Raw genomic sequence first — 54,723 nt, 5'->3', positions numbered from 1 at the left:
CAGTTCGGCCGTGCCGGCGACAGCGGTATATTTCGTTTCGCCATCCCGGATCGCGGCGATGCCGGCCTTGCAGACAGCATCCGGTGTCGCGAAGTCAAGCTCACCCTCGCCGAGATTGATAACCTTGTGCCCTGCGGCGAGGAGTGCCCGGACCTTGTCGGAAATTTCGGCAGTAGGTGAGGCGCCGATCAGCCGCATACGCGGAGCGAGCAGAGATTCCATCGTCAGTTCCCTTGTGTTGAAGATGCAGTTATTGTACAAATGGATACAGATAATGCAATTTTTTATATTCGATCATCATCGCGGGATGAGATCGGTGATTGAAGTCCATCCTCCGGTCCGGGCGCGGTGGACTTTGATAGGGGTAATCGTAAGCCTGATTGCGCTAAAGGAGTGCGGAATGACATTGGTTCTGGTCGCTCACGAGACGGATGTTCCCGCACTTTACGGAGCGGCGGCCGCTGTCATTGCCGTAAGCCGGCAGGCCCGCATGATGCATTTGTCCGCCCGGTTCGATACGCAGCGACATGCCGATGCCGTCCAGCACGTGCTTGCTCGCGGCGGTCTTGGCCCGAGCGGACTGATCTGGTACGAGCGCCTGAGCGGCCGGCCGGCGGAGGCTGCGTCCACGACCGCAGAGATCGTGGCAGCGAGCCTTGAGTCGGAGATTGTCGTTCCGATGCACCCGGCATTCCCCGACGATCCGCAGGCACGGGAAGAACTCCTTCGCGCGGCGGCAGCGGCCGATGGGGAGATCGAGGTAATCGAAATCGATTTCGACGGCATGGCTTTCCGTAACCGCGCTGATGCATCCGCGGAGCTCGCTATCCAAGACAAATTCGGGCGGATCGCGCTCGAACGCCGAGCAGCGATCAAGCCGGATGCGCGGCTGAAGATCGGTCTGGTCGGGGCAGAAAGCGATCACCGGAATATCTATCCGGCTACCCTCGCATCGCTGGCGGACGCTGCCGATGCGCTTGCTATCGCACTGGATATTCGCTTCATCGACCCGAAAACGCTCAACGAGACGACGGTCGAGCGGGCGCTTGAAGGACTCGACGGCATTCTTCTGCCAGGTGGTTCGGAGATGGCCAACGTGCCCGGTCAGATCGAGGCTGCCTCGGCATGTCTCGCGACAGGCCTGCCGACGGTCGGCCTGTGTCTTGGCATGCAGACCATGGCGACCGCCTTGGCATGGCGTGCTTTCGGCCGAGGAAAGGCCAATCTGGCAGAGGCCGACCCGTCAGCCGAGATCAAGACATTCATTGTCATGGCCGGACATCGAGATGGAAGAGGCGCTCCAATGCCCGAGCACCGCACAGGCGAGGAGGTCACGCGGGTCCTGCCGAAGTCGCGGCTTGCGGCGGCGCTGCCGTCCACCCTGCTCGTTCGATATAATCACCGCTTCCGCCTCGCTCCGGAGCTCTTGCCGCCCCTCCGCCGAGCCGGGCTTCGGGTAGTCGCCACAGGGCTGAATGGTGCCATCGTCGACGCGATCGAAGATGTCGATCATCCATTCTACGTCGGCGTGCAAGGGCATCCAGAGCTTGCTTCCAGTAACGCCCAGCCACACCCGTTGCTCATGGCCTTTCTCGCCGCCGCGAGTTCCCGTTCCTCCCAATCCTGGAAGCAAAAGGATTTATAGCATGGATCTCAATTTGAAAGGGCGTCAGGCGCTGGTGCTCGGCGCAAGCCAGGGTCTCGGCCTTGCGATGGCCACGACGCTTGCCACAGAAGGCGCATCCGTCATTCTTGCCGGACGCTCAGCCGAACGGCTCCAAGCAGCCGCTGCCGAAGTTCGGACGGCGTCGGGCCGGGCCGTATCGGTCGAGATCGTCGACCTTTCGGACGAGGCCTCGATCGAGAGCTTTTTGGCGCGTCTCGGCGGAAGGCAGATCGACATTCTCGTCAACAATGGCGGCGGGCCGCCGCCCGGAGCGGTTGCAACAGTCACCGCCGACGTCTGGCGCCAGCAGTTCGAGGTGATGCTGAATGCGCCGTTCCGAATCACGGCTGCGCTGCTCCCGGCCATGCGCGCGCGCAAATGGGGTCGCATCGTCAACGTCGTTTCCTCGGGCATCGTGCAGCCGATTCCCAATCTGGGCATTTCCAACACGCTTCGCCTCTCGATCGTCGGCTGGGGAAAGACGCTTGCTGCTGAGGTCGCGGCAGATGGTGTAACGGTCAATTCCGTCATTCCCGGTCGTATCCACACGTCCCGCGTCGACCAACTCGATGCCGCCGCCGCTGCTCGCGCTGGCAAGACGCCTGAAGCCATTGCTGAGGCCTCGCGCGCGGCGATCCCGATTGGACGTTACGGCAAGCCGGAAGAATTTGCTGATGCGGTGGCGTTCCTCGCCAGCGACCGGGCGGGCTACATCACCGGCACCAGTCTGCGCATCGACGGCGGAATGATCCGCAGTATCTGAACGGGGTAAAATCAGGGCCATTCGTGATCGCGCGGATCATCCTCGCCAAAGCCGAGGATCTGCGGCGGTGATGCGGCTCCCGCGTTCCATTTATGGGAGATGTTCGACTTCATAATCCTCAGATTCTCCTGATGCTGCTCCCAACTGATGTAGCCGGGATGGGCACCTGGAATACATGCCGTCCAATCGCCATCATCTTGTTCACGCACAATCTTCTTGCCATCAATGGTGCGTCGATAGCGGCGACGGCCATAGGCATAGGCTCCGGCGTAACGTGGATTGTGCAGCACACGCATCGCCGTCGAGGGGGTCAGTGGCCGGAAAACCGTCTGGCTGTTGTGCCGGCGTGATGGAAACAGAATACCTTCCTGACGAAAGGCCTTGACGGTCTGGGAGGCGGATCCGACGCGAGAACGTCTCGAAGAAATGGACGATCGTCTCTCTGACTTGCGTGTCTGGATCAAGTACCACATTGCCGGAATGGTCATAGATCAGCCCGGTTGGCAGGGGGCAACGGAACTCGCCGCGCCTCGCCTTGTTGAGGATGCCGCCGCGCAGCCGCGCCTTGATCACATGCAGTTCGGCCTCACTCATTGTTCCTTTGAGACCAAGCAGGAGCCGGTCGTTGAAACCCGCCGGATCGTAGACGACGTCTTCATCGAGGATCAGGGTGTCGGCCAGAGCGCAGATCTCGAGCAGCCGCTGCCAGTCAGCATTGTTGCGCGCCAGACGGGAGACCTCCAGACCCATTACGATCCCGGCATGTCCCATGCCGACATCGCTGACCAGCCGCTGAAATCCCTCGCGCCAGACCGCCGATGCGCCGGATTCACCCTGATCGTTGTCGATGACGATAATCTGTTCCTCACGCCAACCAAGGGCGATAGCCGCCCGCGAAGCGCGTATTGCCGCCTGGCGCTCTCGGTATTGTCGACGACTTGCCGCATCGAAGATTGGCGGATGTAGAGGTAAGCGCTGCGTTCAAGGTGATGAGACTGGACTTTGAGGTGTACATTCATGGTGCTCTCCGCTGGTGGTGGATGCTCATGGCGATGGTCGCCAGGACATGAACGACGGCGCTGTGTTCGCCGTGCGCCGGTCGGATGGCCGATGACGGGTAAATCTGCTCTTGATGAGGGCTTGCCGCTGCAGGAAGCGCCCGGGCCCATCCCCACATGCCGCCGCGCTGAAAAAGCATGAGGCCGCTACGTGCCTTGAGCGGCAGAGCTTCGCCGAGAGCTGCTCTGCGCAGCACCTCGTACTGGGCCGCAATGGTCGACGACAGGGTCGAACATGCCGACGTCGCGGCAATGTTCACCTGGCAGTTTTTTTTAATACCCGCTCGATCGTCCTGGGATGAAGTGCAATATCGAGTTCGTTGCGGACCAGCTTGGCGAGTTCGCGCGCACGAACAGGTTCGCCCGGGACCAGCCGCGCCTGCAGAAATGCCAGGACTTCGTCGTCGACCTTGTGGGGACCGCGGGGACCCGGCTTTGCGGGCACCAGTCCGGCAATCCCCGTCGTATCGAAGTTTGCCTTGGCCTGGTAGTAAGTTGGCCTGGAGACACCATACTCGTCGGAAGCATCCGTCACCGAGACGTTGTCGATGGAGACGCGCCGCAGCATCTCGTATTTGACCTGGACGGCGTCGTGCGGATCGAAGAACTCGCTGCCGCGGAACTTCGGGTCTCGCACCTTCTCGGAGTTTGGATTGAAGGTGCCCTCCTCGATGAGGGCATCCGTCTTTGATCGCTTGCTGCCGGACTTTGCAGGCATCGTGGGCTCCGGGTGTGAAGTCGGATGTTAACGTAAGCATGTTTATACCGCAAATCTTGCTAACTTCAAGGACGAACTCATGATAGATGAGCATCAAACAGCGGAAATGGCGTGTCTTATCGATCATTTGAATTCTCTTGCGGCGCAATCTCATTTATATCAGCGGCGTAATTACCATTACATATTATCTGCGATCGCGCGGCCGAGCTGCCACAAAGGCGTTCCACCAGACTGGCTAGTTCCATCAAGTTCGAAACTAGCAAGAGCGCCCGCCCGTTGCTCACGACAAGTTCCCGGTCAAGGCTCACAAGATCCGTCCATTGAGGGGGAACCGACCATGTGGCGCCATCGTCGGTCTGCAACAGCAAACGTTTGCCCTGCGAGTTAGCTCGCTCGCCGACGCAGGGAAGTTGCCGTCCAAAAGGAGGATGAAACGGGTGCGTGACCCGCACTAACTGCTGATCTGTGCTGGTCGGGGCTGCATTCCCAGATGAGGTACAAGAAGATCGAACCAAAATGCTTCTCTTGCACGGTGTAGGCCGAGAGGCGGAGGGCGGTCGCGGCAAATATCTCGTCGCGCTGGGCGGCTGCTTTGACTGCCACACCCCTTGCTATTTCCTAGGCGAGCCGGATACGACCCGCTATCTGGGTGGCTCGTGGGTTCGAAATCACGGGTCTCGGTGTGTTCTATGGGCCCAATCTTACGCCCGACAAGGAAACCAGTCTCGGGAACTGGACCAGCGAGCAGATCGCCATCCGGACCGGACGACGGCTGGACGGGAGGGTTCCCGCCCCAGCCATGCCTTGGCGGCAGTTTTCGCATCTGTCGGATTCGGATGCTGCTGCTATCGCGGCCTACCTCAAGAGCCTTCCGCCACTGAAGAACAAGGTTCCCGGTCCGTTCGGGCCAGGCGAAAAGGTGTCGAGCTTCATGATGCGGATCTTGCTGCCGGGCGAAACTGCAGCTGCTGCGCAGAAATAGACGGTCGGCATTTGCGGCTTCCTTGCGGTCCTGCCCAGCCTGCGCCGCCGGCGGGGTTGCGGCGGCGGCGAAGCGAGGTCGAAACGATGAAAAGTGTGGAATTGTGGACATGCTGGACGCTGGACGCCGCCTCCACGAAGCAGCAACAGCAACCCTGGGGTTATTAATGCTGAGCTCGTTGCTGGGAACGGCCGGGAGCAATTACGTCTCGTGAACCGAGTTCAGAGTCGATTGCCTGCGCCGTATCGTGCTAAACTGACGTGGCGCGAGCCGTGTTCTGGACCATGATCAAAGTAACCGCTCTACCTGACCAGATGAACTTCGAGGTTGCCGCCGGCGAGACGTTGCTCGAGGCTGCTTTGAGGTCGGGTGTGCCGTTTGCCCATGCCTGCGGCGGCCGGGTGAAATGCTCGACCTGCCGCGTCTGGGTTCTGGACGGCGTGGAGGGTTGCCCGAACCGGAATCGAGACGAGAGCTTGATGGCGGAACGACTGAGGCTGGCGGATGAGGTCCGGCTGGCCTGTCAGCTCAAGCCGGAGGGCGAGCTTCGCGTCCGACGCCTTGTGCTGGATGAGACCGACTTGATAATAACCAGCCAGCTTCTCAGTTCTGCCGAGACGCGTTCCGGCGAGTCGAAACAGGTTGCGGTTTTCTTCAGCGATGTCGCCGATTTCACGAAACTGTCCGAGCAGCTTTCGCCCTATGATGTGATGTATCTGCTCAATCGCTACTTCGCCCAGGTTGGCGACATCATAGAGCGGAATGGCGGTTTCATCGACAATTTCATCGGCGACGGGCTGATGGCAATCTTCGGAATCGACGATCAGCGGGACGCTCCGCTTCGAGCCGTCAACGCGGCGATTCAGACCGTTGCCACGGTCGATCGCCTGAAGCCGTTCTTTGCCTCCATGTACGGCATCGATTTCGATATTCGTATCGGTCTCCATTATGGCGAAGCCGTCATCGGCACATTGGGCTTCGGCGGAAACCAACGCCTCACGGCAGTCGGGAATGTCGTGAACCTGGCCAGCCGGATCGAAGCCGCGAACAAGGATGCCGGGACACGACTGCTGATTTCCGAAGCGCTTCACGGCCAGATCGCCGACAAGGTGGAGGTCGGCGATTTTGTCAGGGTACGCCTAAGGGGTTCCTGCGAACGTACGAGCCTGTTCGAAGTCATCAGGCTCAAGCCCGAATGTGACGCTGAACTGAACGCCAGGCAACCCCGCGAAACCATCCGTCATGCCGGCAGGAGGTGGGTCCGCGCATTTCCCGAGGATGAGCTTCAGCCCCACGAACGACGGATTCTAGATTTCGAGGATTACGATATCGTCGTCGTTCGCGGAACCGACAGCTACTGCGCCTTCAACAACGCCTGCCCGCATCTTCACCTGCCGTTCTACGAACGTCGAAAACCTGCCGAGGTGAAGACGCTCAATCTTCCACACACGGAGAGCACGATCACCAGTGATCACGGCCTCGTCTGCCGTTGGCATCAAAGCTGTTTCGACCTTTTTTCGGGCGAAATCAGGAACTGGGCGCAGTTGCAGCAGGATGGTACTGCGCCGGGCTATGAACACACAGGTGACATCTCGAAAAATCCCACCAGGCTGACCGTATACCCCTGCCGAATACAGGACGGATGCCTGTGGATCGGGCTGGACTGACAAGGAACGGTTTCGGTTCTTCGGCGAATTCGTTTCGCGCTGACCGTCTGCCAACTCGAGAGTTGCGGCCGACTCCAGCCGCAGACTGTTCAGCATGGGGACGGGAGCGCCCTTCCGCCGACAAGGAAACCAGTCTCGGGACTGTCGATCCCGTCGTTGGCACGGTGGCGCGCGCAGGCGTGCATGTGCGGGTCGGAAGAAGGGGTGTCGAGCTTCTGGTCGCTCTGGTGGAAGCCGATGGAGCTGTTGTTTCGAAGGACATCTTGCTTCAACGCGTGTGGTCGCAGCTCACGGTCGGCGAGGCCAATCTTTCCCTTCAGATCGCAGCGCTTCGCAAAGCTCTAGGGCCCTCGCCATCGGGTGGGGAATGGATGGAGACTGTACCGCGTGTTGGCTACCGCTTTTCTGGTAGCCACTCTACGATGCCTGCGATCGAGCACGGCGGCCGTGGCTAGCGGTCATGCCGTTCGAGAACCTCTCGGCTGACGGAACAGAGCGGTATTTCATCGATGGCGTGGTGGAAGACATTGTCACTGCACTCTCGAGGTTCACCACCATTTCCGTGCTTTCACGAAGTGCATCGTGCGCACTTCGCGAACAACGTCTCGATCCTCGATCCGCAGCGCGAAGGTTAGGAGTGCGTTATGTGCTCTCCGGAAGCCTGCAGCGTCGGGACGACCGCCTAGGGTAACAGTTCAGCTGATCGAGGCGGATACCGCCAAGCAGCATTGGGCCGAGCAATTTGATGGCGAGCTCGGGCAAGTCTTCGAGTTTCAGGACAGGATAGCGGAGTCGGTTGCGGGCATTGTCGAACCCGGCATCCGAAGAGCTGAAATCGAACGCGTGCGCAACGCGCCTTCGGTCCTCCATGCCTACGATCTTTATTTGCAAGCCCTGCCGCACTTCCGCGGAACATCTGCGTCGGACCGGAATGAGGCCTACAGCTATTGGAGCGGGCGGCTGCGTCAGCGCTCGTCTTGCTCAACATATCCGGCGAAGCGGAACGGAGTCTGGCGATGCTCGCCGAGGCGGAGCGCCGCTGCCCGCACAATTCCACAGTCCTCCCTTTTCGCCGTCGCGAATGTGATGGTGGGAGACGTGGAAACTGGCCGACAGGGCTTCCTTCGCGCGTTGAGGATAGCCCCCGGCGCGACTGACAATTATGAGCTTTTGGTAGGCATTGCCATTGCTCGTCTATTTCAGAGAGAGTTCGAGGACTCGATTTCCGGGTCGCTGCGCAGCATGGCACAGAACGGCGACTGGCTTGGAGCCTATTGGATGCTCATTGCCGCTCTGATGTCCGTTGTCGTGGCCTCGCGCAGGAAATGGGTGGCGCTCTCCTCGACGACGTCGCAGCGGGTGCAGAGGCCCGGCGGCAGGAAGAGGCGGGCGTCGCGGGCCTTTAGTTCCAGTCCGACCCACGCCTGCGCGCGGGTCAGCGGCGTTTCGCGGCACTCAGACCGAGGCGGCGAGTTCGGCGGCGAATGCGCGATAATTGTGTAGCGGACGTCCCAGCAGCCGGGTGAGACGCTCGACATCGCCAGCCTCGGGCACCATGCCGTCGCCGACATAGCGCTCGGCCATCAGCCGCATCTCGTAGGCCATCCATTTCGGCATGAAGGTCGCCAGATTCTGCTCGAAAGCGGTGGGATCATCACCGCCATAGACGACGGCGCGACCCAGGACCTCCGACCAGATGACGGCCAGGTCCGAACCGGTGAGAGTATCCGGGCCGACCAGGTTGATGGTCTCGATCGGCAGCTTGCCAGGCGCAGAATCGCGACGGACCAGCTCGATTGCCGCGACCTCGGCAATGTCACGCGCATCAACCATGGCGACTCCCTTGCCGCCGATAGGCATCGGATAGACGCCGTAGTTGAGGATGACGTCCTTGATCATCCGTTCATTGTCGATGAAGTAGGCCGGACGCAGGATGGTGGCGCTAAAACCCATTTCTTCGATCATCCGCTCGGCACCCGACTTCACCGCGAAGTGGGGCACGTTCACGAACCGCTCGCTATGGATCACCGACAGGTAGACGACCCGCTCGACACCTGACTCGCGGGCAATGTTGAGGGCGATGAGCGCTTGCGTGAATTCGTCGCCCGCCACCGCGTTGAGAAGGAAGAGCGTTCTGATGCCGTTGAAGGCAGCGCGCAGTGCGTCGATGTCGAGCATGTCGCCCTGCACGACCTCCACACCGGCCGGGAAGTCGGCCTTTGAAGGGTCACGGACGAGAACGCGAACGCTGGCATTGCGCTTGATAAGCTGGCTGACAACGCGGCGGCCGACACGGCCGGTTGCGCCTGTAACAAGGATAGTCATGTGATTTCTCCGGGTTGGTCATTGTTGACAACGCGAATATGAGCGGTTCACAGATGATCCAATAGACGCTAAATATGGACTCGGTGTCTCGTGGATGGAACAGATGGACCTGCTCGCTCTCGCCGATTTCGTCACCGTCGCGCGCCATGGTGGATTTGGCCGCGCCGCACGCGCGGCCGGACGTCCGAAGGCCACACTCTCGCGCCGGGTGGCTGAACTGGAGGCCAGTCTCGGCCTGCGCCTCTTCGAACGCGGTGCTCGGATGCTGAAGCTGACGGAGGAGGGGCGAGCCCTTTACGGGCGGGCTGGCGCGCTGCTGACGGAACTGGACGAAACGGCGGCAGCCATCGCATCTGGTGGCGACAGACCGCGGGGCAGGTTGCGGATCAGTGCACCATTGCTGTTTTCCCAGACGGCAATGGGCAAACTGGCTGCGGGATTTGCAATTAGATATCCGGAAGTCCGCCTAGAGATCACGACGGAGGACCGTGCCGTGGATATGGTGGAGGAAGGCTACGATTTGGTGATCCGTGTCAATCCCGACCCGGATGAGAGCCTCGTCGGACGGATTTTCCTGCGTGATGGATTGGTGATCGTGGCAAGCCCGACCGTCGCGCGCCCGGCGGAAGGGGCGGTGGTACCCGTCGTCGTCCGCGGTTCGCCGGATCAAGCTAGGACATGGACGATGACGACCCCGACCGGGCGATCCAGCATTCTCGTTGATCCCGTTCTTTGCCTATCCTCGCTTACCATGGTCCGAGACGCCGTCCGGATGGGCATCGGCGCTGCCCGTCTTCCTGTATCGCTGGTCAGCCATGATCTTGCCGCGGGCACGCTGGTCCGTTGGTGGGATGTCGATGGGCCTGAAACTCGGCTCTGGGCTCTCTATCCGTCGCGACGGCTACTCAGCGCACGCGTGTCTGCCTTCCTCGACTATCTGAAAATGGCGTTTCCCATGGGTACGGCGGAGGAACTGGCGGCCTTTTCCGCGACATAAGCCGCCAGAGCAATATCAACCGCGTGGCTGGAGCAGCGCCAGTGCGACCGTCGACGCGGCAAGGACGGCGGTAAGGGTCAAGGGCCCAGTAGCGCCATAGTTGTCCACGACGTAGCCGCCGAACACCGCGCCGATACTGATGGCGACCTGGAAAGAGACGACCATCAGACTGCCCACTGCTTCAAGCGCGTCGGGCGCCCCGCGGGACAGATTGGTAGGCAGCACCACCGGCGCCATGCCAAAAGCGAAGCCCCAAAGCATAGCGAAGCCGAAGGCGACGACGATATGCGCGCCCCAAAGTACCAAAGCGAGGGTAGCAAACGCCATTAACGCCGCGGTGACCATGAGGGCAATGCGGATATTGGCGTCAGCCATTCGGCCACCGGCAATATTGCCGATCACAGAGGCAATGCCAAACCCGAGCAGCGCAAGCGCAATCGGCCAGGTTTCAAGGAGCGTCACTTGTTCGAGGAAGGGGCGCACATAGACCGAGCCGGCAAAATGCCCCGTCATCAGCAAAAGAATAGCAAGCATTCCCAGTTGAACACCACGCCGCCGTGTCAGCCGGAAGACGTCGCTCAGACTGTTGCTTGCGCTTGCGGGCAACGTCGGCAGACTGAGCAACTGCAGCAGCATGGCTAGCGCGGCAAGCCCCGCCGTCATGGCCATTGCGCTGCGCCAGCCCAGCCAGTCGCTGATCAACGCGCCCATCGATGGCGCAGCAATGGTGGCGAGCGAGACGCCGAGGGTGACGATAGCCATGCCCCGACCTGTCGCATTGGCGCCAACGAGCCTTGCCACGACGGCAACTGAAAGAGCCCAGAAACCACTGAGCGCGATGCCCAATCCGGCGCGGCCCAACAGCAATAGCCAGAAATCGGTCGCTAACGCCGCAAGAATATTGGAGCCGATCGCCAAGGCACTGAGACCGACCAGCACTGTCTTGCGGTTCAATCTGCCGATGAGAACATTGCTCAACAAGGCTGTCACGGCGCCGACGGAAGCGGTGGCGGTGACGACCTGTCCGGCCGTTCCCTCACTAATGCCGAGATCACTCGCCATTGGCGTCAGCAGACCTGCCGGCAGGAACTCGGCCGACACCAGGGCAAAGCTGGTAGCCGCCATCGAAAGGACCGCGAACCAGGTGGCCGCGCTCCACGCGGTTGGCTCAGCGGCATCAATGTCTATCAGCGCGCTGTCAAACTGTGATGTAGTATCCGTCATTGAAGCATCTCCAAGGTGTGGAGATCTTCTTAGACCAGTCTTGCAGGATGATATGTATCTTAAAATCCGAAATCCATGTCCGTTCGTCCGGAAATGTTGCGACGCACAACGCCCGGCGAGACGCTGGTGATGCGCTTGAACGCCCGAGCGAAGGATGCCTCGGATTCATAGCCTAAACGGGTGGCGACCTCGGCAACCGACATGCCGCTTTGCCCCAGTAACTCGCGGGCGAGCTGCATGCGCAGACGAGCGAGATAACGTGCAGCACCTTCCCCTAAAATAGCGCTGAAGCGCTCGGCGAAGATCGAGCGCGATTGGCCTGCCACGCCGGCGAGGTTTTCGAGGGTCCAGTTATGGCCGGGGTCGCGGTGCATGGCGGCCAGGACGCGACCGATATGCGGGTCGCGGATGGCGGCGAGCCACCCGGTGGTTGAGGCTCCGCTGCAATTAACCCAGCAGCGGATGAGCCGCGCGACGAGCAGGTCCGCCATACGCGATAAGACGGTTGCGCTACCCATCTGCGGCTGTGCGGCCTCTGCTGTCATAGCCGCTAGCAGGGGACCAACGATCGGGTCATTGCCGGCCACATCGCAGCCCTTGATGATTGACGGCATCAAAGCGATCAAGGGGTTAAGCGCACCGGCGCCCAGGGCCATGGAGCCGCAGAAAAGGGTGCTGGTCGCCCCCGTTCCTTCCCGCACCACTTCGCAGACGTTGCTACCCAGCTTGGTCACTTGGCAGCTCTTGAGCGAGTCATCCACGACACCGGGCGCGCTGGCCAGCCGGTGGGCGATGCCTTGCGGCAGCAGCACCAGATCGCCATCGTGCAATTCCTGCCAGCCATGCGTTTCGGTATGGATCCAGCATGGCCCCTGGCTCACGAAGTGAAAACGAAGCGACGATTGTTGCGGAAAGGCGATGCTCCATGGATGTCGGAGCTCGCAGCGGCCATAGTTGACGCCACTCAAGCGAAAGTCTCGTAGGACTTCGCTTAGCGCATCCATCGGGATATTTGGCGGCGAAGAGGATTGGGACGAATGGTCAAGCATTTGTCCAATTTAGATGCCGCCCGTCCGGAATGCAAGTTAGCCGTGGTTGACCACAATCGGCATTGGCGGCGACCCGTGAAGGATGCTCCGGTACCTCTTACGCGCTGGATCGTCGTCTCTCACAACCCCAGATCAAGCTGGGACTGCGCTGTGCATCGCCGATTCCGGCGGTCGTCAGCGATGATCACCCCGAGCAGCCGGACAGGGCGCTTAAATGGATAGGCGGTCGTCAGAAGGTCTGCCGCCGTGTCGAGAATCTCCGTCATGTTCGCCAACGGAATTGTGCCGGTTCGGCTGCGCGTCGCCTGAGTGAAATCCGAATATTTGATTTTCACGGCCACCGTCTTGCCGCTGATGCCTTGCGCCTAGCAGTAGCGCCAGACCGCTGCAGCGCAGCCCTGCGTCGATCGGGTGGAACCGAAAAAGTCAGCCATTTCGAGATGCTGCGTCGGCCATATCCTGTTCGGCGTGCAATTTCCGAGCACGACAGGCCCTCTTTGCTCAGGGCATGGACTGTCTCGAATACAGCCTTCCGAGACTGCCGATGTGCCCGACGAAGCTGATTGCGCCTCGGCGTTTCAGGGCGTTGGTCAGGCGAGGATCGATCGTGATTATAAATCTCAGTGTCCTCGTCAGGCAGCAATGCTCTGCCGGTAGCACGGCCGGAGAGACTCATCTGTTCCTCAATGGCGAGACGCAGATTTTGCATGAGATGAAAGCGATCCGCCATCTGAGACGCTTGCGGCGCTCTTTCACGAGCGGTCTGCGCGTAAAGTCCGCCTCGATCTCGGCTCACGACCTCAGTAGAGGGGTGCCGCTTCAACCATCGTGCCACGCTTACCACGCTCCGGTCCTCGAGAATGTCCACGACCTTTCGGCGTTCAAGACCGACGATGATCGTGCCGTAGCGCCACGATTTCCTCCAACTCCAGTCATCGATACCGACGATCCGAGCCGGGGCCTCGTCGTCGGCCCGTGCAGCATTGCGCTTCAAGTGCCGAAGGATGGTGTCGTCGCTGATCGACATCCCAAGCCGCCTCATTAAGCGCTCTCCGGGCCGCCCGCCCGTACTGTGGCCGAGCAGGCCGACTATTTCGGCAACCCTCATTGTCCTGCGGGCATAGGGGGAGGCTATCGCCGGGACCCGGTCAGCGAACGTTTGCCGTTTGCACTGCCGATATGTGCAACGCCAACGGCTCAACTTGAGCCTTACCGTTACTGCACTGCCTTGGATCGGCAGGTCCTGAAGACTACGGTATGACCATCCGTGCCGATTTTTGCTCTTGTATCGGCAATCAGGGCATATACCGACGTTTGCCCGCAAGCAGACACAATCCATTTGCCATTCTCGCTGGATACGACGCTCTGCACCTTGGTACCCGGACGGGTGACCATTTCGATTTTATTCGCATGCTAGTGGTTCCGACCTGACATAAGAGTCCGGTTTGGGACTTCCCTTCTGAGGTGTGCAAGCGAGTCAGGCGTATGCACACAGGAATATCGTTCACCGTTCCGCCGACCGATCGCGCTTTGACTGACGGCGCTTATCAGGATCGCCACGCCCCGCAGAAGCATGTCTGCGCGCCGAGATCGCGCTTCCGGAGCAGCGGATCATCGATTCAGTGAATGGCGATGAATGGGCAACGCCGAAAGGAGGGATAAGAGGAAGCTGCCTGGCCCGATCGAGAAACCGCCGCACGCAGAAGCAGAGAGGAACCCCGATTGACTGTGCCGCGCATCGCAATATTGTCTCGTGAATGCAACCTACGGCCTCTGGGGAGACCGGCGCGGTTCAGGAGATGGTGATGATAACAGGCGGCTGTTTGTGCGGTGCGGTGCGCTACGAGTGCGAGGGTGATCCGGATTGTTCATTGGTCTGCTATTGTCGGGATTGCCAAAGGGCTTCCGGTTCGGGCCATGTCCCCGCGATGAGCATGCCACGCGAGAGGGTAACGATTAGCGGCGAGACAAGAAGCTATGCGGCTCCGGGAGGTAGCGGGAAGACGACAGTCCGCCACTTTTGTCCCACCTGTGGCAGTCTTCTCTTTAGCACGCCCGAGGTCATTCCAGACTTGGTAAACATCTACGCGGGCACGCTCGACGATCCCTCAGTGTTCAAGCCGACGTGGTCATTCTTTCGGCACAGCCATGCTCCTTGGGATCGGGTGCCAGACGACTTGCCAGAGCTACCGGCTTCCACCTGACATGAGAGTCCAGATGGGGATTCCCTTTCTGGCATGCGCAGGCGAGTCTGGGGCATACGCACGGGAATCCCCTTCACCATTTCGCCGAGCGATCGCGCCCGTCTGACGGCGCTGATAAGGAATCGCAACGCCCCGCAGAAGCATGTCTGGCGCGCCGAGATCGAGCTTTTGTCCGCCGACGGAGTCGGCACAGTCGAAATCATGCGCCGGACCGGCAAGTCGAAGACCTGCGTGTGGCGCTGGCAGGAGCGCTTTGCCGCAGAAGGCTGCGTCGGGCTGCTGCGCGACAAGACGCGGCCGTCGCGCATTGCGCCGCTCGGGCCGGAGATCAGCGAGCGGGTGGTGAGGCTGACGCTTGCCGACCCGCCGGGCGAGACGACGCACTGGACTGCCGACATGATGGCGGCCGCGGCGGGCATCAGCGCCAGCGCGGTACGCCGCATCTGGAAGGCGCACGGCCTTTAGCCCCACCGTTGGCGGGCTTTCAAGCTCTCCAACGACCCGCAGTTCGATATGAGTGCCAAATCGTTGCGGACGTTACGCCAGGCTATCTGTTAGGAAACGCCCAAGGAATTTGGCTTCATTGGACAGGCTTGCCCGGCCCTTGACCAAGGCCATCTCGGACGCGGGCTGATCCTCCAAACCATCCAATGCTCCGAGTTGCCGATGTTCGGTAAGCACCGCGTCGGAAGGCAGGAGACTGATCCCGAGGCCGGAAGCAACAGCCGCCTGCACACCCATCAGACCTTGGCTTGTATAGGCGATCCTCCAGCGACGGCCGCTGCGCTCGATCGCCCGTATGGCGCGATCCCGGTAGATACAGCCTACGGGAAAGACCGCAAGTGGCACTGGATCCGCCTCAACAGCACGTGCGGCGCTCTCCACCCAGATCAGCTCTTCTTTCCAGCTCGCCAGACACGCCCCATCACCGGGCTCGCGCTTAATCAGTGCAAGATCGATCTCACCCGCGTCTAATAGGCGGCGAAGCTCGGTGCTCCAGCCGCTCACCGTATCAAGTCGGATATTCGGCGAGGCGGCCGAAAATCCGCAGAGCAGGTCGATCAGCCGCCGCCCGGCGAAATCCTCAGGCACCCCGAGGCGCACGGTCTTCGGCGCGGCAGGCTTGCGCATCACCTCAATGGCTTCCTCGGCGGTGGCAAGCAGCCTGCGGGCATAGCTCAGCAGCAGCTCGCCGGCCTCCGTTGTCTGCACGCTGCCCGTCGATTTGTTGCGCAGCAGAAGCGTCTGCCCGATATTCGTCTCGAGCTTCTTCACCTGCTGGCTAACGGTCGATTGCGTCAGGTGAACGCGCTCGGCGGCCTTGGTGAAGCCGCCCGAATCGACGACGGCTGCGAAGGTTCTGAGAAGATCGAGATCGAAACCGAAGCTCATTTGCTTTACCGATGATGCTGATAGGGACATTTAATTTCTCAATGGCATCGGACTTTGTCAATCTGCCGGCATTGAAGGAGACGATCGCCATGACACTTCCCGGCACCCGGCCCACCTGGCTGACATTCGATTGCTACGGAACCCTGATCCAGTGGGACGAGGGGTTGCTCGCGGCTATGGACAGGATACTGTCTTCCAAGGGCGGCGACATCGACCAGAAGGCCTTCATTGGCGTCTATGACCGCCACGAGCATGCGCTGGAAGAGGAGCGCCCGCACCGTTCCTTCAAACAGGTGAGCGCGCTGGCGCTGGAAAAGGCGATGGGCGAATTCGGCCTAAGCTTCGAACCTGAAGACGCCGAGATCCTCACATCCTCGATCGGCAAGATGCCTCCGTTTCCAGAAGTGGCCGCGACACTCGGGACGCTGAAAGCTGCTGGTTTTCGCCTGGCGATCATCTCAAATACGGATGATGCGATCATTGCCGGCAATGTCGCCCAGCTTGGGGGGCACGTCGACCGTGTCATTACTGCCGAACAGGCGGGGGCCTACAAGCCGTCTACAAAGATCTTCCATCACGCCTGGAACAGTCTCGGCATCGGCATCAACGATCTGTTGCATATCTGTGCCAGCCCGCATCTCGACCTTGCCGCGGCGCGCGAACTCCGCTTTCGTACGGTTTGGGTCGATCGCGGGACGGGCCGAAAACCGCTCGCGGATTATCAACCGAATGACATCGTCCCGACGCTCGACAAGGTTCCGGCCGTGCTCGCGGCGGCCGGCTGGATGTAACGAATCGCCAGGGAGACAAACATGGCTCACGAACTGAATATTGCGAAGGGACAGCCGGCGCTCCGGCGCAATGTGTCGTTGGACACGGACGAGATCTGGCAGGCAAGGGTGGATCTCGCCGCTTGCCTCCGGATGGCGGCGCGCCTCGGCCTCGAGGAGGGGATCTGCAACCATTTCTCCGCCATTGTGCCCGGCCATCCGGACCTGTTCATCGTTAATCGCTTAGGCTGGGCCTTTCAGGAGGCGAGTGCCTCGTCATTACTGATCTGCGATTTCGAGGGCAACGTCGTTGCCGGCGATGGCGTTCCGGAGGCGACCGCTTTCTTCATCCATGCGCGCCTGCACAAGATGGCGCCCCGGGTGGGGGCAGCCTTTCACACCCATATGCCAAATGCGACGGCTCTCAGCATGGTGGAAGGCGAGCCACTGGTCTGGGCGGGCCAGACGGCGCTCAAATTCTACGGCCGCGTGGCGGTCGACGAGACCTACAACGGCCTGGCTCTGGACGAAAGCGAGGGCGACCGGATCGCCGCCGTGCTCGGCGACAACGATATCCTGTTCATGAAGAACCACGGTGTGATGGTCTGCGCGCCGAACATCGCCGAGGCTTGGGACGACCTCTACTATCTCGAGCGTGCCGCCGAGGTTCAGTTGAAGGCGATGAGCTCTGGTCGCAAACTCGTGCCGGTTTTGCCGGAGGTCGCCACCCAGGCGGCACAGCAGATGCGGGAAGGAGACCCGGAAAGCGCGAGGATGCATCTGGAAAGCATCCGGCGCGTTCTCGACCAGCAGGCCCCTGGATATCGCGACTGATAGGAAAGGCGAAGCGTTCGGATGCATATCTTTCCATAGTGCCTCCAGACTCAGGGCGCCCCTTTCAGCAGGGGTGACTCGCCCAATGTCACAACCATATGTTCGATAAAAGCGCGGACGCGGTGGGGTAGGGGACCACCGCCGACATAGACGGCATGAACCAGCTCTAGGTCGCCCGGATTCTGATGTTCGAGAAGTGGGATCAGCCGTCCCGCAGCGATCTCGTCCGCCACATGAAACAGACCCACCCGGGCAATACCGGCGCCGGCCAGGGCCATCTGCTTCATCGTCTCACCGTTGTTCACGACGATACTGCCTTTGACCGGTTGTGCGATATCCCGGCCTTCGCAGCGAAAAGGCCAGGACGGCCTCGCGCGCCGGAAATTGAAGGTCAGGCAGTCATGCTGTTCGAGATCCGCAGGTGTTTGTGGTGAACCCCGGCGCGCCAAGTAGTCGGGTGACGCGCAAACCACGCGCCGGCTTTGACCCAGCTTGCGTGCGATCAGGCCGCTGTCCGGCAAGTTGCCCATGCGGATGGCGACGTCGGTTTTTTCCGCAACCAGATCGACAATGCCATCGGTAAAGCTGAGATCGACGATCAGATCGGGATTGCGCGCTATGAAATCCGGCATGGCCGGTGCCACGAACATTGTTCCGAAGGGTATCGTCGTGTTGATTCTCAGCCGACCGCGAACCGCACCTCCAGCCGCCTCCTGATCCGCATCGTTCAGGTCCTGGAGAATCCTCAGTGCCGCATGGTGATACGCCTCGCCCTCTTGCGTTAGTGTCAGAGCGCGGGTTGTCCGTACCAGAAGACGCGTGCCAAGCCTGGCTTCCAGGCGTGCGATCAATTTGCTGACCGCCGATGGAGTGATGTCGAGGTTACGGGCGGCGGCGGAGAAGCCGCCGTCCTGTACGACGCGAGCGAACACTTCCATCTCGCCGGAGCGCTCCATCAGAATACGGGGCATTGATGATCCTCAATCACAAGTGCATGTCTTTTGTAGGCAATAGTTCCTCGCGTTGCTTAATCATAAATTGTTTCCAGCAACAATCTGGAGACACGACATGGATCTGCAACTCACCGCAAAAACCGCCCTCGTTACGGGCGCCACGGCTGGCATCGGCCTGGAAATCGCACGCACGCTTGCCGTAGAAGGCGCGCGCGTCATCATCACAGGACGCGACCGCGCCAAGCTCGACAGTACGATCGCCGCCGTCAAAGCATCGGGCGGATCGGAGATCATCGGGGTTCTTGCAGACGCCGCCAGCGCCGAGGGTGCCGCGATCATCGCCAAGGCCGAACCTACGGTCGATATACTCGTCAATAATCTCGGCATCTACGAGAGCAAGGCTTTTGGTGACATCACGGACGCTGACTGGAGCCACCTGTTCGACGTCAACGTCATGAGCGGCGTGCGCCTGTCTCGAGCCTATGTTCCCGGCATGCTGGAGCGCAACTGGGGCCGCATTATTTTCATATCCAGTGAATCGGCCCTCGCCATCCCGCAGGACATGATCCACTACGCGACCACCAAGACAGCGCAGCTTTCGGTCTCGCGTGGACTGGCGCAGCTGACCCGCGGCACCAATGTCACGGTCAATTCCGTGCTGCCGGGACCGACGCGTTCGGAAGGCATCGAGACCTTCCTGCGCAGTCAGGCGAGCGACCCATCCGCACCAATCAAGCAAATCGAGGCCGAGTTCTTCGCCACGGCTCGCTCGGCTTCGATCCTGCAGCGCATGGTGGACGCGGAAGAGGTCGCAAATCTCGTCGCCTATCTCGCCAGCCCCCGTTCATCCGCCACGAATGGTGCTGCTCTGCGCGCCGAAGGCGGTCTCGTCAACACCATCGCTTGAGAAGGGCTTTATCCGTGTCGAATGCACCTTTGACCATCATCGCCATCACCACCGCAAAGCCCGGCAAGGAGGCGGCCCTTGGTGCCGCCCAGGAAAAGCTCGTCGCAGAGACTCTGGTTGAGGACGGCTGCCTTCGTTACGAACTGCACCAGTCGCTCGATGATGGACGCGTTCGCATCTTCGTCGAGAACTGGGCAAGCGAAGAGCAATGGCGCGCGCATATGCAAGGGGCCGCCATGCAACGCTTTCAGGCAAGTGGCGTGGGCGATTATTTCGCCGACTTCGCACTGCACCGGTTGACCAAGGTCGCTGGGTGAGTTGCGTCCGTTTTTCATTCTCAATCAGACTTTCTCACATTCGGGGATAAACCCATGAAATTTCCGCGCAGTCTCGCCATTGCCCTCGCGCTCGGTGCAAGCACCATCAGCGCCCACGCCGGAAACGTGCTGATCGTCCTGTCCGACTCCAACCGTCTCGACCTGAAGGACGGTAAGGTGTTCGAAACCGGCTTCTATCTGAATGAACTGATGCAGCCGGTACAAGCGCTGCTCGACGCCGGACATGAGATCACGTTCTCGACGCCGAAGGGTACAGCGCCATCCGTCGACAAGATCTCCATCGACAAGATGTATTTCGGTGGTGACGAGGCGGCGATGAAAGCCAGTGAAGCGGGGCTGGCGAAACTCGGCATCCTGTCTCGCGAAAAGTCGCCGGTCATCAGCCTCGCACGCGTCGAGCACATCGGCTACGACCATTTCGACGCCGTCTATGTCCCGGGTGGGCATGCCCCCATGCAGGATCTTCTGGTGAGTTCCGAACTCGGCAGGCTACTGACCCATTTTCATGAACAGGGCAAGACGACAGCCTTGGCCTGCCATGGACCTATTGCGCTGCTTTCTACGCTCGCAGACGCCCCCGGTTTCGTTGCGACATTCGAAACGCAAGGGACCGCGAAGGCGCAATCCGGCTGGATCTACGCCGGCTACAAGCTGACTGTTTTTAGCAACCGCGAGGAGGAAATGGCGAAGGGATTGCTGAACGGCGGCGAGATGAAATTTTATCCGCAGGATGCGCTTGTGAAGGCAGGTGGTGAGTTCAGCCAGGCTGAGGTTCCTTTCGCCGGCCACGTCGTCGTGGATCGCGAACTGATCACCGGCCAGAACCCCGCATCCGCACCCGCCGTGGCGCAGGAGTTGCTGCGCCGGCTGAAATAGCACGGTAACGAGACGGCTGAATTCGAAACGGAAGCCCGCCGCGGAGGAGGTGCGGCGGGCTTCGAAAAATGAAGTGCAGCTTGGGAGGATGAGTCCCGCGCGTCCGATCGAGGTCGTTTGGGAGGAGGAGGGTCGATCTGGATTTACGGGAAATCCCGGGCTTTGGGGAATGGGCTCGGCATAGTTTCCGACTCGGGATAAATTCCGAACCTGAACATCGACACGCTCAAGGTGACGGCCAGGAATTTTCAGTAGTCAGCGCAGCTGATTGAACTCCTACAATGGTGGGCCCCCAGTTCGAATCTGTTCAAGGCGAAAAGCTCCTCCACTGATGGGTCCAATGCGGACCGCGATTAATGCGTTTCAACGGCGGTTTCGCGCCCCCAAGACGGCGTTAAGGCACCCGGTTTGTCGTTCTGAAAGCTGCCGGTCGGCTACGAAAGCGACAATGCCGCAAGTGAGCCGTTCAGGCGGCCAGCGTCTTTCCCGCAATAATCGAGTGCTTCCCATCCCATTCACAATACTTCAGGGCTTCAGGGGAGTTGAGCGAGGATATCGTCGACGACACTTGGGACGGTACCCGCCGTGTCAATATTGATGCCGACGGGAAGATATTCCCGGGTGTGATGGTAGCGGAGTACCAGCGCCCGCTCGGCCGGCTCGAAGCCCGGCTCATTCGGCCGCTTGTCTAATCGTCGGTTCAACGTCTCAACGTCGATGTCGAGCACGAAAACCTTGTCGAATAGGTCCAGGAATTTGTGGAAATTGCGCGAGCCGCCACAGAAGAAGGTGGCAGGATGGGTGGTGTCGGCAGCAATAGCCCGGACTTTGTCGACAGGCCAGATCCAGTGCGCGTATCCCCAAACCATGCGGTCCGCGCCTTTGGGCGGTCCTGCGAGTGCCTGGCCTGTCTCGGGGTCGCCGACATAGGCCAAGACCCGGTCACCATGGACGACATGGTAGCCCCGCCGCTCCAGTTCGGTAGCGACAGACGTCTTTCCAGTGCCCGAACCGCCTTCGATCAGATAGTTCTTGATGCCCATGGGCGCTCTTATCATGGCCTTCAATCCGGTGAGAAGAGTCTCTCCGGGCGGGCGCTCCCCTACGCAGATCATCGTCGAGGCCGAGTAGTAGAGCCGCCCGACGGATTGATATTGTCTTCAAGTGTGTCGTCGGCCATCGGCTCGACCACTATCCACGTGCAGTCGGTCTTGAGCGCCTTGCGGATACCGGGCCGCTTTGCGCCTTCATACCTGCCGTTCGACCTACGCGGAACGAACTGGTCAAACCAACCAAAGCGGGACCTCGGAGTACCCCCGACGGGAACGCCAGTGTGATTTCAGGGGTTCCCATTGCGTCATGTTTTCTTGAGAGCGCAAACAAAGTTCCGCTGGATTGCCCGGTGTGACGGCGATATGCGCGACCCGAATGACCGTGTTAAGGTCCATTCTTGATTGAGGGAGGATGGCAAGCCATGGAAACCGCACAACTACGATATAATTGGGCTGATCCCGACTTCTACGAGGCTTTCATGGGGCGCTGGAGCGAACATCTGGCAAACCTATTTCTCGCCCGTGTCAATGTCGCTCCGGGCAGTCGCGTACTCGATGTAGCCTGTGGGACAGGTGTGTTGACGAAAGCGCTAGCCGAGGCGGGGACGCATGTGATCGGTGTTGACGCATCGGAGGGTTACCTTGAAGGAGCCCGCCGTCGTCGATCCCACCCCAACATCGCGTATGAACACGGCGATGTCCGGCATATGAGGTTCGACAATCATGTATTCGATGCGGCCGTTTCCACGCTGGCCCTGGACGTTATTCCGGAAATTGAACAAGTAGTTGCCGAGATGAAGCGCGTGACCCGCCCAGGCGGCGTGGTCGCATCCGCTGTTACTCAGTTCTTTGGTGGCATGCCCGCCTTCGACCTCGTTTATAACACCGGCGCTGTGCTTGAGGCCGAAGTCGCCAGGCTGAGATCCATGCGGGCGGGGCGCCAGCTCTTCTGGCCAAACGGGCAGGCGGCATTGTGGCGGAAGCTCGGCCTCGACGACGTGACGGAGGTTCCCGTTGTCGTGGATTGCGAGTATCAGTCCTTCGCGGATTATTGGGCTACGTTCACCGACGGCCCGGGCAGCGTCACAGGCATGTTGAAGGCACTTTCGGATGACGCCCGCGGTTCGATCGAGCAGCATGTTCGTGCCGGATATCTGGTTGGCTTGCCCGATGGACCCCGGTCATTTCCCATGATGTTCCGTGTGGTACGTGGCTTGGTCCCAGCCTGATCTTGGCATGCGAAGGGGCCGGGGAGGGCCGGTGTGGGCCAAACCGAGACCTTAGCTCTCGACTGCATGGTCCGCTATCGCCGGCCAAGCCCCGGTAAGTTGCCGGTCCGCTTGCGGCCCCCATCAATCCTTGCGCTCACGCATTGTCCTAACAGCCAATGGTGGCCGAAGGAGAAATCAAATGTGTATTGCACAATACGATCCTGCCCAACTGGGCGTCGGGCATGGAACGCCGGCCGAAAGGTCGGCGTCAAGAAGCCGCCGAAGCAGCGCCAGATTTGGACGATTCGCTTCTGCCTCGACCGGGAGGGGCGCATGAGAGATCGCGCTCTGTTTGAGCTCGCAATCGACAGTAAGCTTCGAGGCCGCGATCTCGTTAAGATCAAGATCGGAACCCTCGTGACAGGAACACAGATTCGAACGCGTGCCATGTGCGCGAACCGCTGCCGTCCTATGCCGGCAGGCCAAGCAACACTTCATCCTCATGGAAAAGACCTGACTGGATTACATGAGCATTTATCGCGCCCGGATCGGTCGAGTATGCCACAAGAGCTAAGCTAGATTTGGCACGACTGCAGGTGACGTAAAACAGTCGTCGAGTGCGATCGACTGAGGAATCCTTGCCCTCTTGCGCGTTCTTCAAATCGCTGACGCTCAGTTCCTTGGCTCCCAGCAGTTTGTCGTAACCAAAAAGGAAGCCGCGGGCGTCGCCATCGTCCATGAGAACCATAACGCGATCGAATTCGAGGCCCTTGACCCCTTGATGTGTGTCGAACGAGGCCTCGTGCGCAACGTACGATGACGAATAGGCTGCCGTTACGGCATAGCCCGCCGGCCGCCTGTCCGATCAACTCATGGGAGTCGGTTGCGACGGTGACCGCGGCCACTGCAGCCATCGAGGGGCAGCCTGCCGACAAAGTGGTGGAGCAGTTTCTTGCCCTTTGGCGAATGGTCTCGAAAAATCCAACTTCGGCGCCGGCTGTCATCAAGCACCGCGATGGCTCGCGCTCCGGCCATTTTGATCGCTTCAAGAATCAGTTCGTCCTTGCCGCCGGGGAAGTGGTGACAAAGCGAACCACGGGGCGCACCCGAAGCTTCGAGCACCTTGGTACAGCCTCTTCATCATCGATCGGGGTGATGTGAAGGCGATCCACGAGGCGGTTCTCACCGAAGACTACCAATCCTGCTCCGGTTACCTGCAGTCGGAATGTTGGGGTCGTGACACCTCCATCAAGGTGGTCTCCGGCTTCGCGACATCAATCCCGACCTCAAATTCGATATCAAGGAGGTCCTCGTATCGGGCGATCGTGTTATCGTTCGGGGAGAGGTCACCGGTACGCCGGCCGGCGATTTGTTCGGTACCCCGCACAAAGGCAAAAGCTTCGATATCATGGCCATCGACATTCAGACGATCCGGGATGGCAAGATCTCGCAAACCTATCATATGGAGAACTGGCTCAGCGCCGTCGGCCAATGGAGTGGTCAATAGTCTGCAGCTAAAAATCTGAAAAGCTTGGCCGTATGGGAAGGTATCTTGCGTCTTGAGCGGTCATTGGCGGGCCATGAAGGGGGAAATACGTGTAAAATGTTGTCACAAGGGCTTCATCTTTGCCGAACGCATATGCTTGGTGATTTCGCCGACGCGGCCGCGGCTTACTCTCAGACCGATTTTCTTGTGAATATCGCGGACACTGAGATTTTGGGTAACCTTCTGTGTGGCTTGCCTATTGCACCAGGATGGCCCGAAAATCATTCACGTTGGTCCCGGTCGGGCCAGTGACAAGCAGGTCGTCGATCGCCTGAAACGCCGTCCAGGCGTTGTTCTGCATCAGCATCGATTTGGCATCCACGCCCGCCTTGCGCATGCGCTCGACGGTTTGGCCATCGGCAAAAGCGCCGGCATTGTCCTCGGAACCGTCGATGCCATCGGTATCTGCGGCAACGGCATGGATGCCGGCAATACCGTTGATGCCGAGCGCGAAGGATAGAAGGAACTCGCTGTTGCGGCCGCCCTTGCCCTTTGCGCGTAGCGTCACGGTCGTTTCGCCGCCGGAAAGCAAGAGGACGGGTTTGGCGAAGGGTCTGTCGCGTGTTGCGATCTCGCGGGCGATGGCCGCATGCACGCTCGCCACGTCGCGGGATTCTCCCTCGATCGAATCCGAGAGGATCACGGCCTCGATGCCGTGCCTTCCGGCTTCTTCAGCCGCTGCTTCAAGCGAGACCGCAGCTGATGCGACGACATGGACTTCGTTGCGCGCAAACCGAGAATCATCGGGCTCCAGACTGTCCGCGGCCGACGACGTGAGGTGCGCCATGACGGCATCGGGAAGGCTCATGCGATAGGCGTCGATCAGGGCGAGCGCATCCTGCCTGTTTCCCGCATCGGGCACCGTTGGACCGGACGCGACGAGCGCGGGATTGTCGCCGGGAATATCGGAGACGACGAAGGAGACGACTTGGGCCGGATGGGCCGCAGCCGCGAGGCGTCCGCCCTTGATGGTGGAGATGTGCTTGCGGATGGTATTCATGGCCGAGATCGGTGCGCCGGATGCCAGAAGCGCCTCGTTGACGGTGATCTCGTCGGTAAGTGTCAAGCCCGCCGCAGGAGAGGGAAGAAGAGCGGAGCCGCCGCCCGAGATGAGGGCGATGACCAGATCGTCCGCCGTAAGCCCTTCAACGGCTTGAAGCAGGCGGCGCGAGGCGACGAGACCGGCTTTGTCTGGAACGGGGTGAGATGCTTCGATGATCTCGATGTGCTTGCAGGGGCCTCCGAAGCCGTAGCGGGTCACTACCACCCCTTCCATCGGTCCGTCCCAGAGCGTTTCAAGGGCTGCGGCCATTTGCGCCGATGCCTTGCCCGCACCGACGACGATCGTTCGTCCCTTCGGCTTTTCAGGCAGATTTTGCCGGATGCCGAGGACGGGGTCGGCGGCCCTGACCGCGGCATCGAAGGTCGCGCGCAAGAAGCTGCGTGGATCGAAAGATTGCATGGGGATTCTGTTCCTTGTTCAGTGCCCGGCACGAATGAGATCTGCCGCCTTTTCCGCGATCATGATCGTTGCCGCATTGGTATTGGATGAGATCAGGCGCGGCATGATGGAACTGTCGCAGACGCGCAGCCCCTCAATGCCACGCACGCGCAAATGCGGATCGACCACGGCGTCGGCGCTGCCCGCCGAGCCCATGCGGCAGGTGCCGACGGGGTGATAGGCCGAGCGACCATGTTCGCGGGCGAAGGCCATGGCCTGTTGGCGGTTGCCCACCTGCGCCCCGGGAAGATGCTCGCGCTTGATAAAGGGTTTGAAGGCGGGCTGGGCCAGGATGTCGCGGCTGATGAGAATGCCGTCGGCCGCGCGCTCGAGGTCGTAGGCCTCGGCATAGGGATTGGGATCGATGAGCGGAGCATCCGTGACGTTTGCGGTCCGCAACGTCACCCTGCCGCGCGAGCGCGGGCGCACCGGATAAGAATTGAGCGTGCAGCCGTTGCCGCCGGGCACCGAGCCGATCCCCTCCTCGACACCCGCGCCAGGAAGAAAATGAAACTGGATATCGGGTGTCTTTTCCGTCCTGTCGCCCCACCAGAAGGCTCCGGCTTCAACGATGTTGGACGCCACCGGCCCCTTGCCGAACAGGATGTATTCAAGCCCCGCCATCGCCTGCCAGTGCAACTTCTTGTAACGGTCAATGCCGTAGGATCCCGACAGTTCGGCGAGAACATCGACATCCATGTGGTCCTGAAGATTCTGGCCGACACCGCTGAGGTCGTGAACGACATCGACGCCGACGGATCGCAGGTGCCCGGCAGGGCCGATCCCCGATAGCATCAGCAGCTTCGGCGATCCGATGGCCCCGGAGGTGACGATGACTTCGCGATCCGCCCGCATGGTGACGGGCCGTCCGTTCTCGGTGATTTCGACGCCGATGGCTTTGCCGGTCTCGACGACAATCCGGTTGACCATGACATCGGTGCGTAGCGTCAGGTTCCTGCGTGCGAGAGCGGGCTTCAGGTAGCCGGTGGCCGTGCTGCTGCGTTTGCCGTTCTTCGTCGTTGCCTGGTAAAAGCCGGCGCCTTCCTGGTTGCCGCCGTTGAAATCGCCATTATAGGGAATACCGGCCTCCTGCGCCGCGCGCACGAAAACGCGGGTCAGAGGATGCGGCGTCGTCGAGGTCACACCGAGCGGTCCCTCGGTGCCATGGTGCGGGCCGCCCAGCGAGTCGTTGCCCTCGGAGCGTCGGAAATACGGCAGCACCTCCGCATAGGACCAGCCGTCGCAGCCCTCTTCCGCAGCCCAGACGTCGTAGTCTTCCGGGCAGCCGCGGGTGAAAACCTGTGCATTGATCGAACTGCCGCCGCCCAACACACGGGCCTGTGGATAGACCATTTTGCGGCCGCCAATCTCACGGCCCGGTGCGGTCTGATAGCCCCATATCAGCGGCCCGGCGGTCATTTTGAAGAAGCCGACCGGCAGGTGAATATGGAAGTTCGTGTCCCGCGGGCCCGCCTCAAGCAAGGTGACTGAAACGGATGGATCTTCACTCAAACGTGCTGCCAGCACGCATCCCGCCGAGCCGCCGCCGATGATAATATAGTCGGGCATTCTAGTTCTCCGCATGAGATGTCCCGCGTGTTTTTCTCCCGCGTCGCATCTCTTCGACACGCACCATCTCAAGTCCCTTGTGCACCGTCAAGAGAAAGGGTATGGTTATCGTGTTGAAGGGTTGTCGTACAAATATCGGAGGATGCGACAAACTTTCTGATTTGTTCAAGCATCCGGATAAGCTGCTGAACCGCAGTTCCAGAATTTCAACGGGAGGATTGAGAATGACTGACGGAAAGACCTTGATGAATTTCGGCGAGATCAACCGCCGCACGCTGATGATAGGTGCTGCGACCGGTCTGGCTGTTTCGGCCATGCCGAAGCGGCTGTTTGCGCAGGGCGCCCCGACGCTGGTGACCTCCATCCGGTCGCTGTCCAACCCCTATCACGCCGTTTGGAAAAGCGGCGCCGAAGCCTATGCCAAGGCTGTCGGCCTGGAGCATGTGACGCTGGTTTCCGAAGGAAACAGCGAAAAGGGCATAGCCGACATCAAGGCGATGCTGGCCAAGACCGGCGGCAACATGGTGCTGAATTCGGACCCGAACGATACGCCGGATGCACGTCCGATCGTCGAGGCCTGCAAGGCTGCCGGCGCCTATATCGTTACCCAGTGGAACAAGCCGGCGGATTTGCATCCGAAGGACTTCAATCCGAACTACGTCTCGCACATCGAATTTGACGGCATCGCCAGCGGCAAGCAGATTGCCGAGGTCCTGTTCAAGGCGATCGGCGGTTCGGGCGGCATCATCGCGCTTGGCGGCATGATCTCGACGACGGCTGCCATCGAGCGCAAGAAGGGCCTCGACGAAGCCCTTGCTGCCAATCCGGATATCAAGCTGCTCGACTTCCAGGTCGCGAATTGGAAATCGACGGAAGCCTTCGATCTCACCGGCAATCTGCTCACCCGTTTCGGCGATGAGATCAAGGGTATCTGGGCGGCGAACGACGACATGGGCACCGGCGCGCTGGAAGCGCTTCGCGCCGAAGGTCTTGCCGGCAAGGTTCCGGTCGTCGGCATCGACGGCATCAAGACCGCGGTCGATGCGGTTCGCACGGGCGAGTTCGCCTGCACGATCACATCCGATCCGTTCTGGCAGGGCGGAATGGGCCTCGCCATCGGCTACAACGCGCTGATGAAGAAGTTCGACCCGACCTCCGAGCCGCCGGAACATCGCGAGTTCTACGGCAAGGTGGTTGCCGTCACCAAGGACAATGTGGAGGAATACTACAAGACGAATGTCGAAGCCCAGCCGACCATCGACTGGAACGATCTGTGGGGCCGGGTCACCGGTCAGATCAGAACGTAAGCGCCTGTTTACCAGGTACCCGGCGCGGCCTGGCCGCGGTCTATCGCCGGCAGTGAGGATATTCGCTGCCGGCTGTTCCAGCCCGGATGCGGAGTATATCTTTTGACGATCAATTCTGAAACCATGAAGCCCGTCACCAAGATGGAGCGGACATCAGCCATGGATGGTGTTTTCACGCGGATTTTCCGGGGGCAAGGCGCCCGCCGCCTACGCACCTATGCGCCCCTGATGGTGCTTGTCCTGCTGTGCGTCCTGATCACCATTGCCAACCCGAATTTCATCGAATTGCGCAATCTCGCTCGTGTCGCCAATTCTGCTGCGGTGCCGCTGACGCTTGCGATGGGCATGACTTTCATCATTCTCATGGGCAGCATCGATCTGTCCGTGGAAGGTGCGCTGTCTGTCGCCGCCATGGTCCTGGTGCTGCTTGCAACCAACGATGCCAACGGTAACGACTATGGCTGGTTGGCCGTCATTGCCGCGATTGTCGCCAGTACGGCGATGGGCCTGCTGAACGGCATCGTCCAGACCACCTTGCGCATTCCGTCCTTCATGGCGACGCTCGGCATGTGGTTCATCGGGCTTGGCCTTTCCGTATTCATGCTCGGCGGCTCGGCCATCCGGCTGATGGATGGTTCCATCCGCTCGCTGGCGCTCGAGCGTTTCCTGGGCCTGCCGCTTGCCGTCTGGGTCGCAGCCGGCGCGTTTCTACTCGCCATCGTCATTCAGTATCACACGCGCCTTGGTCGCCATATTCTGGCGATCGGCGGCGGCGAAGATGTGGCCGAGCTTTCGGGCGTCAACCTGAAGCGCGTTCGCATCACCGCCTTCGGTGTCGCCGGCTTCTTCTTCGGAATTGCCGGGGTTCTGGCAGCGGCACAACTCGGTCAGTCGAATGCCGTCATCGCCGATGGACGCCTGTTTGCGGCAGTCACGGCTGTCGTCGTCGGCGGAACGGCTTTGACAGGCGGTGAGGGCGGCGTACTCAATACGTTGGTCGGCGTGCTGATCGTCACCGTGCTTGCCAACGGTATGGTGCTGCTCGGCATCTCGCCCTATGTGCAGCAAACCGTGCAGGGCCTGATGATCATCGCTGCCGTCGCGCTGTCGCTCGATCGCCTCCACCTCAAGATCGTGAAGTGAACGGCCATGCTCTCAGTCAATGGACTTTCAAAATCCTTTCTCGGCGTCAAGGCGCTGAAGAACGTATCGCTGGAAATACGGCCCAATGAAGTGATCGGCCTCATCGGCGAAAACGGCGCCGGAAAGTCGACGCTGATGCGCACGCTTGCCGGAACGCTTCGGCCGGACTCCGGCACGATGACTCTCGATGGCGATCCGCTCAGACTGCGCAACACGCGCGATGCCGCCAACCACGGTATCGGCATGGTGTTTCAGGAGCAGTCTCTGCTTCTCAACATGTCGGTTGCCGAAAACATCTATCTTGGACAGGAACACCAGTTCACACGTCTGGGCATCGTTAATTGGAAAGCAATGCGCGCGGCTGCGCGGCGGCAACTGGGCAAGATCGGCGTCGATATCGACGTGACCACCCGCACCTCCGAACTGACTTTTGCAGCCCGCCAGATGGTCGAGCTTGCCAAGGCTCTGACACTTGAGGAAAGCGTCTCGCGTCCTCTGGTCATCCTGCTGGACGAGCCGACGTCGGTCCTCACTTCGTCCGACATCGATGTGCTATTCGAGCGTATCCGCTCGCTGAAGAAACGGGCCAGTTTCGTTTTCGTCTCGCACCGCCTCGACGAGGTGCTGCGCATCTCCGACCGCGTCTATACGATGAAGGATGGAGAGGTCGTTGCCGAGCATCAGGCAAGCCAGGTGACCGGGCCGGAACTGCACGAGATCATGGTCGGCCGCGGCCTGCAGACGGAATATTACAAGGAACCGCGCCAGATGGCTGCGGGTCCCGAAGTGATCCTCGAAGCCAATGGCCTCGGCGTCAAAGGTGCGTTTCACAATGTCGATTTCAAGATCCATGCGGGCGAGATCCTCGGCATCGCCGGCGTCGTCGGCTCCGGTCGCGAGGAAATCACCCGTACGCTCGGCGGCTTCCTGCCACAGACCGAGGGTTCCTTGAAAATCCGCGGCGAGACCGTGCGCTTCACCTCGCCGGAACAGGCCGTGCGAAAGAGTGTCGGCTATGTGCCGCGCGAGCGGCGGGTTGAGGGCCTGGTGATGTTCCTGTCGATTGCCGAAAACATCACGCTCGCCGATCTTTCCAGCGTCATCCGAAATGGCAAGATCGACTACGGTCGGGAAAGGCAACTGGCGGTCGACTGGATCCGCAAGCTGCGCATCAAGGCGCCCGGTCCGGATATCGCCTGCCGGAAACTCTCGGGCGGCAACCAGCAGAAGGTGGTTCTGGCCCGCTGGATGACGGCAGGTTCACGCGTCCTGATCCTCGATCACCCAACGCGCGGTCTCGACGTCGGCGCCAAGGAGGAAGTCTACGAACTCGTCCGCGATCTTTCCGCCCAGGGCATTGCCATTCTGCTTCTCTCCGACACGCTGGAGGAGACCATCGGTCTGTCCCACCGGGTACTGGTGATGCGCGACGGCGAAGTGACGGCCCGTTTCGACGCCGGCGCCGGCAACAAGCCGGACCAGGTCGATCTTGTCCGGGAAATGGTGTGAGGAAACGGCCATGAAAAAACTATCAGATATTTTCGCGGCTGGCTGGCTCCAGGGGGCCATTCCTCCGGCGCTACTGGTGCTCCTGATCATCATCATCGAAATCGGCTCGCCCGGCTTCCTGACCGGGGAAACGCTGGCGCTTTTACTCGCCAATACCGCCGTCCTGTTCATCCTTGCCACCGGCGTCACCTTCGTCATCCTGATCGGCGGCATCGACCTTTCGATCCAGGCCGTGGCGTCACTGGCAAGCGTCATCCTCGCACAACTGCTGCCATCGCTCGGCATCCTCGCCTTCCCGGTCGCGATTGCTTCGGGCCTTGTCTTCGGCATCCTCAGCGGCATCGTCCATGTCCGGCTGCGTGTCCCATCTTTTGTGGCAACGCTGGCGACCGGCGGCGTCGTTGCCGGCATGGCGCTCTGGATCGCGCAGGGACGCGCCATCACCATCGAGGAAGGCGGCCGCCTCAGCACCACATGGATTAACGGTACCGTTTTCGGCCTTCCGGTGGTTGCCATCCTTGCAGCTATTGTGGGGATCACCAGTTATCTGCTGCTGCGCTACACCCGCTTCGGGCGCTACAGCCTTGCCGTTGGCGCGGGTGAGCCGGCAGCGCTCGCGGCGGGCGTCAACGTCGATCGCACCAAGGTTATCGCCTTTGCCATTTCCGGCACGCTGGCGGCGATCGCCGGTGTCCTTCTTGCCGCCCGGCTTTCAAGCGGCTCGCCGAGCCTTGCCAATCAGTTGCTGCTGCCGGCGATCGCAGCGGTCATCGTCGGTGGCACGGCCATTACCGGCGGTCTTGGCGGCGTCGGGCGCACGGCGGTCGGCGCGCTGATCATCTCGATCGTGCGGATCGGCATGACCTTCGTCGGTGTCAATATCTTTGCGGAAAATGTGGTGTTCGGCGCAGTACTCATCATCGCGGTGGCCATCACCATCGACCGCAGCAAGATCCCGGTCATCAAATGAGAACGAAATCTCCTCCCAGAGAGCCGCCGGCATACTGGCAAGGGAGCCGCGCCCGGGGGCGCGGCTCTAGGAGCTTTCGCTTCTTACATCGTGTCGAGACCGATCAGTTCGATCCTGTAGCCATCCGGATCCTCGATGAAGGCGATGTGGGTGGTGCCGTGCAGCATCGGACCCGGCGGGCGTGGAATGCGGGCGCCCTGCTTCTCCAGCGCGGCGCAGACGGCATAGATATCCTTGACGCCGAGCGCCAGGTGGCCAAACGCCGTGCCAAGCTCGTAGGGCTTGGCCTGTTCCCAATTGTAGGTCAGTTCCACGACCGTATCGGTTTCCTCCGGTCCATAGCCGACGAAGGCGTTGGTGAATTTGCCCTCCGGATAGTCGTCCCGGCGCAGCAGCGTCATGCCCAGAAGATCGGTATAGAATTTGATCGAGACGTCCAGGTCAAACACCCGGATCATCGTGTGCATCATGCGAAAGCCGCTCGGAGCGTTGCTCATCGTCTTCTTCCTCCAATAAGATATGGTTTTCATTCTGATTTTCGTCATCATGGTTGTGCGCAAGCACGCATCGCTCTTGATGTTCATTATCAGAGTTGTATGATAACCATGCAACTGACGCCGTTGTCCAGTTGTTTTCGACCTGCCTTGGAGACTGCTTGATGGACGCCGTTACCGCACGCCGCCAAAACTTGCTGGCGAAGCTCGCCGCAGCGCTTCCGGACGGCATGCTGCTGACTTCGAAAGACGACATCGAGCGCTACACTCGCGACTGGTCCGGCGATCATTTCGGCATGCCGCTCGCAGTGGCGCGTCCGCGCTCCGTCGAGGATGTTTCGGCGCTGATGCGCTGCTGTTTTGCGAATAACATCCCTGTCGTCCCGCAGGGCGGGCTGACCGGTCTGGTTGGGGCTGCGGTCGCAGCTCCCGGCGGCGGCGAGGTCGTCGTATCGCTGGAGAGGCTGAACAAGGTCCGCTCGATCAGCGCGATCGATTTTGCTATGGTCGTCGAGGCGGGCTGCATTCTGGAGGAAGCCAAGCGCCACGCGGAGGCGGAAGATTGCATTCTGCCGATCACGTTTGGCGCACAGGGAAGTTGCCGGGTCGGCGGCAACGTCGCCACCAATGCCGGCGGATTCAATGTTCTTCGTTACGGCATGACGCGCGATCTCGTGCTCGGTCTTGAAGTGGTGCTCGGCGACGGGCGGGTCTGGAATGGCTTGAAACTGCTGCGCAAGGACAATCGCGGTTACGACCTGAAACAGCTTTTCATCGGCAGCGAAGGCACGCTCGGAATTGTCACGGCCGTGTCCCTGAAGCTTTTCCCGAAACCTACGCAGGTGGAAACGGCACTGGTCGGGCTTCGCTCGGTCAATGACGCGATGGCGCTCTATGCCCGCGCGCGGCGGGAATGCAGCGACCTTCTGACAGCCTTCGAACTGATCCTGCGCGGTGGCATCGATATCGCGCTTGGTGCGCGCGCAGGTATGCGGGATCCGCTGTCGGAAGTCTGCCCCGTCTATGTGCTGATCGAGGCCTCCGCCGGCGGCCGTGTCGATCTGCGCACCATCCTGCAGGACTTTCTGATCGGTGCCGACGATCTCATTATCGACGGCGTGGCGGCCGCCAGTCGGGCGCAGGGCGAACAGCTCTGGCTGCTGCGGGAACTGATGGTCGAGGCGCAGGGGCGCGGTGGCCGCTATCTGCGCACTGATGTGTCCGTGCCGATTTCGATGCTAGCCGGCTTTGTCGAGGACACTCTGGATGCGCTTGGCAAGAGCCATCCGCACGCGCTGGCAGTTACCTATGGACATGTCGGAGACGGCAATATCCACCTCAACGTAGTTCCACCCATCGGCATGGGCGCTGACGCCATCGACGTGCTTTTCCATGAGGCGGAAGACGTGATTTTCGATGTGGTCGACCGCTACGGCGGTTCGCTCAGTGCCGAGCACGGTATCGGCAAGGTCAAGCAGGAGGCTTTCCTGAGGCGTATCGACGATGTTTCGTTTGATCTTGCAGGTCGGATCAAGGATGCGCTAGACCCAAGAGGAATCATGAGCCGGGGAAGAATTTTTCTGCCGCGCGCGCAAATTCCGGAAAAAGGTGAGCGATGACGCTGAAACTCGACAAGGTCAATCGCGGCCCGCATCTCTCGACGCTCGTCGCAAGCTCCATCTCCCGGGAAATCGCCCGGGGGCGGCTGAACCCAGGTGACCAGTTGCCGACGGAGCAGGCGCTGGCGCAGACCTTCGGTGTCAGCCGAAACGTGGTGCGTGAAGCGATTGCGCGGCTGCGTTCGGAAGGGCGCATCTGGTCACAGCAGGGCAGGGGCGCCTTCGTCGCCGATGTACCGAACTCAACCGTCCTGACCATCGATCACGATTCTCTGCAGCAGGCCGACGCCTTCCAGAATCTCTTCGAAATCCGCGGCATTCTGGAAGTCCAGGTCGCCGCATTGGCAGCACAGCGCCGAACGGAAGCCGATCTTGCAGCCATGCGCGAAGCTCTGGCGACAATGGCGGTGGCGCCCTATGGCAGCGTGACCTGGCTGAAGACTGATCTAGAGTTTCACAAGACGGTCGCTGCGGCAACGCAGAATGTCTACATGGTGCCGTTTCTGATGTTTGCCTCCGAGCGCGTGCGCGACAGCATTCTCGCCTCCGGCAACCAGCGGCGCTCCGACGATCTGGCGAGCGTCACGCTTGGCGAACACCAGCAGATTCTGGATGCCATTGAAGCCGGCGATCCGGAGGCGGCGAAACGCGCCATGCAACTGCATCTGGCGGGGGCCGCAGAACGTGTCGGGCTGTCGCTCGACCCCGGCCCTGCAGCGATCAAGCCGAGCTCCGAGAGCGCGGTTATCAATGAAACTTCCAAGGACACCGTGAAATGACAGGCAGGCTTGAAGGAAAGACAGCGGTCGTGACGGCCGCCGGGCAAGGCATGGGACGCGCGGCCGTGGTTGCCTTTTCGCGGGAAGGTGCAAGGACGATCGCAACCGACATCGATATATCGAAGCTGCAGTCGCTCGAAGGCCTGCCGGGGGTCGCCACGCGTGTGCTTGATGTGCTGAATCCCAAGGCGATCGCGGAATTCGCGGCCGCGATCGCCGCGCCCGATATCCTGTTCAACTGCGCAGGTTACGTCCACAACGGCTCGATTCTCGATTGCGACGAGGATGCTTTCGAGTTCTCGGTTAATCTCAACGTGCGGGCCATGTACCACATGATCCGGGCCTTCCTGCCCGGCATGATCGACAATGGCGGTGCTTCCATCGTCAATATGGCGTCGGTCGCCTCCACCGTGATCGCAGCCCCAAACCGCTTCATCTACGGCACGACGAAGGCCGCCGTGATCGGCATGACCAAGTCCGTCGCGCTCGATTATGTCGACAAGGGCATCCGCGCCAATGCGATCTGCCCCGGCACGGTCGAAAGCCCGTCGCTGCAGGAGCGCATGCGCGCCACCGGCGATTACGATGCTGCCCGCGCCGCTTTCATCGGCCGTCAGCCAATGGGCCGGCTTGGCACAGCGGAAGAGGTTGCCGAACTCGTCGTTTTCCTTGCCAGCAATGAATCAGCCTTCATGACCGGCAACGCCATCGTGGTCGATGGCGGCTGGTCGAACGGCTGATCACCGTTTTCTTTCATAGGATTCCATTATGAAACTTCTCCGATACGGCCAGCCGGGCGCCGAAAGGCCTGGACTTCTCGATGCCGACGGCAATCTGCGTGACCTCTCCGGCCATGTGGACGATATCGCCGGTGTCGTGTTGACGAGCGAAGGCCTTGCCAAGATCGCGGTACTCGATCCGAAGAGCCTGCCGATCGTCGAAAATTCCGGTCGGTTGGGCCCCTGTGTCTCACGTGTCGGCAAATTCATCTGCGTCGGCCTGAACTATGCCGACCATGCCGCCGAAACCGGTGCCAAGATTCCGGAAGAGCCGATCCTGTTCATGAAGGCGACCAGCGCTATCACCGGCCCGAATGACAATGTCATCATCCCGCGCAAGTCGAAGAAGACCGACTGGGAAGTCGAGCTCGGCGTCGTCATTGGCGACGAGGCGCGCTACGTCTCCGAGGAAGACGCATTGAACCACGTTGCCGGCTATTGCCTGATCAACGACGTGTCGGAGCGGGAATTTCAGGCCGAGCGCGGCGGCCAGTGGACGAAAGGCAAGTCGGCCGACAGTTTCGGCCCGATCGGTCCCTGGGTGGTGACGCGTGACGAGATCGCCGACCCGCAGAACCTCAAGATGTGGCTGACGGTCGATGGGGTATCGCGCCAGAACGGCTCGACCCGGACGATGATCTTTTCGATCCCCTTCCTCGTGCACTACATTTCGCAGTTCATGAGTCTGCAGCCGGGCGATATCATCTCCACCGGCACGCCGCCGGGCGTCGGCCTCGGTATAAAGCCGGAGCCGATCTTCCTGCATGCCGGACAGACGATCAGGCTTGGCGTCGAAGGCCTCGGCGAACAACAGCAACTCACGATCGACGCGGCCTGACTTGATGTGCCCCCGGGGGAGGTCTTCCGGGGCAACGACCTAACGGCCCGGATAATTCCCTTCGCGCAGCATAGCGGCGCTAGCCAGAATGCGCATGGCGGCGCAAGCCGCGCCATAGCCGTTGTCGACATTGCAGACGGTGAGGCCTGGCGCACAACTGACCAGCATGGCATTCAACGCCGTTCGTCCGCCCTCCGCTGCGCCATAGCCGACGGAGGTCGGAATGCAGATCATTGCCGAGGACACGAGGCCGCCGAGAACGCTGGCAAGTGCTGCATCCATGCCGGCGACGGCGATGACAATGGGATGGCGACGGATATCGTCCAGCCGATCGGTCAATCGCCAGAGGCCGGCAACACCGACATCGACGATCAATGAGGCTTCGATGCCGCAATGGCGCAGGGTGCGCGCCGCTTCCCGCGCCACCGGTGTGTCGGATGTGCCGGCGGCGACGATGGCGACGGCGCCGCTTGATGCGATTGGGCGGAGCGGGCCGAAGAAGCCGGTCTGCGAGATCGCGCAATAGTCGATCCGTTCCTGACTAGCAGGTGAAACCGCCGCAAGCTTCTCCGGGGCGAGACGTGTCAGAAGAAGGCTGGCATTTCTTTGCAATGCGCCATCCAGAATGGCATCGATCTGCGCCTGCGATTTCATCTGGCAGAAGACGGCTTCATCCAACCCTATGCGTTCGGCACGGCCGAAATCGAAGACGACATCGCTCATCGCATGGCGCCGACGAACGCGCTGCCATTGCAATAGGCCGCGAAGGCGATGGTTTTGCCGGCCAGCATTTCCGGCAGCAATCGGGCGATCGAGACTGTCAACGCAGAACGGTCGCTCGGGCTTGTGGCGCTAAGGCTTTCCGGATCGAGTTCGACAACGATGCCGGCCTGACGCACGCGACAACGCACCGTTCGCGGCGATAGCCGGTCCGACACCATCCTTTCGACAGTATGGATCGCCTGCAGAATCTCCGGTTCGATGCGGATCAGCGTCTCAACCCGACTGGAGAGGCACGGAGACGCCGGGAGATCGGAGAGATCGCCGAGGCCAAGTTCATGGGCGAGGGCGCGGACACCGCCCTTGTCAATCCCGGCCTCGATATAGGGGTGGCGGACAGCATATTGTCTGGCCGCGTCGAGCCCGGGCCGGTATTCACCGAGATCGTCGACATTGGCACCGGACAGGATCTGCTGCTGGCTCATCGCCGCGATCGTTCCGTAGAGATTGCCCTTGCAGAAGAAGCAGCGGTTAACGGGGTTGCTGCGATACTTGTCGTCCTTCAATTCGCCGGCGTCGATCAGGTGCAGGTCCCAGCCCTCGACATCCGCCCACTGTTTTACGCGCCGTGTCGCTTCCGGCGGTACGGCTGCGGAAACCGCATGCATCATCGTTACCCGACTGCGGCCGACCACACGGTTGGCAAGCACGGCAAGCGTCATCGAATCGACGCCGCCGCTGACGGCAACCGTGGCGGTGCCGATACCGGAAAGAATACCGCGGAGCGCATCCTGCATCATATGTCCTTTCCATTGGGGGGCGCCTCGATTATAGCCCGGATGCTATCGCGGGCCGCCTTGCTGGCGACATCGGCAAGATCGTCGGCCTCGATTTTGGCGGTCGCGCCACCGGGTCTTGTGGTCGTTTTGAGGCGCAACGTGCGCCCTTGGTTCAGCAATTCTCCAGTCTCCCGCGGTAAAGCGATGCGGCCGACAAGCGAATGGCGGATGCCGATCGTGCTGGTTTCGTCGAAGACGCGGTTCGCGACCGATTGCAAGGCGTCGGGCCTGGCGAGAATGCGCAGATGCGCCATCATCCGGCCCTTCTTGCCAAAAACGGGGGCCTGGATCACATCCAGTACACCCGGATGCGCGCGCAGATGGTCGATCGCCTGGGCAAGGTCTTCGCCCGTCTGGTCGTCGATCTCGAATTCGATCACGGCGACATCGTCGTTTTCTCTCGCGTTCTGTTCGACGGTTTCGAAGACAAGGACGCGCAGGCAGTTGCTGATGCCCGGCAGGTTTCTCGTGCCAAAGCCATGTCCGGCAGCAGCAAGCCGGCGGGGCAGTCGTGAGGCGGGCGTCCGGCAAAGGTAACGCAGGATGGCGGCACCAGTCGGCGTCACGCGTTCGCCGCCAATGCCGTCGTCCATCGTGAAGAAACCTTCCAGCAACAGCGCTGTCGCAGGGGCGGGGACCGGCAGGATACCGTGGGCGGTGCGGATACGGCCGGAGCCGAGCGGTATCGCTCCGACACTCCAATGCGAAGCGTCAACGCTCGCGATCAGGTAGGCCGCGCTGACGATGTCGGCGATGGAATCCCAGGCACCGACTTCGTGAAAGGCGATGTTATCCGGCGTGGTGCCATGCACCTTCGCCTCCGCTTCCGCCAGCAGCGCGAATATGCCGATGGCATGCGTAACCACTGCGCGATCCAACCGCGCGTTCTCCAACTTCGAACGGATATCGCGCCATGCCGTATGGCTGTGCCCTCCCTGATGTTCGTGGCTCTCATCCGCATCATGACAATGGCTGTCGTGATGATGATCACGATCGTGTTCATGATGCGCAATCCGCTCACCATCGTCCTGCGTCACCAGAAACCGGTGGCCGGTGAGGACACCGTCATTGTGGGTAACGACAGCGACCGCCACACCTTGGATAAGTGGACAAAGCAACAGCGTTTCGCGTAGGCCCGGCTCCAGATCGGGCCGGACGTCGAGCATCGCGGCGACGAACATGTCGCCGGCGACACCGCCAACGGGATCGAGATAAAACTCCGTCATTCGCCTCTACCTGCTTGGCGTGTTGGGATCTGATCGGTCAGCGAAACGCCGTTCAATCCGGCGATAACATCGGAGAGCGCCGGCACGAAGGCTTCGCCATGTCCTGTTGCCACCGCGGTCGCAAAGCTGTTGCGCACGGCGGCACCGATCGGATTGGCGACGCCGGCCGACTGCGCGAAGGAAGCGAGATAGGACATGTCCTTCAGCGCATTGACCATGGCGAAACGCTGGGCGTTCTCGTTGCGATTCAGCACGAAATCGAAGAAGGCCTGGTAGAAGGAGCAGTCCATCCGGCTGCCGCGGATGACGCTGTCGAACACCTGAGGCGTCAGGCCGGCCTTGACGCCGAGCGTCAGCGCCTCGGAATAGATCGCCGAATAGCCCATCGATATGAAGTTGTTGAGAAGCTTCATCGTATGGCCGCTGCCGGTCGCTCCGGTGTGGATGATGCGGGCTGCGAAAGCGTCGAGGACAGGCTTGGCGCGGGCGAAGACTTCCGGTGCACCACCTGCCATCACATCCAGCTTGCCCTCGGCAGCCTCCTTCGGCGTGCGGGCGATCGGGGCGTCGATCAATGTGATGCCGCTGGCGGCAAGTTCGGCGGCGAGCGCCACGGTCAGCGAAGGGTTGGATGTCGAGCAATCGATGATAAGAAGCGGTTTTCCGGCGGAAGCAAGCCCCTCCGGTCCCTTGACCGCTTGTTCGACCTGTGGCGATCCGGTGACGCAAAGAAGGACGATGTCGCTGGCCAGAGCCAGTTCGCGTGCTGTCTTTGCTTCTTGGGCTCCCTTGCCGACGAGATCGTCCACGGCCTCGCGGCGGCGATGGGCGAGCACCGTCAGTGGAAACCCTTTGGCCAACAGATTGCCTGCCATGCCGGAACCCATGGCGCCGAGGCCGATAAATCCGATCTGTTCCGTCATGATATCTTCTCCCGGGTGGTTCGGCCTCGCTGCTGCGGACCGGTTTTGCTTTTTTTGCTACCATCGGATAGCAGGAATGGAGTGGAGTTCACGGGCAGGACTCGCGTGAAAGGTTCTTCGAGACGATGACGGAAAAGGAAACGGCATTTTTTAACGCCATCCAGCATACGCCGAACCTGCGTAGCGGCCTGGTGGACACGCTGATCGCGCAGATCGAATCCGGTGACCTTGCGCCGGGCCAGCGCCTGCCGACAGAACAGGCGATCATGACCGCAACCGGTGTCAGCCGCACGGTCGTGCGTGAAGCGCTCGCTTCCCTTCGTGCCAAGGGGCTGATCACGACGCGACAGGGGCTTGGTGCCTTTGTCAGCAACGATCCCAACCCGCGATCCTTCTCCATCGTCCCCAACGACCTTGAATCGATCGAGGAAGTCATCAGCGTGCTGGAACTTCGCATCGGTATCGAGGTCGAGGCGGCCGGCCTTGCTGCCCTGCGGCGCACCGACGAGGACCTCGAGCGCATGCGGGCGAAGCTCGACGCGCTGGACGCATCGATCCTTGCCGGCGGCTCCGGTGCTGCCGAGGATTTCGCCTTTCACCGGGCGATCCTCGTGGCGACGCAGAACTCCTATTATGCGCGGTTGTTCGACACTTTCGGCAATCTGATGATCCCGCGGCAATGGGCGCGCTTCGATACGATGACTCCACCCGAGCGGGAAAAGCATATGACCCGCATGCGCCGCGAACATGGCGCAATTTTCGCCGCAATCCGAGACCGCGACGAGAACGCTGCCAGGAAGACGCTTCGCAACCATCTGACGCGAAGCGCTGCCCGTTTCGCCGAGCTTCGCGACCACGCCGACCGGTCGGCGGGCTGAAACGTCAGGCTGAAAATTGCGGAATGACATAAGGCCCCTCCGGGATGATGGCGACCTGGCGATCACCGCCCCTGTCGATGCTGCGTGCGATCGCGTCGGTCAGATCGCCGATCATGTGGACCCCCGTCAATGTCCGGTCTTCGCCCGTAAGGCCGGTCGTGTAGAGCTCGATGCGGCCCACGCGCATAGGTTTCAGCTGCATCTCCGACTGCCATTCGTCGATCTCGGCCAGCGACTTGGCGGTTAGGGTTGCCAGGAATTTTTCAGGCCCGAGTTCGACCAACCGCGCCTGCGCTTCGCGGAATTCGTGGGAGCCAAAACCTTCCGAGCACTCCGAAACCATGATCAGCGTACCGCCCGGCTCCAGGATATCGAGCGGCGTCACCATTCCCTTGATCGTCTGATAATAGGTCTTGTCGAGCGGATAGCCGGCCGAGGAAGTCACTACGGTTCCATATTTGCGAGGCAGACCGATGCGCGTCGCATCGCTGACGAAATCGACGGCGGCGGCATGGCTGGCGATGATCTCGCCGAAGGTAACGCAGACGAGGTCGCGGTCCTCGTCGAGAACGGTATTCAGCGCATAGACCTCGCCGAGCAACTTGACGATTTCGAGTTGTTCCTCATGCAGGGGATTGCCGATCAGATTGCACTGGACGGCAAGCGGATCTTCCATGAAGCGGGCGGAATGAAAGGTGCGGATGGTTTCGTGATGGGCGACGCCGGGGGCGATGATCTTGCGTCCGCCCGACCAGCCAGCCATGAAATGCGGCTCCACAAGACCGGTGGCAATCCGCAGGTCCGCTTCGACGAAAAGCTTGTCGAGTTTCACCGGCGTATGCCGAGTCGGCGTGAGGCCGAGATCGATGTGATCCTCTTCGTTGCGGGCGTAATGGTTCTCGACGCGAACCGTCTCCAGAACCCAGGGATCGCCGACCAATTCGGCAAGTTCATCTCCGAGATTCGGCCGATGCAGGCCCGTCGCGACCAGTACGGAGATGTTTTCGCGCGGAATGCCGGCTGCAAGCATGGTCTCGATCATCGGCCGCAGGAACAGGTGGTTCGGGACGGGGCGGGTGATGTCGCAGATCAGGATGCAGGCGCTGGCACGGCCCCTGGCAAGCGTTGAGAGCGCCGCCGATTGGATCGGGTGTTCAAGAGCCTCGATGATTGCCGCCTTCGGGTCGGAGATTTTCGGCAGCGGCTGCTTGCGGATAATCGTCGGTTCGGCTCCCTCCGGCATCTCAATGCTCAGGTGGCCGCGTCCATAGGAGATCGCAATCGTTTCGCCGCGCATCAGGCTGTCTCCTTGATCCCGCCGAGATAAAGCTCGCGCATCAGAGACATGTCCCTAAGCTCCGCGATCAGCCCGGAGATGGCGATACGGCCGTTCTGCATCAGATAACCGCGAGCGGCCACGGAAAGGGCGAGCCCCGCATTCTGCTCGACGAGCAGCACGGAGGCACCGAAGCGTTCGCCGATATCGAGGATGATCGCCTTGATTTCCTTGACGAGGAGGGGGGATAGCCCCAGCGAAGGTTCGTCCAGCAAGAGCACCTTCGGCCGCGCCATCAGACCGCGCGCGATCGCCAGCATCTGCTGCTGGCCGCCGCTGAGCGACCCGCCCTTGTCGTTCCGTTTGGCGGCCAGGATCGGGAAGAAGGCCTCCATCGTCTTTACGTCCGCGTTGATGCCTTCGGCATCACGGCGGGTGTAGGCGCCGAGCCGCAGGTTTTCCTCCACCGTCATATCCGCGAAGATGCGCCGGCCTTCCGGGACCAGCACGACGCCGCGTTTTGCCATGACGTCGGGGGGCTGACCGGTGACGGTTTCGCCATTGAAACTGATCTGCCCGGCACGCGGCTTGACCAGCCCGGCGATGGTACGCAGCAGCGTCGATTTGCCGGCACCGTTGGGGCCGAGAATGGTGACGATCTCGTTCTCGCCGAGATTGAGAGAGACGTCGCGGTTGACGATCGTCGGGCCGTAGCCGGTGGTGACATTGGAAAGGGAAAGAAGCGTCACAATTCGCCTCCCAGATAGACTTCAAGCACTTTCGGGTCATGCAGCACGTCGGCGGTCTGACCGTCGGCGATCTTCGAGCCGAAATCGAGCACGGCAAGCCGCTTGCACAGCATCTGCATCAGCTTCATGTCGTGATCGATGACGCAGACGCTGATGCCGTGGGAGGGGAATTGTTCGACAAGCCCGACGAGCGCCGCCGTTTCGCGGTCGTTCAGGCCCGCCGCGGGTTCATCGAGGAGCAGCAGCAACGGCCGCGTGGCGAGCGCCAGCGCAAGGCCGAGCAGGCGCAGGCTGCCGAACGGCAAGATGCCTGCCTTTTCCCCCGAGAGGCTTGGTATGCCGACGAATTCCAGCAGGGATTCCGGCGTCGGCCAGGCAAAATCTGTGCGCGACGATCCGGTGGCGTGTTCCGTGGCGATCCGGACGTTTTCCAGTACCGTTAGTCCGGGAAAGGCCATGGCCTGCTGGAAGGTATAGCCAATGCCGTTGCGCGAAATCTGGTTGGCCGGAATGCCGGTGATGTCCTTGCCCTTCCAGGTCACGGTGCCGGCGGTGGGCTTGTGAACGCCGGTAACGACGTTAAAGAGCGTCGTCTTGCCGGAACCGTTCGGGCCGACGACGCCGAGGATTTCGCCTTGGTTGATGGAAAGATCCACCCCGGACAGGGCGGTGACGCCGCCGAACTGCTTGCGCAGCCCCTTGATTTCGAGAATGGCGCTCATCGTCCGACCTCCGAAACATTGCCCGCTGCCGGCGTGCGCTTCGATATCTTGAGGAGCCAGGTCCAGCCATCGGCAATGCCGGCGATCAGGCCATTGGGCAGGAACAGGATGACTGCGATCAGGCAGACGCCGTAGAGAATGCGGGACTGGACCGGATCGAGGTTCAGGACTTCCGGCAGAAAGGAGACGAGAATGCCGCCGGCAAGCGGCCCGAGCAGCAGGCGCGCGCCACCGATCATGACCATCAGCGCCAGGTAGATGCTCGGGAACGAGGCGAACTGGCCAGGCGAGATATGGCGCAGGAAATAGGCGAGCAGCACGCCGGAAATGCCGGCAAAAACGCCGCTGACGACGAAGGCGCCGATCTTGTGGCGGCCGACGTTGATGCCGAGCGAGGCTGCGAGCTTCTCGTTTTCACGGATGGCGCGCAGCGTCCGGCCATAGGACGAATTGATGATCGCCCAGCTTGCCACCGCGCTGATCGTCACAAAGGCGACGACGAGCAGGTAGAAGCGCTCCAGCGGATCGAGTGCTGCGCCGAACAACGTCACGGGCTGCCCCATGTCGAGACCGCTGGCGGCACCGGTATACTCGCCGCCATTGGTCAGGATGATCGTCAGCAATTGCCCGAAGGCGAAGGTCATGATGACGAAGTGGTGGCCGCTGACGCGCAGCGATGGAATACCGATGATCGCAGCGACGATGGCGGCCATGATGCCGGCGACCGGAATGGAAACCCAGAAGCCGATATCGAAATCCCGGGCCAGAAGGGCTGCCGTATAGGCGCCGACGCCGACCAGAGCCGCATGGCCCATCGACAGGATGCCCGTCTGGCCGAAAAGTACGGAAAGGCCATAGAGCGCGATGATGTTGATGCCGGCCGAGATGGACAGCGAGAGAATGCGGTTGCTCGGCGACAGCAGCGGAACAAGCGCCAGCAACAAGAGGACGATGAGGACCGGTGCGAGCGAGCGCAGCGAGGAGATGGATTTGATCATTATATCCAACCGATCATTTTCATAGGCCTGTATCAGGCCATTTTCGGGCCGCTGGTTCCGCCGAAGAGACCATGCGGACGGAACAGCAGCACGAGGATCATCAGCCCGAAGGAATAGGCGTCGGTCCATTCGGAGAAGCCGTAGCCTGCGCTGAAACCCTCGACGATGCCGAGGATCAGCCCGGCTGCGACAGCGCCCGTCAGATTGCCGAGGCCGCCAATCAACGCGACGGCGAAGCCCTTCATGACCATGGTCCCGCCGGTGAACGGCGTGATCGGAAAGAGAGCGATCAGCAAGCCGCCGCCAAGCCCGGCAAGCGCGCTTCCAAGCACGAAGACGCCGGTGATGTAACGGCGCACGGGAATGCCCATCAAGGCGGCCGTATCGCGATCCTCGACGCTGGCGCGCAGGGCGCGGCCGTACCGGCTGCGGGTGATCATGACATAGGTCATGGCAACGACTGCGATCGTCATCAGAATGACCATCACCCGGACGGAAGCGATGCGCACGCCGCCCACTTCCCAGACCGTGGTCAAGGGACGGGGAATGCTCTTCTGGTTGGCGTTCCAAAACAGGATGACGACGTGCTGGAGCACGACGATCAGGCCGAGCGAGACGATGAAGCCGTTCGTCGGTCGTTCCAGCGTGAAACGGAAGATGGTGCGCTCCAGCACGAAGCCCATCAGGGCAACGGCGATGACGGCAAGCAGCAGGGCCAGCGGAAAGCCGAGACCGTTGCTGACGGCAAGCCAGGTCACGATACTGCCGACCATCAGGAATTCGCCATGGGCGAAATTGATGATGCCGGTCAGGCCAAAAATCAGGGTGACGCCGACCGCAATCAGCGTGATGACGCTGGCGATCGACAATCCGTTGAGGATCTGTTGCAGGAGAATATCCACGGCACTCTTCCGGTCTTACGCCCGCGCGCGCGTGAAGGCTGCACGGCCTTGCCTGGGACAATTGTCCGCCGGGCGGGGTTCCCGGCGGACTTGAAGGCGATTGGCGAGGAGTGCCGTTCACCTCCACTCGGGGAGAGATGTTATTCTGGAGCCCTTTCCGGGGGTTGCTGCATCGAGCAGGTGATTTCGCCGCCGGGGGCTGCCGCGCAGACTTCCGTCGCGTGGGTCACCTGATGCGTGGCGTTGAAGGCGAGGCTGTCGGAAACCACGCCCGAATGGTTGATCGACATCAGCGCTTCCACGGTCTTGTCCGGATCGAAGCTGCCGGCCTTCTGCCAGGCTTCCGCCAGGAAGTGGACGTAGTCATGATAGAGCAGCGACACCGACGAGGTCACGCCGTGCGGTGCACCGGCAGCGAAGTAGGCGTCAAAGTAGGTCTTGGAATTGGGGTTTGAAGAGGCGCCCCAGCAGACCGGCACGCAGCTCATCGCCACCGGAACATCCGCGGTCAGGCCGCGCTCTTTCCAGATGCCGGGATCGACGCCGAACAGGAAGTAGCTCTTGGCCGCGCCCAGTTCGAGCGCCTGCGGCAGCGCCGTCAGCGTCGAGTCCCCGTTGTACCAGAAATGGATGACGTCGGGCTCGAAGCTCTTGGCCTTGGTCAGGAACGGCGAGAAGTCGGTGGCATCTGGGGGGTAGAAGATGATATCTGGAACATCCTGGCCCTCTGCCTTGAGTGCGGTCAGATAGAAGGACGACAGGAACTGTCCGGTCGCGTCGTTGCCGACGATCATGACCGACTTCTTCGGCTTGGCGCCAAGCAAAGGTTCAAGCAGGCTGAGAACGCCACGTGCTGTCGATCCTGAGCGCTGGAATTCCTGTGGCTCGGACTGAAAGAGGAAGTGGTTTTCACCGCCCGGCTTGACTGCATCGGGTGTGAGAACCTTGCCGAGCGTCGAATTGCCGGCAAAATGGATGATCTTGGCGGGTTGTGTGATTTTCGCCATCGCAAGCGTGAAGTCGTGGGATTCCGATCCGAAGATCGCCGCGACCCTTTCGTCGCGCACCAGTTCCTGCGTGGCGGCAATCGCCGTTGCAATATCAGTCCGGTCGTCGCGCTTGACCATTTCGAGCTTGTAGGTCTTGTCGCCGACCTTGATGCCGCCGGCATCGTTGATCTGCCTCACGGCAAGGCCAACGCCCGCCGGCAGCGTGTGTCCGGCAGAAACGAAGGCGCCGGATTCGGCGGCGACCACGCCGATCTTGATCGTATCTCCTGCATCCTGGGCAAGCGTCGGGTATACGGACGCGCCGAGGCACAGCGCCAGTGCGGCGCCCCTCAATAGATTGCTTTTCACGGTTTCATCCTCCCGATGAAAGTTTTGCATTCTTACCGGGTTGTCGTACAACCATGTTTTCTGATAATACTATGGATAGAGGATGTCAAGCAAGTGAAGCTGGCGTCCCGTCCGGCGAAAAGCCGGCTTGAACAGCTAGGGAGAACAACATGCGATCCAGACCATTTGGCCGGACAGGCCGCAACGTCAGCGAAATCGGCTTCGGTGCCTGGGCGATTGGCGCTGCGTGGGGCGATGTCAATGACAATGACGCTATCAAGGCCTTGCACGCGGCGCTGGAGAGCGGCGTAACCTTCATCGACACCGCCGACGTCTACGGAGATGGCCATTCGGAGCGGCTGATCGCCAAGGCATTGAAGGAACATGGCGGCGAAAAGCCGTTCGTCGCAACGAAGGCTGGGCGTCGCCTGCCGGAGCAGACGGTCACCGGCTACAGCGCCGAAAATCTGACCTCCTATATCGAGCGAAGCCTGAAGAACCTTGAGGTCGATGTGCTGGATCTGGTGCAGTTGCATTGCCCGCTGACAGATCTCTATTACCACCCGGAAGTCTTCGAGCGGCTCGACCGGCTGGTCGAGCAGGGCAAGATCCGCAACTACGGCGTCAGCGTCGAGCGCGTCGAGGAGGCCCTGAAGGCGATCGAGTATCCCGGCGTCGTCAGCGTGCAGATCATCTTCAACGCCTTCCGACAGCGCCCGGCCGAACGATTCTTCGATATTGCGAAGGAGAAGAATGTCGCCATCATTGCCCGCGTGCCGCTGGCAAGCGGCCTGCTTTCCGGCAAGTTCAAGCGCGATACAAAGTTCGAGACCACCGACCATCGCCTGTTCAACCGCAACGGCGAAGCCTTCGACGTCGGCGAAACCTTTTCCGGTGTGCCTTACGAGGTCGGCCTCGATGCCGTCGAACGCATCCGCCCGCTCGTCTCGGGCGATACGACCATGGCCAAGTTCGCGCTGCGCTGGATCCTGACGTTCGATGCCGTCACCGTCGTCATCCCCGGCGCCCGCAACCCCGCGCAAGCGCAGTCCAACGCGCAGGCCGCCGCGCTTCCGGCGCTGTCGAAGGATGTGATGGATAAAATCGTGCAGATCTATGACGAGGATATCCGCAAATACGTCCATCAGAAGTGGTAAGAAAGCCGTGGTCGCCAACGCAAAATTAACGGACAAAATCATGCCAATCATCGATTCTCATCACCATTTCTGGGATCCCGAGAGCGGCGGCGACTATGCCTGGCTCAGCGGTCCCTTCGAGCCGATCAACCGTGTCTTCGAGCCGGCCGATCTTCGGCCATCTCTTGAGGCGAATGCGATTTCCGGCACCGTGCTCGTCCAGACCTGGAACGATCTCGGCGAAACCTGGGACTTCATCCGCACGGCAGCGGAGACCGATTTCGTCGCCGGTGTCGTCGGCTGGGTCGATCTCACCGATCCGAAGGTCGGCGAAACGCTGGCCAAACTGAAGGCAAGCCCGAACGGCCAATGGTTGGTCGGCGTCCGCCACCTCATCCAGACGGAAAGCGATCCGAACTGGCTATCGCGCAACGATGTGCTCCACGGTTTGCGCGCCGTCGAAAATGCCGGGCTCGTCTATGACCTCGTGCCCAATCTGCCGCAACTGCCTTCCTGCGTCCGCACCGTCGAAGCCTTGCCGGACATGCGCTTCGTGCTCGACCACATTTCCAAACCCAATATCCGCGACCGCGACTTCGACGGCTGGTCGCGGCTGATGCACGGTTTCCGCGCGGAGCGGGATCATGTCTGGTGCAAGCTCTCCGGCATGGTGACGGAGGCGGATTGGCAGAGCTGGACGCCGGAAGATCTCAAACCTTATGTCCACGAGGTGCTCGAGATTTTCGGCGTCGACCGCTGCATGTTCGGGACCGATTGGCCGGTCTGCCTCGTCGCCGGAAGTTACGACCGCGTCGTCGGCGCCCTGCGGGAATGCCTGAAGGACCTCAGCGAAAACGATCTCGATAAGATTTTCGGCGGAAATGCCATCAAGGCCTATCGGCTGCCGGGATTCTCGCCGGGCAGGGCAGGGGACGCATCATGATCTTGGACGCAAACGGAAAGGGCCGTATCGCCTTCGCATCGCGTTTGGGCTTCGGCGCAAGCGGGATCGGGACGCTATACCGTGATGTTTCGGAGGCTTCGGCGCGCGCGGTGCTTGCGACAGCCTATGATGCTGGCCTGCGCTACTTCGATACCGCGCCACTCTATGGCCATGGCCTGAGTGAATTGCGGCTCGGTCAATATCTGCGCACCGTGCCGCGCGACAGCATCACCGTCTCGACGAAAGTCGGCCGCTATATGGTGCCGCCGCGCGGAGAGACCGTGGATTACGGGCTTTGGGTATCTCCGCTGCGGCTGAAGCCCGTGTTCGACTACAGCTACGACGGGACGATGCGGTCGCTGGAGCAATCGGCCAATCGCCTGGGCTTTCCGGATTTCGATCTCGTCTATATCCACGATGTCGACCGGTTCACCCACGGCGATGCATACGATCGCCGTTTCGGGGAAGCCATGGAAGGATCCTACCGGGCGCTCGATGATCTGCGCAAGGCAGGCTATGTCAAGGCGATCGGCGTTGGGGTCAACGAAGGCGACGTTGCGACACGCTTTGTCGAGGCCGGGCATTTCGATGCCGTCATGATCGCCGGGCGTTATACGTTGCTGGATCATAGTGCTGCCGAAAATCTCTTTCCCGCAGTTGAGAAAGCCGGGTGGCGGGCGTCTTCAACTCCGGCATCCTGGCGACTGGACCGGACAAGAATGCCGCAACCTACGACTACGGCGCGCCACCGGCGGAGATAACGGCAAGGGCGCAGCGTATAGAGCGGATCTGCGAAAAACACGACGTGCCGTTGCAGGCCGCCGCCATCCAGTTTCCGTTCCGGCACAAGCTCGTATCGGCAGCGGTGCTCGGCATGAGCAGGCCGGAACGGATCGCGCAGAACCTGGAATGGTCGAGACATGACATACCGGATGCCTTCTGGGTCGAGATCGACGGCATCCGCTAGATTTCTTGTTTTCCAACATTTCCCGCCGGACATTCTGTCCGGCGGGTGATTGCATTTCATGCTGCGGCGCCCAACGGAAGAGGTGAGCCGGACTCCACGAGGCCCTCGGCCATCAGGTCGTCCCAAAGGGCGGCGGGGATATTCACCTGCATGTAATCCAGATTCTGGGTCAGTTCCGCAACTGAGCGCGCCCCTGGAATGACGCTGACTACGGCGGGATGGCCGAGCGGAAACTGCAGCGCCGCCGCCGGCAAGGGAACGCCGTGTCGATCGCACACGGTCTCCATCCGCCGGACGCGTTCGAGCACATGGGGCGGGGCCGCTCGCGTGTTGAAGGTGGCTCCGTCCTTGGCACCGGTTGCGAGAATGCCTGAGTTGTAGGGGCCGCCGATGACGATCTTGGTACCGCGCTCTTCGCAGACCGGAAAGAGAACCGATAGCGGCTCCTGCTCCAGCAGGGTATAACGCCCGGCAAGTAGGAAATAATCGAAATCTCCGGCAACGACGAAATCCGACAGCATCTGCCACTGGTTGATGCCGACGCCGACCGCCTTGATCACGCCCTGCGACCGCAGGTCGTCAAGGGCAGGGTAGGCGCCGTCCATCGCCTCGCGAAACCGGCTTCTGGCATAAGGGTCTTCTCCGGGGCCGAAATGAATGGCCTCATCGGGATCGTGGATCGCCAGCATGTCGACATAGTCGGTGCCGAGACGTTTCAGCGTGTTCTCGATCGAGCGCATGACGCCGTCGCGGGAATAGTCGAAATCCGCCCGGAACGGCGGCGCATCATCCCACAATTGCGGCGTCTTCTCGGATGGCGGAATGGGAACCAGATCGTAGCCGACCTTGGACGAAATCACGATCTCCTTGCGCGGCAGCGACTTGATCGCCTCGCCGAGTCGTGTTTCCGCCAGCCCGAAACCATAGACCGGAGCCGTATCGAAATAACGGATGCCGTTCGCATAGGCCGCATGAACGGTGGCAAACGCATCCTGCGGATCGGTGGAGCGATACATGTTGCCGAGCCCGGTTCCTCCCAGCCCCATGGTGGTGACGCTCAAGCCGTCCGTCACGGCTCTCGACAGAATTTCCTTCATCTCAACTCCCTGTATCCTCGTTCTTGCACGCCGCCATGTTCGACCAATGTCTTTATGCGGCCCGACGTCGGGCCGCATAAAGACATTGACATAAAACTTGTCGTACAACAAGGTAAGAGGATGATTGAGTGAAGCGGCATGCGCGTGCAGCGCTCTCCGCTGCTGCTCCTATCGAACGGGGCGCTAGAATCTCCAAGCGGATCGCCTTGATAAAACGGGATGGAAACGATGAAAATTGATGTACGGCACGCCTCTCACCCGGAGGCGGTCCGGGCCTTCGATACCGAAAAGCTCAGGGAACAGTTTCTTGTCGAAACGGTCTTCGAGCCGGGTGAAATCGTCCTCACCTATTCCCACTATGATCGCATGGTCTTGGGCGGCGCGATGCCGCTTGCCACGCCTTTGGCCTTGTCCGCGCCAAAGCCGCTCGGACAGGAAACCTTCCTCGCCGAACGTGAGCTCGGTGCGCTCAACGTCGGCGGCGCCGGCCGCATTCGCCTCGATGGAACGGCCTATGATCTGGCCCGGCTCGATTGCCTCTATATCGGCAAGGGTATCACCGACGTGCTTTTCGAAAGTATCGATCCTGAAAATTCGGCGAAGTTCTACCTTGTCTCAGCGCCCGCCCATGCGGTCCATCCGACAGTCCATCTCACGCCCGAGAAGGCCCGCCACATGAAGGTCGGTGCGCTGGAGACGGCCAACAAGCGCTCGATCCTTCAGTTCATCCATCCGGAGGTCTGCCAGTCCTGCCAGTTGACGATGGGATTCACGATGCTGGAGCCGGGCAGCATCTGGAACACCATGCCCTCCCACACGCACGACCGCCGCATGGAAGCCTACCTTTATTTCGACGTTCCAGCGGATCAGCAAATTTTCCATTTCATGGGTGAGCCGACGCAGACGCGTCATCTTCTGGTGGGTAACGAGCAGGCCGTCATTTCTCCACCCTGGTCGATCCACTCCGGAGCCGGCACCAGCAATTACAGCTTCATCTGGGCGATGGCCGGCGACAACAAGAATTTCACCGACATGGACCATGTCGCAATCAGCGAATTAAGGTAGTCGGCATGGCAAATCCCTTCGATCTTTCCGGCCGTACCGCAATCGTGACAGGCGCCAATACCGGTATCGGCCAAGGCATTGCCGTTGCATTGGCTGAGGCCGGCGCTACCATCGTCGCCGTCGGCCGATCATCGATGGGTGAAACCGAAACTCTTGTCCGCCAAGCCGGCGTCAAGTTTCACGCTATCAGTGCCGATCTCGGTTCCATCGATCCGGTGAAGCCGATCGTTGCCGAGACCCTTAAGACATTCGGCAGCATCGATATTCTCGTCAACAATGCCGGCATTGTCCGCCGTGCCGACGCAATCGATTTCACTGAGGAGGATTGGGATGCAGTGATGAACATCAACCTGAAGACTGCCTTCTTCCTCACCCAGGCTGTCGCGCATCACATGCTTGAAAAGGGCAGGGGTAAGGTCATCAACATCGCGTCGATGCTTTCTTTTCAGGGTGGAATCCGAATTCCGTCCTACACCGCTTCAAAAAGCGGTATAGCGGGGCTCACGCGGCTGCTTGCCTGCGAATGGGCCGTCAAAGGTGTCAACGTCAATGCCATTGCGCCCGGCTATTTCGCGACGAACAACACGACAGCCTTGCGAGAAGATCCGGACCGCAACAGCGGCATTCTTGCTCGCATCCCGGCTGGCCGCTGGGGAAATCCGGCGGATATTGGCGGTGCGGCCGTTTTCCTGACATCGTCGGCGTCGGATTATGTGCATGGCACGGTGCTGCCGGTGGATGGCGGCTGGCTGGCGCGGTGAGTAGAGTCGTCAAGCACCGTTGGCCGAAATTCCGGTATGGTGGGTTCAAGGATGAAGTGCGACTTGCAATAGATAACAACGGTTTATCCTTGCAAGGAACGAGACATGAAACGCACCTACTCCCAGATCGATATGGAAGAACGCCGCAAGATTGCCCGCTGGCGCACGGCTGGGATCAGCGTTGACGTGATCGCCGAGAAACTGCACCGACATCGCTCGACCATTTTCCGTGAGCTGCGCCGCAATACGTTCGAGGATCGTGAGATGCCGGACCTCAACAGTTACTACTGCGTGATGGCCAATGGACATGGCGCGAGAACGGCGTGCCAAGCTGCGCAAACTTGCCCGGTTCTCGCATCTGCGCCAATCGGTGATCGAGCGCATCATGCATGGCTGGTCGCCGCAACAGATCGCTGGCCGACTGCAGCTTGAGCGCCATCCGATCTCTGTCAGCCATGAGACGATCTACAAGTTCGCCTATTCCTCGGACGGCCACGCAATCAAGCTGTGGCGACATCTTCCGGAGCACCGCGCCAGGCGTCGGCCACGGCACGCCAGACGCCGCCATGGTCGGCGGTTCACCCCCGACGTCAACATTCTCTACCGGCCCGACGCAGTTGCCGAGCGCAAGCAGTTCGGGCACTGGGAATGCGATCTCATCCAGTTTCGCAAAAAGTTCGGAAAGGCCAACGTGACGTCACTGGTCGAACGGGTCAGTCGCTTTGCCATTCTCCTGCGCAACAACGACCGACAATCCAGACCGGTGATGGACGGCCTGATCCAGGTGCTGCAATCCCTGCCCCACCTCGCTCGTCGTTCGATCACCTTCGACCGTGGTACTGAGTTCACCGACTGGCCCTACCTGCAGGCAAGCATCGGAGCGCAGACCTGGTTCTGCGATCCACAATCTCCCTGGCAGAAAGGCACCGTCGAAAACACCAACAGACGGGCGAGGAAATGGCTTTCGAGAGAGGTCGATCCCCTGTCTCTCAGCGACCGCGATCTCACCGACATCTGCAATCATCTGAACGCAACGCCGCGCAAATGCCTCGGCTACAAAACACCAGCGGAAGTCTTCCGCCAGAAACTCCTCGCGCAAATCCGGCGCACCAGTTAGCTTCTCAAAGCCCGCAGGTCGCGGTTC

At 60.8% G+C, this 54,723-nt stretch carries 55 protein-coding genes and 9 pseudogenes (1 of these 64 running past the window's edge); 32 read left to right on the top strand and 32 right to left on the bottom strand.

What is annotated here, in order from left to right; genetic code table 11:
- Positions 1-222 carry the 5' portion of a pyridoxal phosphate-dependent aminotransferase gene (locus ACZ9DP_RS12470; RefSeq protein ID WP_476201969.1) on the bottom strand. It extends 996 nt beyond the left edge of the window, so 222 of the gene's 1,218 nt are visible here — the first part of the coding sequence; its start codon is at positions 220-222; its stop codon lies beyond the left edge, outside the window.
- Between the two features lie 178 nt (positions 223-400).
- Between ACZ9DP_RS12470 and ACZ9DP_RS12465 the strand changes: the two genes are divergently transcribed.
- The gene (locus ACZ9DP_RS12465) at positions 401-1,645 is read left to right on the top strand and encodes a glutamine amidotransferase-related protein (protein WP_476201968.1); all 1,245 of its coding nucleotides are present in this window, start codon (positions 401-403) and stop codon (positions 1,643-1,645) included.
- 1 nt (position 1,646) lies between these two features.
- The gene (locus ACZ9DP_RS12460; RefSeq protein ID WP_476201967.1) at positions 1,647-2,429 is read left to right on the top strand and encodes an SDR family oxidoreductase; all 783 of its coding nucleotides are present in this window, start codon (positions 1,647-1,649) and stop codon (positions 2,427-2,429) included.
- Positions 2,430-2,440: 11 nt separating this feature from the next.
- On the opposite strand, the gene ACZ9DP_RS12455 is transcribed toward ACZ9DP_RS12460, so the two are convergent.
- The 5 genes and pseudogenes from ACZ9DP_RS12455 to ACZ9DP_RS12435 all read right to left on the bottom strand — a co-directional run bounded on the left by ACZ9DP_RS12455 (position 2,441) and on the right by ACZ9DP_RS12435 (position 4,657).
- Positions 2,441-2,902: a recombinase family protein gene (locus ACZ9DP_RS12455; RefSeq protein ID WP_476202279.1), complete on the bottom strand. Its 462-nt coding sequence runs from the start codon at positions 2,900-2,902 to the stop codon at positions 2,441-2,443.
- 106 nt (positions 2,903-3,008) lie between these two features.
- Positions 3,009-3,278 (bottom strand): annotated as a pseudogene (locus ACZ9DP_RS12450) (recombinase family protein); the annotation flags it as partial.
- A 166-nt stretch (positions 3,279-3,444) separates the two neighbouring features.
- Positions 3,445-3,747, bottom strand: a complete 303-nt coding sequence (locus tag ACZ9DP_RS12445) for a hypothetical protein (protein ID WP_476201965.1) — start codon at positions 3,745-3,747, stop codon at positions 3,445-3,447.
- A complete protein-coding gene (locus ACZ9DP_RS12440) occupies positions 3,744-4,205 on the bottom strand; it encodes a helix-turn-helix domain-containing protein (RefSeq protein WP_476201964.1) in 462 nt (153 codons plus the stop codon). Before ACZ9DP_RS12440 ends, ACZ9DP_RS12445 begins: the two co-directional genes overlap by 4 nt.
- A gap of 116 nt (positions 4,206-4,321) precedes the next feature.
- Positions 4,322-4,657, bottom strand: coding sequence for a DUF5372 family protein (locus tag ACZ9DP_RS12435; RefSeq protein ID WP_476202278.1), 336 nt, complete (start codon positions 4,655-4,657; stop codon positions 4,322-4,324).
- A 64-nt stretch (positions 4,658-4,721) separates the two neighbouring features.
- Here ACZ9DP_RS12435 and ACZ9DP_RS12430 point away from each other — a divergent pair.
- The 3 genes and pseudogenes from ACZ9DP_RS12430 (at position 4,722) to ACZ9DP_RS12420 (ending at position 7,309) form a co-directional block, all read left to right on the top strand.
- A pseudogene (locus ACZ9DP_RS12430) lies at positions 4,722-5,187 on the top strand (c-type cytochrome).
- Between the two features lie 284 nt (positions 5,188-5,471).
- A complete protein-coding gene (locus ACZ9DP_RS12425) occupies positions 5,472-6,854 on the top strand; it encodes an adenylate/guanylate cyclase domain-containing protein (protein WP_476201963.1) in 1,383 nt (460 codons plus the stop codon).
- Between the two features lie 62 nt (positions 6,855-6,916).
- Entirely contained in the window at positions 6,917-7,309 is a 393-nt protein-coding gene (locus ACZ9DP_RS12420) for a winged helix-turn-helix domain-containing protein (RefSeq protein WP_476201962.1), read from the top strand.
- Positions 7,310-8,131: 822 nt separating this feature from the next.
- Here the strand turns inward: ACZ9DP_RS12420 and ACZ9DP_RS12415 are convergent.
- Both ACZ9DP_RS12415 and ACZ9DP_RS12410 read right to left on the bottom strand, forming a co-directional pair.
- Positions 8,132-8,347, bottom strand: a pseudogene (locus ACZ9DP_RS12415) (AtaL-like protein); the annotation flags it as partial.
- Complete coding sequence (locus ACZ9DP_RS12410; RefSeq protein ID WP_476201960.1) at positions 8,310-9,179, bottom strand: SDR family oxidoreductase; 870 nt, start codon at positions 9,177-9,179, stop codon at positions 8,310-8,312. The pseudogene ACZ9DP_RS12415 and the gene ACZ9DP_RS12410, both read right to left, overlap by 38 nt.
- 103 nt (positions 9,180-9,282) lie before the next feature.
- On the opposite strand from ACZ9DP_RS12410, the gene ACZ9DP_RS12405 reads away from it, so the two are divergent.
- On the top strand, positions 9,283-10,176 hold the full coding sequence (locus ACZ9DP_RS12405) for a LysR family transcriptional regulator (protein ID WP_476201958.1): 894 nt from the start codon (positions 9,283-9,285) through the stop codon (positions 10,174-10,176).
- 15 nt (positions 10,177-10,191) lie between these two features.
- Here the strand turns inward: ACZ9DP_RS12405 and ACZ9DP_RS12400 are convergent, their stop codons facing one another.
- The 5 genes and pseudogenes from ACZ9DP_RS12400 to ACZ9DP_RS12380 all read right to left on the bottom strand — a co-directional run.
- The gene (locus ACZ9DP_RS12400) at positions 10,192-11,400 is read right to left on the bottom strand and encodes an MFS transporter (protein ID WP_476201957.1); all 1,209 of its coding nucleotides are present in this window, start codon (positions 11,398-11,400) and stop codon (positions 10,192-10,194) included.
- Positions 11,401-11,459: 59 nt separating this feature from the next.
- Positions 11,460-12,449, bottom strand: coding sequence for an AraC family transcriptional regulator (locus ACZ9DP_RS12395; protein WP_476201956.1), 990 nt, complete (start codon positions 12,447-12,449; stop codon positions 11,460-11,462).
- Positions 12,450-12,568: 119 nt separating this feature from the next.
- Positions 12,569-12,805, bottom strand: a complete 237-nt coding sequence (locus tag ACZ9DP_RS12390; protein WP_476202277.1) for a DinB/UmuC family translesion DNA polymerase — start codon at positions 12,803-12,805, stop codon at positions 12,569-12,571.
- Between the two features lie 32 nt (positions 12,806-12,837).
- Positions 12,838-13,008 (bottom strand): annotated as a pseudogene (locus tag ACZ9DP_RS12385) (ISL3 family transposase); the annotation flags it as partial.
- A gap of 51 nt (positions 13,009-13,059) precedes the next feature.
- Positions 13,060-13,861: pseudogene (locus tag ACZ9DP_RS12380) on the bottom strand (ISL3 family transposase); the annotation flags it as partial.
- A 345-nt stretch (positions 13,862-14,206) separates the two neighbouring features.
- Here ACZ9DP_RS12380 and ACZ9DP_RS12375 point away from each other — a divergent pair.
- The gene (locus ACZ9DP_RS12375; RefSeq protein WP_476201955.1) at positions 14,207-14,653 is read left to right on the top strand and encodes a GFA family protein; all 447 of its coding nucleotides are present in this window, start codon (positions 14,207-14,209) and stop codon (positions 14,651-14,653) included.
- Positions 14,654-14,707: 54 nt separating this feature from the next.
- Positions 14,708-15,184: pseudogene (locus ACZ9DP_RS12370) on the top strand (helix-turn-helix domain-containing protein); the annotation flags it as partial.
- A 6-nt stretch (positions 15,185-15,190) separates the two neighbouring features.
- Here the strand turns inward: ACZ9DP_RS12370 and ACZ9DP_RS12365 are convergent.
- Entirely contained in the window at positions 15,191-16,045 is an 855-nt protein-coding gene (locus ACZ9DP_RS12365) for a LysR substrate-binding domain-containing protein (RefSeq protein WP_476201954.1), read from the bottom strand.
- Between the two features lie 89 nt (positions 16,046-16,134).
- Between ACZ9DP_RS12365 and ACZ9DP_RS12360 the strand changes: the two genes are divergently transcribed.
- On the top strand, positions 16,135-16,836 hold the full coding sequence (locus ACZ9DP_RS12360) for a haloacid dehalogenase type II (RefSeq protein ID WP_476202275.1): 702 nt from the start codon (positions 16,135-16,137) through the stop codon (positions 16,834-16,836).
- Positions 16,837-16,857: 21 nt separating this feature from the next.
- Positions 16,858-17,649 carry an aldolase gene (locus ACZ9DP_RS12355; RefSeq protein ID WP_476201953.1) on the top strand — a complete coding sequence of 264 codons (792 nt, stop codon included), beginning with the start codon at positions 16,858-16,860 and terminating at the stop codon, positions 17,647-17,649.
- 50 nt (positions 17,650-17,699) lie between these two features.
- Here ACZ9DP_RS12355 and ACZ9DP_RS12350 read toward each other — a convergent pair whose 3' ends face one another.
- Positions 17,700-18,620 (bottom strand): LysR family transcriptional regulator, encoded by a 921-nt coding sequence (locus ACZ9DP_RS12350; protein WP_476201951.1) that lies wholly within the window; start codon positions 18,618-18,620, stop codon positions 17,700-17,702.
- A gap of 97 nt (positions 18,621-18,717) precedes the next feature.
- Here ACZ9DP_RS12350 and ACZ9DP_RS12345 point away from each other — a divergent pair, with 97 nt between their 5' ends.
- From ACZ9DP_RS12345 to ACZ9DP_RS12335, 3 genes are read left to right on the top strand one after another with little or no spacing between them, the layout of a single operon-like run.
- Positions 18,718-19,509 carry an SDR family NAD(P)-dependent oxidoreductase gene (locus ACZ9DP_RS12345; RefSeq protein WP_476201950.1) on the top strand — a complete coding sequence of 264 codons (792 nt, stop codon included), beginning with the start codon at positions 18,718-18,720 and terminating at the stop codon, positions 19,507-19,509.
- A gap of 14 nt (positions 19,510-19,523) precedes the next feature.
- Positions 19,524-19,826: a putative quinol monooxygenase gene (locus ACZ9DP_RS12340; protein ID WP_476201949.1), complete on the top strand. Its 303-nt coding sequence runs from the start codon at positions 19,524-19,526 to the stop codon at positions 19,824-19,826.
- Positions 19,827-19,880: 54 nt separating this feature from the next.
- Positions 19,881-20,723 carry a type 1 glutamine amidotransferase domain-containing protein gene (locus ACZ9DP_RS12335; RefSeq protein WP_476201948.1) on the top strand — a complete coding sequence of 281 codons (843 nt, stop codon included), beginning with the start codon at positions 19,881-19,883 and terminating at the stop codon, positions 20,721-20,723.
- Between the two features lie 533 nt (positions 20,724-21,256).
- Here the strand turns inward: ACZ9DP_RS12335 and ACZ9DP_RS12330 are convergent.
- Together ACZ9DP_RS12330 and ACZ9DP_RS12325 are read right to left on the bottom strand one after the other, a co-directional pair.
- Positions 21,257-21,766, bottom strand: coding sequence for a DEAD/DEAH box helicase family protein (locus ACZ9DP_RS12330; RefSeq protein ID WP_476202273.1), 510 nt, complete (start codon positions 21,764-21,766; stop codon positions 21,257-21,259).
- Positions 21,767-21,826: 60 nt separating this feature from the next.
- A pseudogene (locus tag ACZ9DP_RS12325) lies at positions 21,827-21,951 on the bottom strand (SAM-dependent methyltransferase); the annotation flags it as partial.
- Positions 21,952-22,197: 246 nt separating this feature from the next.
- On the opposite strand from ACZ9DP_RS12325, the gene ACZ9DP_RS12320 reads away from it, so the two are divergent.
- Positions 22,198-23,004, top strand: a complete 807-nt coding sequence (locus ACZ9DP_RS12320) for a class I SAM-dependent methyltransferase (RefSeq protein WP_476201947.1) — start codon at positions 22,198-22,200, stop codon at positions 23,002-23,004.
- 451 nt (positions 23,005-23,455) lie between these two features.
- Here ACZ9DP_RS12320 and ACZ9DP_RS12315 read toward each other — a convergent pair whose 3' ends face one another.
- The gene (locus tag ACZ9DP_RS12315) at positions 23,456-23,734 is read right to left on the bottom strand and encodes a hypothetical protein (protein ID WP_476201946.1); all 279 of its coding nucleotides are present in this window, start codon (positions 23,732-23,734) and stop codon (positions 23,456-23,458) included.
- A gap of 143 nt (positions 23,735-23,877) precedes the next feature.
- Here ACZ9DP_RS12315 and ACZ9DP_RS12310 point away from each other — a divergent pair, with 143 nt between their 5' ends.
- Together ACZ9DP_RS12310 and ACZ9DP_RS12305 are read left to right on the top strand one after the other, a co-directional pair.
- Positions 23,878-24,147, top strand: coding sequence for a hypothetical protein (locus tag ACZ9DP_RS12310; RefSeq protein WP_476201945.1), 270 nt, complete (start codon positions 23,878-23,880; stop codon positions 24,145-24,147).
- A gap of 112 nt (positions 24,148-24,259) precedes the next feature.
- The gene (locus ACZ9DP_RS12305) at positions 24,260-24,493 is read left to right on the top strand and encodes an ester cyclase (protein ID WP_476202272.1); all 234 of its coding nucleotides are present in this window, start codon (positions 24,260-24,262) and stop codon (positions 24,491-24,493) included.
- Between the two features lie 235 nt (positions 24,494-24,728).
- Here ACZ9DP_RS12305 and ACZ9DP_RS12300 read toward each other — a convergent pair whose 3' ends face one another.
- Entirely contained in the window at positions 24,729-25,994 is a 1,266-nt protein-coding gene (locus ACZ9DP_RS12300; protein WP_476201944.1) for a glycerate kinase type-2 family protein, read from the bottom strand.
- An 18-nt stretch (positions 25,995-26,012) separates the two neighbouring features.
- A complete protein-coding gene (locus ACZ9DP_RS12295; protein ID WP_476201943.1) occupies positions 26,013-27,602 on the bottom strand; it encodes a GMC family oxidoreductase in 1,590 nt (529 codons plus the stop codon).
- A gap of 224 nt (positions 27,603-27,826) precedes the next feature.
- On the opposite strand from ACZ9DP_RS12295, the gene ACZ9DP_RS12290 reads away from it, so the two are divergent.
- The 4 genes from ACZ9DP_RS12290 (at position 27,827) to ACZ9DP_RS12275 (ending at position 32,531) form a co-directional block, all read left to right on the top strand.
- Entirely contained in the window at positions 27,827-28,909 is a 1,083-nt protein-coding gene (locus ACZ9DP_RS12290; protein ID WP_476201941.1) for a sugar ABC transporter substrate-binding protein, read from the top strand.
- A 102-nt stretch (positions 28,910-29,011) separates the two neighbouring features.
- Positions 29,012-30,052, top strand: coding sequence for an ABC transporter permease (locus tag ACZ9DP_RS12285; RefSeq protein ID WP_476201940.1), 1,041 nt, complete (start codon positions 29,012-29,014; stop codon positions 30,050-30,052).
- 6 nt (positions 30,053-30,058) lie between these two features.
- The gene (locus ACZ9DP_RS12280; protein WP_476201939.1) at positions 30,059-31,561 is read left to right on the top strand and encodes a sugar ABC transporter ATP-binding protein; all 1,503 of its coding nucleotides are present in this window, start codon (positions 30,059-30,061) and stop codon (positions 31,559-31,561) included.
- Positions 31,562-31,571: 10 nt separating this feature from the next.
- A complete protein-coding gene (locus tag ACZ9DP_RS12275; protein WP_476201938.1) occupies positions 31,572-32,531 on the top strand; it encodes an ABC transporter permease in 960 nt (319 codons plus the stop codon).
- Between the two features lie 83 nt (positions 32,532-32,614).
- Here the strand turns inward: ACZ9DP_RS12275 and gloA are convergent, their stop codons facing one another.
- Positions 32,615-33,028 carry a lactoylglutathione lyase gene (gloA, locus tag ACZ9DP_RS12270; RefSeq protein WP_476201937.1) on the bottom strand — a complete coding sequence of 138 codons (414 nt, stop codon included), beginning with the start codon at positions 33,026-33,028 and terminating at the stop codon, positions 32,615-32,617.
- A gap of 161 nt (positions 33,029-33,189) precedes the next feature.
- On the opposite strand from gloA, the gene ACZ9DP_RS12265 reads away from it, so the two are divergent.
- Genes ACZ9DP_RS12265 through ACZ9DP_RS12250 form a run of 4 tightly spaced genes read left to right on the top strand, consistent with a single transcriptional unit; the run spans position 33,190 to position 37,040 of the window.
- Positions 33,190-34,644 carry an FAD-binding oxidoreductase gene (locus tag ACZ9DP_RS12265; RefSeq protein WP_476201936.1) on the top strand — a complete coding sequence of 485 codons (1,455 nt, stop codon included), beginning with the start codon at positions 33,190-33,192 and terminating at the stop codon, positions 34,642-34,644.
- Positions 34,641-35,423: a FadR/GntR family transcriptional regulator gene (locus ACZ9DP_RS12260; RefSeq protein WP_476201935.1), complete on the top strand. Its 783-nt coding sequence runs from the start codon at positions 34,641-34,643 to the stop codon at positions 35,421-35,423. Before ACZ9DP_RS12265 ends, ACZ9DP_RS12260 begins: the two co-directional genes overlap by 4 nt.
- Complete coding sequence (locus ACZ9DP_RS12255; RefSeq protein WP_476201934.1) at positions 35,420-36,163, top strand: SDR family oxidoreductase; 744 nt, start codon at positions 35,420-35,422, stop codon at positions 36,161-36,163. The genes ACZ9DP_RS12260 and ACZ9DP_RS12255 overlap by 4 nt, the downstream gene beginning before the upstream one ends.
- A 28-nt stretch (positions 36,164-36,191) precedes the next feature.
- Positions 36,192-37,040: a fumarylacetoacetate hydrolase family protein gene (locus ACZ9DP_RS12250; RefSeq protein ID WP_476201932.1), complete on the top strand. Its 849-nt coding sequence runs from the start codon at positions 36,192-36,194 to the stop codon at positions 37,038-37,040.
- Between the two features lie 39 nt (positions 37,041-37,079).
- Here the strand turns inward: ACZ9DP_RS12250 and larB are convergent, their stop codons facing one another.
- The 4 genes and pseudogenes from larB to ACZ9DP_RS12230 all read right to left on the bottom strand — a co-directional run.
- Complete coding sequence (gene larB, locus ACZ9DP_RS12245; protein WP_476201930.1) at positions 37,080-37,763, bottom strand: nickel pincer cofactor biosynthesis protein LarB; 684 nt, start codon at positions 37,761-37,763, stop codon at positions 37,080-37,082.
- On the bottom strand, positions 37,760-38,557 hold the full coding sequence (gene larE / locus ACZ9DP_RS12240) for an ATP-dependent sacrificial sulfur transferase LarE (protein WP_476201928.1): 798 nt from the start codon (positions 38,555-38,557) through the stop codon (positions 37,760-37,762). The genes larB and larE overlap by 4 nt, the downstream gene beginning before the upstream one ends.
- Positions 38,557-39,825 carry a nickel pincer cofactor biosynthesis protein LarC gene (gene larC / locus ACZ9DP_RS12235; protein ID WP_476201926.1) on the bottom strand — a complete coding sequence of 423 codons (1,269 nt, stop codon included), beginning with the start codon at positions 39,823-39,825 and terminating at the stop codon, positions 38,557-38,559. The genes larE and larC overlap by 1 nt, the downstream gene beginning before the upstream one ends.
- A pseudogene (locus ACZ9DP_RS12230) lies at positions 39,822-40,769 on the bottom strand (NAD(P)-dependent oxidoreductase); the annotation flags it as partial. The pseudogene ACZ9DP_RS12230 and the gene larC, both read right to left, overlap by 4 nt.
- Before the next feature lie 104 nt (positions 40,770-40,873).
- Between ACZ9DP_RS12230 and ACZ9DP_RS12225 the strand changes: the two are divergent.
- Positions 40,874-41,626: a FadR/GntR family transcriptional regulator gene (locus ACZ9DP_RS12225; protein WP_476201925.1), complete on the top strand. Its 753-nt coding sequence runs from the start codon at positions 40,874-40,876 to the stop codon at positions 41,624-41,626.
- A 4-nt stretch (positions 41,627-41,630) separates the two neighbouring features.
- Here ACZ9DP_RS12225 and ACZ9DP_RS12220 read toward each other — a convergent pair whose 3' ends face one another.
- The 6 genes from ACZ9DP_RS12220 to ACZ9DP_RS12195 all read right to left on the bottom strand — a co-directional run bounded on the left by ACZ9DP_RS12220 (position 41,631) and on the right by ACZ9DP_RS12195 (position 47,631).
- Positions 41,631-42,923, bottom strand: a complete 1,293-nt coding sequence (locus ACZ9DP_RS12220) for a nickel-dependent lactate racemase family protein (RefSeq protein ID WP_476201923.1) — start codon at positions 42,921-42,923, stop codon at positions 41,631-41,633.
- Complete coding sequence (locus tag ACZ9DP_RS12215; protein ID WP_476201921.1) at positions 42,923-43,651, bottom strand: ABC transporter ATP-binding protein; 729 nt, start codon at positions 43,649-43,651, stop codon at positions 42,923-42,925. Before ACZ9DP_RS12215 ends, ACZ9DP_RS12220 begins: the two co-directional genes overlap by 1 nt.
- The gene (locus tag ACZ9DP_RS12210) at positions 43,648-44,373 is read right to left on the bottom strand and encodes an ABC transporter ATP-binding protein (RefSeq protein WP_476201920.1); all 726 of its coding nucleotides are present in this window, start codon (positions 44,371-44,373) and stop codon (positions 43,648-43,650) included. The genes ACZ9DP_RS12215 and ACZ9DP_RS12210 overlap by 4 nt, the downstream gene beginning before the upstream one ends.
- Entirely contained in the window at positions 44,370-45,371 is a 1,002-nt protein-coding gene (locus ACZ9DP_RS12205; protein WP_476201919.1) for a branched-chain amino acid ABC transporter permease, read from the bottom strand. The genes ACZ9DP_RS12210 and ACZ9DP_RS12205 overlap by 4 nt, the downstream gene beginning before the upstream one ends.
- 32 nt (positions 45,372-45,403) lie before the next feature.
- Positions 45,404-46,273, bottom strand: a complete 870-nt coding sequence (locus ACZ9DP_RS12200; RefSeq protein ID WP_476201917.1) for a branched-chain amino acid ABC transporter permease — start codon at positions 46,271-46,273, stop codon at positions 45,404-45,406.
- A 140-nt stretch (positions 46,274-46,413) separates the two neighbouring features.
- On the bottom strand, positions 46,414-47,631 hold the full coding sequence (locus ACZ9DP_RS12195; RefSeq protein ID WP_476201916.1) for an ABC transporter substrate-binding protein: 1,218 nt from the start codon (positions 47,629-47,631) through the stop codon (positions 46,414-46,416).
- A gap of 149 nt (positions 47,632-47,780) precedes the next feature.
- On the opposite strand from ACZ9DP_RS12195, the gene ACZ9DP_RS12190 reads away from it, so the two are divergent.
- Genes ACZ9DP_RS12190 through ACZ9DP_RS12175 form a run of 4 tightly spaced genes read left to right on the top strand, consistent with a single transcriptional unit; the run spans position 47,781 to position 50,656 of the window.
- Positions 47,781-48,767 (top strand): aldo/keto reductase, encoded by a 987-nt coding sequence (locus tag ACZ9DP_RS12190; RefSeq protein WP_476201915.1) that lies wholly within the window; start codon positions 47,781-47,783, stop codon positions 48,765-48,767.
- 40 nt (positions 48,768-48,807) lie between these two features.
- Positions 48,808-49,689 (top strand): amidohydrolase family protein, encoded by an 882-nt coding sequence (locus ACZ9DP_RS12185; protein ID WP_476201914.1) that lies wholly within the window; start codon positions 48,808-48,810, stop codon positions 49,687-49,689.
- Entirely contained in the window at positions 49,686-50,450 is a 765-nt protein-coding gene (locus tag ACZ9DP_RS12180) for an aldo/keto reductase (RefSeq protein WP_476201913.1), read from the top strand. Before ACZ9DP_RS12185 ends, ACZ9DP_RS12180 begins: the two co-directional genes overlap by 4 nt.
- Positions 50,360-50,656 (top strand): aldo/keto reductase, encoded by a 297-nt coding sequence (locus tag ACZ9DP_RS12175; protein WP_476201911.1) that lies wholly within the window; start codon positions 50,360-50,362, stop codon positions 50,654-50,656. Before ACZ9DP_RS12180 ends, ACZ9DP_RS12175 begins: the two co-directional genes overlap by 91 nt.
- Before the next feature lie 56 nt (positions 50,657-50,712).
- Here ACZ9DP_RS12175 and ACZ9DP_RS12170 read toward each other — a convergent pair whose 3' ends face one another.
- Complete coding sequence (locus ACZ9DP_RS12170; RefSeq protein ID WP_476201910.1) at positions 50,713-51,753, bottom strand: aldo/keto reductase; 1,041 nt, start codon at positions 51,751-51,753, stop codon at positions 50,713-50,715.
- Positions 51,754-51,981: 228 nt separating this feature from the next.
- Here ACZ9DP_RS12170 and kduI point away from each other — a divergent pair, with 228 nt between their 5' ends.
- The 3 genes and pseudogenes from kduI (at position 51,982) to ACZ9DP_RS12155 (ending at position 54,696) form a co-directional block, all read left to right on the top strand.
- Positions 51,982-52,818, top strand: a complete 837-nt coding sequence (gene kduI / locus ACZ9DP_RS12165) for a 5-dehydro-4-deoxy-D-glucuronate isomerase (protein ID WP_476201909.1) — start codon at positions 51,982-51,984, stop codon at positions 52,816-52,818.
- A gap of 5 nt (positions 52,819-52,823) precedes the next feature.
- Positions 52,824-53,579 carry a 2-dehydro-3-deoxy-D-gluconate 5-dehydrogenase KduD gene (gene kduD, locus ACZ9DP_RS12160; RefSeq protein ID WP_476201908.1) on the top strand — a complete coding sequence of 252 codons (756 nt, stop codon included), beginning with the start codon at positions 52,824-52,826 and terminating at the stop codon, positions 53,577-53,579.
- Between the two features lie 105 nt (positions 53,580-53,684).
- A pseudogene (locus ACZ9DP_RS12155) lies at positions 53,685-54,696 on the top strand (IS30 family transposase).
- The last annotated feature ends 27 nt before the right edge of the window (positions 54,697-54,723 follow it).

It is taken from the genome of Rhizobium sp. USDA 4016 (genome assembly GCF_056279705.1).
Note: the sequence above shows the minus strand (reverse complement) of the source record. Positions and strands in the feature narration are given on the sequence as shown.

Bases quoted from the DNA above. Each gene is read 5' to 3' on its own strand.
- ACZ9DP_RS12465 (WP_476201968.1), top strand. From the start codon at position 401: ATGACATTGGTTCTGGTCGCTCACGAGACGGATGTTCCCGCACTTTAC.
- ACZ9DP_RS12460 (WP_476201967.1), top strand. From the start codon at position 1,647: ATGGATCTCAATTTGAAAGGGCGTCAGGCGCTGGTGCTCGGCGCAAGC.
- ACZ9DP_RS12455 (WP_476202279.1), bottom strand. From the start codon at position 2,902: ATGTGGTACTTGATCCAGACACGCAAGTCAGAGAGACGATCGTCCATT.
- ACZ9DP_RS12440 (WP_476201964.1), bottom strand. From the start codon at position 4,205: ATGCCTGCAAAGTCCGGCAGCAAGCGATCAAAGACGGATGCCCTCATC.
- ACZ9DP_RS12425 (WP_476201963.1), top strand. From the start codon at position 5,472: ATGATCAAAGTAACCGCTCTACCTGACCAGATGAACTTCGAGGTTGCC.
- ACZ9DP_RS12410 (WP_476201960.1), bottom strand. From the start codon at position 9,179: ATGACTATCCTTGTTACAGGCGCAACCGGCCGTGTCGGCCGCCGCGTT.
- ACZ9DP_RS12405 (WP_476201958.1), top strand. From the start codon at position 9,283: ATGGACCTGCTCGCTCTCGCCGATTTCGTCACCGTCGCGCGCCATGGT.
- ACZ9DP_RS12400 (WP_476201957.1), bottom strand. From the start codon at position 11,400: ATGACGGATACTACATCACAGTTTGACAGCGCGCTGATAGACATTGAT.
- ACZ9DP_RS12395 (WP_476201956.1), bottom strand. From the start codon at position 12,449: ATGCTTGACCATTCGTCCCAATCCTCTTCGCCGCCAAATATCCCGATG.
- ACZ9DP_RS12375 (WP_476201955.1), top strand. From the start codon at position 14,207: ATGCAACCTACGGCCTCTGGGGAGACCGGCGCGGTTCAGGAGATGGTG.
- ACZ9DP_RS12365 (WP_476201954.1), bottom strand. From the start codon at position 16,045: ATGAGCTTCGGTTTCGATCTCGATCTTCTCAGAACCTTCGCAGCCGTC.
- ACZ9DP_RS12360 (WP_476202275.1), top strand. From the start codon at position 16,135: ATGACACTTCCCGGCACCCGGCCCACCTGGCTGACATTCGATTGCTAC.
- ACZ9DP_RS12355 (WP_476201953.1), top strand. From the start codon at position 16,858: ATGGCTCACGAACTGAATATTGCGAAGGGACAGCCGGCGCTCCGGCGC.
- ACZ9DP_RS12350 (WP_476201951.1), bottom strand. From the start codon at position 18,620: ATGCCCCGTATTCTGATGGAGCGCTCCGGCGAGATGGAAGTGTTCGCT.
- ACZ9DP_RS12345 (WP_476201950.1), top strand. From the start codon at position 18,718: ATGGATCTGCAACTCACCGCAAAAACCGCCCTCGTTACGGGCGCCACG.
- ACZ9DP_RS12335 (WP_476201948.1), top strand. From the start codon at position 19,881: ATGAAATTTCCGCGCAGTCTCGCCATTGCCCTCGCGCTCGGTGCAAGC.
- ACZ9DP_RS12330 (WP_476202273.1), bottom strand. From the start codon at position 21,766: ATGGGCATCAAGAACTATCTGATCGAAGGCGGTTCGGGCACTGGAAAG.
- ACZ9DP_RS12320 (WP_476201947.1), top strand. From the start codon at position 22,198: ATGGAAACCGCACAACTACGATATAATTGGGCTGATCCCGACTTCTAC.
- ACZ9DP_RS12315 (WP_476201946.1), bottom strand. From the start codon at position 23,734: ATGGTTCTCATGGACGATGGCGACGCCCGCGGCTTCCTTTTTGGTTAC.
- ACZ9DP_RS12300 (WP_476201944.1), bottom strand. From the start codon at position 25,994: ATGCAATCTTTCGATCCACGCAGCTTCTTGCGCGCGACCTTCGATGCC.
- ACZ9DP_RS12295 (WP_476201943.1), bottom strand. From the start codon at position 27,602: ATGCCCGACTATATTATCATCGGCGGCGGCTCGGCGGGATGCGTGCTG.
- ACZ9DP_RS12290 (WP_476201941.1), top strand. From the start codon at position 27,827: ATGACTGACGGAAAGACCTTGATGAATTTCGGCGAGATCAACCGCCGC.
- ACZ9DP_RS12280 (WP_476201939.1), top strand. From the start codon at position 30,059: ATGCTCTCAGTCAATGGACTTTCAAAATCCTTTCTCGGCGTCAAGGCG.
- ACZ9DP_RS12275 (WP_476201938.1), top strand. From the start codon at position 31,572: ATGAAAAAACTATCAGATATTTTCGCGGCTGGCTGGCTCCAGGGGGCC.
- gloA (WP_476201937.1), bottom strand. From the start codon at position 33,028: ATGAGCAACGCTCCGAGCGGCTTTCGCATGATGCACACGATGATCCGG.
- ACZ9DP_RS12265 (WP_476201936.1), top strand. From the start codon at position 33,190: ATGGACGCCGTTACCGCACGCCGCCAAAACTTGCTGGCGAAGCTCGCC.
- ACZ9DP_RS12260 (WP_476201935.1), top strand. From the start codon at position 34,641: ATGACGCTGAAACTCGACAAGGTCAATCGCGGCCCGCATCTCTCGACG.
- ACZ9DP_RS12255 (WP_476201934.1), top strand. From the start codon at position 35,420: ATGACAGGCAGGCTTGAAGGAAAGACAGCGGTCGTGACGGCCGCCGGG.
- ACZ9DP_RS12250 (WP_476201932.1), top strand. From the start codon at position 36,192: ATGAAACTTCTCCGATACGGCCAGCCGGGCGCCGAAAGGCCTGGACTT.
- larB (WP_476201930.1), bottom strand. From the start codon at position 37,763: ATGAGCGATGTCGTCTTCGATTTCGGCCGTGCCGAACGCATAGGGTTG.
- larE (WP_476201928.1), bottom strand. From the start codon at position 38,557: ATGCAGGATGCGCTCCGCGGTATTCTTTCCGGTATCGGCACCGCCACG.
- larC (WP_476201926.1), bottom strand. From the start codon at position 39,825: ATGACGGAGTTTTATCTCGATCCCGTTGGCGGTGTCGCCGGCGACATG.
- ACZ9DP_RS12225 (WP_476201925.1), top strand. From the start codon at position 40,874: ATGACGGAAAAGGAAACGGCATTTTTTAACGCCATCCAGCATACGCCG.
- ACZ9DP_RS12220 (WP_476201923.1), bottom strand. From the start codon at position 42,923: ATGCGCGGCGAAACGATTGCGATCTCCTATGGACGCGGCCACCTGAGC.
- ACZ9DP_RS12210 (WP_476201920.1), bottom strand. From the start codon at position 44,373: ATGAGCGCCATTCTCGAAATCAAGGGGCTGCGCAAGCAGTTCGGCGGC.
- ACZ9DP_RS12205 (WP_476201919.1), bottom strand. From the start codon at position 45,371: ATGATCAAATCCATCTCCTCGCTGCGCTCGCTCGCACCGGTCCTCATC.
- ACZ9DP_RS12190 (WP_476201915.1), top strand. From the start codon at position 47,781: ATGCGATCCAGACCATTTGGCCGGACAGGCCGCAACGTCAGCGAAATC.
- ACZ9DP_RS12185 (WP_476201914.1), top strand. From the start codon at position 48,808: ATGCCAATCATCGATTCTCATCACCATTTCTGGGATCCCGAGAGCGGC.
- ACZ9DP_RS12180 (WP_476201913.1), top strand. From the start codon at position 49,686: ATGATCTTGGACGCAAACGGAAAGGGCCGTATCGCCTTCGCATCGCGT.
- ACZ9DP_RS12170 (WP_476201910.1), bottom strand. From the start codon at position 51,753: ATGAAGGAAATTCTGTCGAGAGCCGTGACGGACGGCTTGAGCGTCACC.
- kduI (WP_476201909.1), top strand. From the start codon at position 51,982: ATGAAAATTGATGTACGGCACGCCTCTCACCCGGAGGCGGTCCGGGCC.
- kduD (WP_476201908.1), top strand. From the start codon at position 52,824: ATGGCAAATCCCTTCGATCTTTCCGGCCGTACCGCAATCGTGACAGGC.